Genomic DNA, 57,671 nt, shown 5'->3' with positions numbered 1-57,671 from the left:
AAGCTGCTAAAGCAGAAGATGCCAAAGTAATTATATTGAGTTCCAGCGCGGACAGCAAATTCTTGGCACCCATCCTAACAGCAAAATTATCTGCCGGTTATGTGCCCAATGTAGTGGCCGCACCCGAGAGCACTTCGCCATTTGTGGTAAAGCGAACCGCTTTCAGTAACAAAGGGTTTGCCATGACGGAGGTTTCTTCCGATATCAAGGTAATCGGGGTTTCCAGCAACGCTTTTGGAGTGGTGGAAAATAATGTTTCCGCCTCCGTTGAAGATTTTGCACCAACCTTGGGCGACAACGCCTTTGCTGTTAAATCCGTAGAAGTGGATAGGATAGTTGGAAAAGCAACCATTGCCGATGCCGATATTGTGGTCTCAGGGGGTCGTGGGCTCAAAGGACCTGAAAATTGGGGCATGATCGAAGAATTGGCCGATGTTTTGGGAGCTGCCACAGCATGCTCCAAACCGGTTTCCGATATGGGGTGGCGTCCGCACAGCGAGCACGTGGGACAAACAGGAAAACCGGTAGCAAGTAATCTTTACATTGCCATCGGTATCTCTGGAGCTATCCAGCATTTGGCAGGAGTAAGTGCTTCAAAAGTAAAAGTAGTCATCAACAACGACCCCGAGGCACCCTTCTTCAAGGCCGCGGATTATGGAATAGTTGGGGATGCCTTCGAGGTAGTGCCCGAACTCGTCGAAAAATTAAAGGAATTTAAAGCCCAAAACGCTTAATTTTTGTTAATTTGCCCATTGCAAGGGGCTGTTCAGATAACTGGTAAAGCCACTTATTTGAGCGGCCCTTTTGCTTTAGGAGGAGATATATGAGTTTAGTACGATTAAAGATCAAGGGAATATCATACAGCCAAACACAGAATGGCGCGTACGCCCTTATTTTAAATGAAGAAGAGGGAGACCGAAAACTCCCCATTGTTATAGGCGCATTTGAAGCACAGTCCATTGCCATTGCATTGGAGAAAGAGATAAAGCCGCCCAGACCCTTGACCCACGATTTGTTCAAGAACTTTGCGGACAGGTTTCAAATTGTGATCAAGCAGGTAATCATCCACAAATTGGTGGACGGGGTATTTTATTCCAGTATTATTTGCGAGCGCGACGACAATGAGGAGATTATCGATGCACGAACCAGTGATGCCATTGCGCTTGCACTCAGGTTCAACGCTCCTATTTTTACTTACAAGACCATTTTGGACAAGGCAGGAATCTTCCTAAAATTCTCTTCCAAAGAAAAAGAGGAGGGTGAGGACGATAGCATTATGGTCGATGAAATCCTTCAAGAAGGGGAAGCCGTAGAGATCGAATCTGGTTCCGATACCCATGGATACAGAGAAATGTCCCTTCAAGAACTCCATAAAGAATTAGATAAGGCAGTAGCCAGCGAAGACTACGAAAAGGCTGCCAAATTGAGGGATGAAATTTCCAAGCGCAAATAAACCACCAACGTACATGGCGAAAAAGACCCAAAGTTTACTGATACTTTTATTCCTTTGTTCGGTCGCTTTCGGCCAAAATTCGTTGCCCGCAGATTCACTTAACATTGCCATTGGCTCCACTATTACAGATAGCGTAGCCCAACAGGAAGCCTCAGAAATCATACCCAACCAAGGGTTTACCATTACCACTTTGTTGCGTGGTGCTTTGGGTATGGCAGCGCTCATCTTTATTTCATTTTTGTTCAGTTCCAACCGAAAAGCCATTAATTGGAAAACGGTGGGCATAGGCCTATCCCTTCAAATATTGATAGCCATTGGGGTATTAAAGGTTCGCTTTATACAATACCTATTTGATCAAGTCGGTAACATTTTTGTAAACATTTTGGACTTTACCCGCGCAGGAAGCCAGTTCCTGTTCGAAGGGCTCGTCGTGGACATGGACACCTTCGGTTATATTTTTGCCTTTCAAGTATTGCCCACCATCATATTCTTCTCAGCCCTAACATCTGTCCTTTATTACTTGGGAGTGATTCAGGTAGTGGTAAAATGGATGGCATGGCTGCTTTCAAAAAGTTTGGGCATTTCTGGAGCGGAAAGCCTTTCCGTGGCAGGTAACATTTTTTTGGGTCAGACCGAGGCCCCGTTGCTCATCAAGGCCTACTTGGAAAAAATGAACAAGTCCGAAATCCTTTTGGTGATGATTGGCGGCATGGCCACCGTGGCCGGAGCCGTTTTGGCCGCTTATATTGGGTTTTTAGGGGGCGACGACCCCGAACTTCGCCTGGTATTCGCCAAGCACCTTTTGGCCGCATCGGTAATGGCTGCACCCGGCGCCATTGTCATTTCAAAAATATTATATCCCCAAACGGAAAAAGTAAATACCGATGTTGAGGTTTCCTCCGAAAAGATTGGCGCAAACATCTTGGATGCCATTGCCAACGGAACTACCGAAGGCTTAAAGCTGGCTTTGAACGTTGGAGCCATGCTCTTGGTTTTTGTGGCCTTTATCGCCATGATCAACGGTATTTTGGGTTGGGTCGGTGACATAACCACCTTTAATAATTGGATTGCCGCCAATTCCCCCTATACAGAATTTTCATTGGAGGCCATTCTAGGAACCGTCTTTGCACCGCTTATGTGGTTGATTGGGGTCGCCAACGAAGATATTATGCTCATGGGACAGTTGCTTGGAATAAAATTGGCCGCAAGCGAATTTGTCGGATACATTCAACTGGCCGATCTTAAAAATGTGGCGAGCGGTGTACACTTCACTTACAACAAATCCGTGATCATGGCCACGTATATGCTCTGTGGGTTTGCGAACTTCGCATCCATCGGCATTCAAATTGGTGGTATTGGTTCTTTGGCCCCAGGTCAGCGCAAGGTACTGTCCTCTTTTGGGATGAAAGCTGTTTTGGGCGGCTCCCTAGCTTCCTTGCTTTCCGCTACCATTGCCGGGATGATTTTGGGATAATTTGATTGAAGAATAGAGCGTCAGTTCGAGTTTTTTCAAAGAAAAAGCACCTATCTACCGGAAGGCAGGTCGAGAACAAGCGTTAGATAAATGGAAAACCGGCTCTCGATACAATTTTTCTACGTTTGCACTCGAAAAATCACTCGAGTTGACATATTTCGCACCAACTGCTTTACACACATCCTTCATATTTTATCATCAACCACCCCATCTCAATGACCTCAAACCAGTTAATAAACTTTTCATAAGTCTTTTGGGTTTTAGTTTCAAAAACCTACCCATTAGCGTAATTTCGATGGATTGATTTTTTGTCACATCGGGCTGTCACCCTGAGCGCAGTCGAAGGGGTAGTTGAGATATCTTGGATTTCTCCTCATTTCATTCGTTCGAAATGACATAAGAAAACAGTCAAAAAATATAAAAAGACGTCAGTTTGAGTGAAATTCTGAAAATGGATTTTGTGCCGAAAACTGATTTCTCGATACAATTTTCCGCTAGCGGAAAACCACTCGAAATGACATTAGTAACGGAACAGACAGCATGAAACAATACCACGACCTTCTTAAACACGTATTGGAGCACGGGAACCAAAAAGGCGACCGTACTGGAACAGGAACCTTGAGCGTTTTTGGCTACCAGATGCGGTTTGACCTCTCCGAGGGCTTTCCCATGGTGACCACCAAAAAATTGCACCTCAAATCCATTATTCACGAACTTTTGTGGTTTTTAAAGGGGGATACCAATGTCGCCTATCTGCAAGAGAACGGCGTGCGTATTTGGAACGAGTGGGCCGATGAAAACGGTGATTTGGGCCCTGTCTACGGGCACCAATGGCGCAATTGGAACAGCGAGGAAATTGACCAGATCAAGGAAGTGGTCGAGACTTTGAAGAACAATCCCAATAGCCGCAGAATGTTGGTTTCCGCCTGGAACCCAAGCGTTATGCCCGATACTTCGGTCTCGTTTGCGGAAAATGTGGCCAACGGTAAAGCTGCCCTCCCTCCTTGCCATGCTTTTTTCCAGTTTTATGTGGCCGATGGCAAACTTTCTTGCCAATTGTACCAGCGTAGTGCGGACATTTTTTTGGGCGTGCCCTTTAATATTGCCTCCTACGCCCTGTTTACTTTAATGATGGCCCAAGTTTGTGGTTACCAGCCCGGGGAGTTTATCCACACCTTTGGTGATGCGCATATTTACAACAACCACATGGAACAGGTGGAATTGCAGTTGAGCCGAGACCCACGCCCCTTGCCCACTATGCAACTGAACCCTGAAGTAAAGGACATTTTCTCCTTTACCTTTGATGATTTTGAACTGCAGAACTACGACCCGCATCCACATATTAAGGGGGTTGTGGCGGTATAGAATTTATATGTTTTCAGAAGTCAACTTTGAACTACTCAGTGATATACAGCCCATAATGGCAAAGAAGAAACCTGTAAAACCAAAAGTTACCACTCGACCAAAAACCACTTCTAGTTTAGTGGCATTAAAAGAACAAAAAGGAATAGACAAAAAGAAAAACAAGAATAAAGGCTAACAATACTCTAAAAGACCAAATATATCCATTAGACATTCTTAAGACTAAAACCTTGTTAAGCTCTATTGATTTCTGATAACTTTCAATTTGAACTGCAAGCAATTCTTTTTCTAATTCCTCATCTTGGAAATAGTCAAAATAAGACACCAATATATCAGAAGGACTAGAACCCTTAATTTCAATTATTGTTGGCGATATGTTCTTCAACAAGAATAATGCTGAGATTACACATCCACCTAAAAGGATTAAATACACATAATTTTGAATCCACAACTTCTAAGTATGAAAACGAAGCTATGGACATGTAAAAACCAAAAAGGAAAATGAACGATTGGAATTTGACCTTACTGCATCAATTACATCAGCAAGATGTTTATCTGCTTCACTAAAAATAAAGCTCAATGACTCTTTGGTGTAATGCCCTGTGTTTATGTGCTCCATATTTGTAAATTTTGAGAATTGTATCTAACAATAACATTACGCAAAAACATAAACTTTTATGAAACCCACCATCATCACTTTATTTACCGCACTATTATTTGCCAGCTGTGGCGAAGAGCCCAAAAAACAAAACCCCGCTAGCGCGAGCCTCTTGGCTCGTACCGGGCACAAGTAATCAATATGTTAAGTAAATGGAACGACGTGACGCCTGCCTGCCGACAAAGGCAGGCCCGCAACAACAATAGGGAACCGATTAAAATTGTATCTTTGAGATAAACCATAATGTTATGGATTTAAAAGCTTCTAAGTTAGAATTGATTCAGGCTATATTGAAAATTGATAATGAAAGTATTATCGAAAAAATGACCAATATGCTCCGAAAAGAACAAGGGGATTTTTGGAATGAACTGTCCACAGAACAACAACAAGAGATAAAAAAAGGGTTAGCGGAACTCGATGAAGGAAAAAGAGTTTCATACAATTCCTTTGTAAAGAAAATCTCTTGATGGAAGTATTTTTATCCGAGCTTGCTGAATCAAAACTTTTAAAACTAAATGATTATCTTATTGAAAAGTGGGGAGTCAAAGCAAGAGATAGATTCTTTCAAAAACTCGATCAAAAGATTTCCCAAATCTCGTCACAACCTGAAAGCTGCCCACAATCAACCGAATTGAAGGGACTTTACAAATGTGTGGTCACAAAATAATCTACATTTTTCTATCGCATCCTATCGAAAACAAATGAAATTGAAATTGTTACCGTTTTTGACACCAAACAAAACCCTGACTCTTTAAAAGCAGACATTAAACAATAACCCCTAGCTAGCGCGAGCCTCATGGCTCGTGCCAATCACTACTTTTCAAAACCCCACTTACCTCCTGCAACGCCGCTGCCACATCTTGAATTTCCCTTCGGGAAAAGGTGTCCTCCTCCAAATAAAACAGCATGACCATACCTAAGTCCAAAACTTCAGCCAGCTCAATAGGAGAAGCATAGGCATCTTTAAACAATTCCAAAAAATTTCTGCCATTTTGGGTCATGACTCAAAAGTAAACATCCAGAACAGGTGAAGCGTCATAATAAATTATGACCGTGGCATCTTTAATATTTCAGTATAAAGCACAGGTTCTAAAATATCAATATCATAAATTTGTAACATGTAATCCAGTTAACAGACACCTCACTATAGCAAGCTATAAATTAATTTCTAAAATCATTCACATGAAAACCACCGCTATCACCCTATTTGCCGCATTGTTATTTGCCAGTTGCGGCGAGCAACCCAAAAAAGAAACCACCGAAAAACAGGAAGAAGAAACTGTGAAAGAAACCGAAAAAGCAGCAGCACCGCAATTACGCCACGTAGTATTGTTCAAATTTAAAGAGACTTCGTCCGAGGAGGATGTTAGACAAGTGGAAGAGGCATTCAATGCCCTACCTTCAAAAATTTCGGAAATAAAAGGATACGAATGGGGCACCAACAACAGCCCAGAGAATTTAAACAAAGGACTTACGCACTGTTTCTTTTTAACTTTTGATAGCGAAGCGGACCGAGACACCTATCTCACCCACCCCGACCATGTAGCGTTTGGCGATATTGCAGGCCCACATATTGCTGATGTAACCGTTGTGGATTATTGGGCGAAGTAATTTAAAAGATACTGGATTTGAGTCAGCACAGCCATGGCGATGACATTTCGTCCTTTAATTGATGTAGCAACAATGAAATATTTCTTCGCCTACCTTTTTTGTGTTCTTCTCGGTCCAACCCAACTCTTATTTGGTCAAGACGAAAACACTATTGAACTTGGCAACACTTTATCGATACATTCACAGATCCTCAATGAAGATCGCAAACTCTTAGTAAGTTTACCCGATTCTTATCAAGACCCATCCAAAGCCAATTCAACTTATCCGATAATTATTTTATTGGATGGGTTTGTTCACTTTAAAACCACTTCCGCTATTGTAGGTTTTATGGGTTCACGTACCAATCGAAACTATTTGATGCCAGAAACTATTGTGGTTGCTATAGAAAATGTAGACCGCGAAAGGGATTTTACAGTTACCAAACTAAAGACCAAACGGCCAAACACGATGGGCGGAGGCAAAAATTTCCTCAATTTTATTGAAAAAGAATTGATTCCGTTCTTGGATGACAAATACCGAACAACTTCACACCGAACCTTAATCGGCCATTCCCTTGGAGGTTTGTTGACCATTAACGCCTATTTGGACGAAAACAAGCTGTTTGACACCTATTTAGCCATAGACCCCAGCATTTGGTGGGACCAAACTGTTATGCTTGAAAAAGTAAGGACAACAACACAGACCTCTATCGGCAAAAAATTGTATTTAGCGACCGCAAACCAAGGAAAAGCCAATTATGAGCGAAACAAAAAGCGACATGATAGCTTCATAGCGTTTTTGCAGGAGCGTTGGGGTGAAAAACTAAAGATAAAGCAGGACTATTTTGAAAAAGAGGACCATCGTTCTGTTCCACTTCCAGCAATTTACGAAGGGTTAAAATATTTAAACAAAATAGTTGGGCAATAAGAGAAGTCCTATACATGCAATTATAAGCAACCCATGTACCACGTGACAGTCTTATAAAAAAACGGTTATGCTATGAAAAAGCTATTTTCCATATTGTCCGTGCTGGTTATTGGATGTTCTTCAGAAGATAGAGATGCCGAGGTATACATTCGACTATCCAATGTCAGTGCCTACCATTATCAAAATATAACCGTGAACACTTCGACTGGGCCTTTGGACTATGACAACCTAGATTCTGGAGAGATTTCGAAATACAAAGTGGTCACAAAAGCCTATGGTCATGCCTTTGTTGAACTGGAAATAGCTGAAGAAACATACGCGATTCAACCTATAGCCTATGTTATGTTGGTGAATCAACCTTAAGCAGCGGTTATTATACCTATCAAATCGATGCCAATGATACTACAGAATAATATGGCCGACTCAGTATTTCTTTGGTAGAGGATTGATTACAGAGTAACATCGAATTCCAAAAACGGTCAATTCGAAATTCCGTAGGAGTTTTATCTTTCTGCCGGCAAAGGCAGGTATCGAGAATCGGTTTTGTTGGGTTAGATATTCCAGTTCCCTATACTATTTTCTTTGGTTTCGACTTCGTTCAAGCACTGAAGTTTCTCTAACCAACGAATGCAACCCACAAAGTTTGACGGGTAAGTTGAGGGAAAATCACCATCAGTTTTGGGGCTAACCGATGGTGCACCCAATGTTTTATACTTCCAAAACAGCATTTTCGGTTCCAGCGTAGTCGTTCCACTGAAAACGATCGGCCTCGGAGTCGTTGGCGTAATTGCCATCGATCAAATATCTGAATTCGTAGCTATTCTCCACAGGTAGCTCAAACGTACCTTTAAAGGTTCCGTTCTTTAATTTCTTTAAGCTGCTTTTTTGGGGGTTCCACTTGTTGAAATCCCCAACTACCGCAACTGTTTTTGCCTCTTCCGCAGGAACTGAAAAAGTTACCTTGCAAACAGGCTTGCTCTTTAGGTATTGTTTCTTGATCGCCATGGTATCACTAATTTAAATTAAGGACAAAGCAACAGATAAAACCGCTTACTTACAATAAGTTACGTACGATTTATCAAATTGATAAAATGCCCCTAACAATAGGGTTACTTTTACAAAAATAAGCACTGATATTTCCTGAAAAATGATTCAGATCATTGAGGACCGCAATATTTTTGCAATGGCCTCGATTTCTTCTTCAGTATTGTAAAAATGAAAGCTTAAACGGATACCTCCTCCCCTCGCCGATGCCACTATGTTTTCTTCCTTTAATCTATTGAAGCGTTTTTCATCCCCCTTAATGTTGAAAATGGTACTGTGCTGCTTTCTTTTGGTGATGGCCGGTTCCAAAAGATCAAGATCGGAAAAGACGGACATGGCCTTTTTGGACAGTTTTTGCAATTGTACCTGCACATCTTCCTGACCAATTTCGTCCAAAAATTTAACGGCGAATTCCAAACTTCCAAAATTGAGTGAATCCAAATGGCCTGGCTCCAAAAATTTACAGAAGGTTATGCTGTTGCGTTTGGATGCATCGTTATCCACGGAACCGTTTCCTATTCCACGAAGCTCAAACTGATCCATCACTTCGTCTTTCACTAGGAAAAAGCCATTGCCATAACCGGCCAACATCCATTTATAGGCACTGGTTCCCAAGATATCGACCCCGGAATCTTTAAAATCAAAAGGTTCTGTTCCACAATATTGGGTGCCGTCGGCCAAAATCATCAGGTTGGGAAACTCTTTTTTTAGATCTTTCAGAAAATCAAAATCAATACGAACGCCATCCACCCATTGCACCAAACTGAGCGCCAGAATATCCACATCGCCCTTTTGGACCTTGGCATATATGTTTTCCTCCATGTACTCGTCCGCATCCACATAATCCCGCTTAAAATTTCGGGTCTCGAAGGGCCAATTAACGCTTGGGTAGTCTTTATTTACGAGCAATGCTTTTTTATCCTTGGGCAACCCTTCCAATAACATATTGAACCCCAAACTAAAATTGGGGACCAAGGCCACATTTTCGGGCTTGCACTTAAAAAACTTTCCGACTGTATTCTTGATTTCGGGCATGTGGGCAAAGCCCTGCATTTTCATTTCGCTGCCACCGATCAGGTAATCGAGGTCGTGCCCTTGGCGCCATTCCATCAAATCTTCGCTCAACAGGCCTGCGGAGGCGGTATTGGCATAAACACATTGGTTAAGAACAGGGAATTTTTTTCTTAAGTTTTGCATGACGGGATTTTTGGATACAATTCAGTTATCTTTGTTGATAAAGATAGCCATTCCATGTTGTCATTTGGTAAAAAGAAGAAGCCTGAAATAGATTTGGAGCAACACGAGCTTTTGGAGTATGCCCATAAACGCATCAAACAAAAGAAAAGGTTGTTCATCCACTGTGTTATTTTTTTGATCGGCAGTATTTTTATGATTCTAGCCAATAAGATCCTCAAATACGGTGGGCCTTACGATTGGTCCATTTGGATTGTTTGCGCATGGTCTTTTCTACTCACCTTGCACACCTTCAATGTTTTTGTAACCTACAAGTTTATGGGCCAAAATTGGGAACGCCAACAACGGGAACGATTGGTCAATCTTCAAAAAAAGCGCATTGGCGAAATCCAGAAAGAAATAGAAACGGACTTTCCGCTATCCAAAATCAATAAAAAAAAAGATCAATGAAGCGATTGATCATTATTGCGGCGGCGGCCGAAAACAATGCCCTGGGCAAGGACAACGACCTGGTTTGGCACTTACCGGACGATTTTAAGCGTTTTAAAAGTATGACCTCCGGGCACAAAATAATCATGGGCAGAAAGACCTTGGAGAGCTTTCCCAAACCTTTGCCCAACCGAACGCACATTGCCATTACCCGGGATGAAGATTATACACCCAAGTTCCCCTGCACCATTGTGCATTCCATTGGTGAGGCCATTGGTTTGGTGGGTGACAATGAAACGGCTTTTATTATTGGTGGTGGTAAAATTTACAAACAATCCATGGCCATTGCCACGGACATAGAGCTCACACGGGTGCACGGCACTTTTGAGGCCGATGCTTTTTTTCCCGAAATTGATGGGGACCAATGGGAATTGGTAAACGAGGAATATCATCCACAGGATGATAGGCACAAATATGATTTCACCTATCTCACTTACACCAGAAAATAGGTTTTAAAAATCCAGATAGGAAACTTGGGCAGTCGGCCGATCAATCAAATCTTTTAGAATGTCAACATCGGCATTGGTGTAAAAGACATGTTCTGGTTCAGCAACACCGGAAAGCAGCTTATTGCGCTCCAAAACAGCTTTGGTTTGACGAGCCACTGCCTCGCCCGAATCTATAATATTGATGTGTTCCGGCAATATATCCTTAAGTACGGGCATCAAATACGGGTAATGGGTGCAACCAAGCACCAAACAATCTATGTTTTGATCGAGCATGGGCTGCAAAAAGCCCTGCAGGAGGGTTCTTATCTCTTCGGATTGAATTTTACCTGCTTCAATGAGCTCCACAAGTCCTTTGCCCTCTTGTTCCAGCACGGTAATTCCTTCGGCGAAGAGTTTGGAGGTATTGTGGAACAAACTACTGGAGAGCGTTCCCTTGGTGGCCAAAACCCCCACTTTTTTGGTTTTGGTATGAAGGGCCGCAGGTTTTATAGCGGGCTCTATTCCAATAAAGGGAACATTGTAGTGGGAACGAAGATAATCTATGGCGTTTGTTGTGGCGGTATTACAGGCCACCAGAACAATTTTACAGCCTTGGCCCAGTAAATACTCGGTGTTCTTGATGCTGAGCCTTAGAATCTCTTCTTTTGACTTTTCACCATAGGGAGCATTGGCGCTATCGGCCAAGTAAATGGTTTTTTCGTTGGGAAGCATCTTCTCCACCTCTTTCCAAATGGATGTACCTCCCACTCCTGAGTCAAAAATTCCTATTGGTTTTGCCATACCTAAAAATAGTCCCTAAAATTATTATCGCATAAAAAAACCGCTTTTAATAAAAGCGGTTTTTTAAATATTGTAAAATCACGGTTTAGAAACCCAATTCTTGTTTTACTTCCTGCAAAAGGTCTGGACCTTTGGCTACGATCAAGCTCAAACCTGGGCTGGCATCGATTACGTAATCATACCCTTTGGCCGCTGCTACTTTTTCGATAGCCGCTTTTGCCTTTTCAGAAATTGGAGCAAACAATTCTTGTTGCTTTTTCTGCATTTCTTGCATGGCCGCTTGCTCAGCTTCTTGAATGTTTTTTTCGAACCCTTGAAGCTCTACCGCCCTTTGCTCGTTTTCTTCCCTTGTTTTGGAAGTGGCTTCGTTCTGGTACTGGGTATACTTGTTTTGAAGCTCTGTCATGGAGCTTTGAATGTCCGCTCTGTAGGTTTCTTGTAATTTCTTCAATTCAGCTTGTGCAGCCTTCATCTCCGGCATTTCAGACAATAGTTGCTGTACATTGATGTGTGCAACCTTGCTCTGTGCATTTACAAAACCTGTAGCCGCAACAAACAATACTAGGGCTACAGCAATCCTTTTTACATTTCTCATGATTCTCAACGTTACTTTTTTGACTTTAAATTTAGTGTTTCAATATAAATTATCCTATTGAATCCTTTTGTTGTTCTTGCGCTTTTTTTCGCTCTTCCAATTTGGCTTTCCGCTGGGCTTCACGCTCTTCCAATAATTTTTTTCTTCGTGCTTCGTATGCTTTCTTTCGCTCTTCGCGTTCCTTCAATTTTTCGGCCCTTCTTTCCTCTGCTGCCTTCTCTCTTTCGTTTTGGGCCTCGGCGGCTTGCTCCTGTCTTTCCTTTAGGGCATCACTGATCTGGTCTTCCTCTTCCTGGAACTGCTCCAAGCGGCTTTGCTGCTCTTGTTTTTTGTTGGATGCACTGATTTTTCTGGTGCGCCCTATCTCCCTTAAAACCAAGTCACTGATATCGTGTCTTTTTTCGGAGTACAACATTACAACATCTGCGGATTTATCAAAAATAAAATCGTATCTTTTATTGGCGCCGATTTTTTGAACTTCGTTGAAAACCTGATCTTGAATCGGCTGTATTAAAAGTTGTTTTTGCAATACCAAATCCCCTTGCGGTCCAAAACGGTCTTGTTGGTAGTCCAACATTTCCTTTTCCAGAATTTGGATTTCCTCTTCCCGCTCTAGGATCAGTTCATCGGTCAAAAGCACTTTTTCCGCCATCAAATCTTTTTTCATTTGATCAATAACGCTTTGCTTCAGCTCAATTTCCTGTTTCCATTTTTGGGCTTTGGCGTTTAGCTGTTCGGTAGCATCCCTATACTCTTCCACATTTTCGAGGATATATTCCATATCCACGTACCCTATTCGAACTCCCCTCTGGGAGAACCCATAAAGGGAAGACATCAAAACAACTAATGACAAAAGAACTTTGGTATTCATCTTTGATTCCGCATATTACATAGAAAATATCGTGCCAAAATTACTAATTAATTTATAATGAATCATTTACAAATTAGCAATACACGATTTTCCATTGATTAAAACTGCTGCCCGATGATGAAGTGCGTTTGCCAACCACTTGGCCCAACTGATCCTGGACGAGCATCGGTATCGAAGCCGTAACCAAAATCAATCCCCAAGAGTCCGAATGCCGGCATAAATATACGTAGCCCCACTCCGGCAGATCTTTTTAACTCAAACGGATTATACTCATTAAAATTGTTGAAGGCGTTACCAGCCTCTAAAAATGAAAGGGCATAAATAGATGCTGAAGGTTTTAAGGTCAATGGGTAACGCAATTCCAATGAGAATTTATTGTAAATGGTTCCCCCATCCTGTTCTAAATTACCAGTGATGGCATTATTAATATAAGGTGTAAGCGATTGGTTTTCGTAACCACGTAACTGCACCACGTCCCTACCATCCAAAGTAAAGTTTCCCAAACCATCTCCTCCCACATAAAAGCGTTCAAAGGGAACATTTCCGATATCGTGGTTATAGGCTCCCAAAAACCCAAATTCGGCATTGGTTCGTAAAGTAAGCTTACCGACTATGGCTTGATACCAATCCCCTTTGAATTTTATCTTATAGTACTCTAACAATTTGAATCTTTCCTCTTCCATTCGCTCCAAATCCCCACTAAGCTGATTGAACTCCAACTGTTCTTCAGTTGACCCAGGTTCCCCTATTTCATAAAGTCTTCGGGTCGTATCATCAATGTCTTCTTTCAACTGTTTATAATCCTTTCCGCTGAACAGGGAGTATGGGGGAGTGAACTTGGCCGTCAACTCAAAGTTGGAACCCGAAGTGGGGAAAATTCTACTGGGCCCTTGGGAACTTCTGGAAATACCAAAGGTGTAACTTAAGGAGTTGGAGCTGCCATTACCAAAATTAAAGAGTCCACTATTGTAATCGTTAAAATCGTACAATTGATAGCTCAACGAGTGTGAAATGGTAAAGAAATCGTCCGGCCACTGTACTCTTTTGGCCAAACCGGCAGAAACACCAGTAATAGCGAAACCTCTAGATTTATCTACATCGAACCTTCCATTTTGGTTGTATTGTGTTCTAAACTGTTGTGTTCTGGAAACAGACAAATTAAACCTCACGGGTTTTTTGCCCCCCAACCACGGTTCGGAGAAATTTAAACTGTACACCCTAAAAGTCCTACTGGCCTGCAAACGCAAAGCAAATGTTTGCCCATCTCCCATGGGAACGGGTTTATAGGCTTCCTTGTTAAAAATATTCTTTAAAGAGAAGTTACTAAAGGAAAGCCCTAAGGTACCAATGAAACCACCACCACCAAAACCACCTTGAAGCTCAATTTGGCTGGAACCTGATTCCACCAGGCTATAATTTACATCAACAGTACCTGCATTGGGATCTGGATTTATAATATCCGGAACAATTTGTTCGGCATCAAAAAATCCGAGCTGGCCCAATTCCCTAATGGTCCTTACAATATTGGATTTACTATATTTTTGCCCTGGCCTTGTACGAATCTCCCTGTAGATTACGTGGTCGTTGGTCTTATCGTTACCTGAAACGGTAACGTGGTCCAAAAAGGTCTCTTTTCCCTCTATGATCCGTATTTCAAAATCAATGGTATCGTTTACAGCGGAAACCTCGACCGGGTTAATGCTTGAGAACAAATACCCATTGTTTTGGTAGAGGTTGGTCAAATCCTGTGCATCTGGGTCGGAATCGTCCGCAACGCGCTCCTTGAGCAGTACTCCATTATAGGTGTCCCCTTTTTTGATACCCAATACTTGGCTCAACATTCTATCGGTGTACACCGAGTTCCCCACGAAGTCAATATCACCAAAATAGTACTTATCGCCTTCTTCCACTTTAATGGTCAACTCAATGTTTTTCTCATCCAGTTTCACAAAAGTATCAGAGAGTACCCTTGCATCCCTATACCCTCTTTCGGCGTATGTGTCGATCAAGTTGTCAAGATCCTCCTCATAGTCCGCTTCAATGTATTTGGACTTTTTCCAAAACCGATAAAACTTTTTCTTCTTGGTGTTTTTAAGCGATTTCCTCAGCTTTTTGTTGGACAGCTTTTCGTTACCAACAAAGTTGATGTCCTTTATCTTTACCTTATCGCCCTTGTTCACATTGATGACCATGTTCTGCACATTGGTCCCTGTGGTATCGGCAGTTGTGGCAATGCTTACCTTGGCGTTTAAAAAACCTTGCTTTTTATACTTGTTCTGAAGGTAATTCTTGGTATTGGCAATTAAGCTTTCGGTGATTTTTTTCCCTTTCTTAAGGTCGGTATCGTCGATGATATCTTCCACCTTTCTTTTTTTAACACCATAGACCGTAACGTTGTTCAAAGTAGGCCGTTCGGTAATGCTAAGTTCCAAAAATATCTTGTCGTCTTCGATTTTGGTGTAGAACATTTCCACATTGCTGAACAAATCCAGGCTCCACAACTTTTTGATCACTGCGCTTATTTCATCGCCAGGTACCTTAATGGGTTGCCCAACACGTAAACCGGTATAACTCTTAACCGTTTGTTCGTTGTAGCTTTGTAAACCCGTTACGGTTAAACCTCCCAAAATGTATTGTTTGCCCTCTTCGAAGTCGGTCTCCTGGGCAATACCGTGGGCTGAAAATAAAAATAATGGGATAATAAGGGTTGAAAGGATGAAATTTGTGATACCCTTAGTTAAGTTGTTCGCTCGTTTTTCCAAATCGTCGTTCTCTATTTTGGTAACTTAATATGGCCTCTACCAAATGGTTTTCTCTAAAGTCGGGCCAAAATACATCAATAAAATATAATTCGGCGTATGCTATCTGCCAAAGTAAAAAATTACTTATCCTGCATTCGCCACTTGTGCGGATAAGCAGGTCTACATCAGGCAAAAAGTGCGCGTAAAGATGTGTATTTATAACTGTTTCATCAATATTTTCGGGGGAAATTATGTTATTTTTAACTTTGACCGCAATCTGCTGAACCGCAGTTTTTATCTCTTCACGAGAGCCATAGCTCAATGCCAGCGTTAGGGTCATTCCCGAATTATTTTCGGTTTTGGACATTACCTCGGCCAGTTCTTTATGGACTTTTGGGGGCAATGTTTCAATTTTTCCAATGGCCCTTAACCTAATATTATGCTTTTTCAAGGTCTTTAGCTCCCTTTTTAGGGCATTGACCAAAAGCTTCATCAAGGTATCTATTTCGGTTTTGGGGCGGTTCCAATTTTCGGTGGAAAAGGCATAAAGCGTTAAAAATGGTATCTGGAGCTTTGCACAGCTCTCAACGGTTTGGTTTACCGATTCCACTCCGTTTTCATGTCCGAACATACGTATTTTACCACGCTGCTTGGCCCATCTGCCATTGCCATCCATGATAATGGCCACGTGCTGCGGTAGTTTTTCTTTATCTACGTCCTCTAGTGTGTGCATTTTATTGAAAACAATCCTGGCAGGGTTTACGTCCAAAGGTATAGGTTAACGTTATACCTGAAAAAACGTACCAGTCGTCGCTCAATATGTTCCCGAATCGGAATTGCTCAAAATTGGAACCTTCTGGGTTACTTGCGTCCAAATTGTCCGTAAAAGTATATCTGGCCCCAATCTCGGCACCAAGAATCAAGAATTGATTTAAACGATACTTAGCCCCAACCGTCATTGGAATTGCAAAACTACCTTCTTTTTGGTTAATATCCTGCATCTGAAGGGCATCAATATAATTAAAATCGTATCTAAAGTAGGTTACACCCGTGTATAAGTAAGGCGTGAAGGCGGGTCCGAGCTTATGAAGATTATATTCCACAAAGTTAATTTCCAGTCCTGCTGAGAGCTCCAAAATGGAATTATCCACCACATACCCCCTTTGTTGCCTGGACTGCATATGCGATTTGGTATCGTCAGCGGTAACCTCCCCATAAAGTACGCTGGCCCTCCACGCATAGCGTTTTCCCTTGTTCCATTTAAATATCCCGCCGAAGGCAGGGCCCGAGGGCAATATGTAATTGGTTCTTCCCACATCACCTATCATATTGGCGCCACCGGCAAACACCCCTATCTCGTAAGTTTGTGCACTCACCTTGATCACACAGCATAGAAAAACTGCCAAAACTATCCGCATACTATCCAAAAAGTTTCAAGAATTAAGAGTAAAGGAAGGTCAATAGATTTATATTTAAGGTTGCATTCCCTTGTTAAACAGTTTTTCACCCCTTTTATTGCTTTTGATTTTATCAATTCCGCCTATCTTCTCCCCAAAGTAATTTATTGCGCAATGTTTTCAAAAAGCTTTCGGATTTATACTCGATCATTTTGATGGTAAAGTCCGCTTTTTTGATTCGGATTTCCTTTCCATTGGGAATATCGGCAATGCGCGAATCCAAGGATACCAAATGGGTCTGTTCCCGACCTGAAACCTTCAATCTAATCTGTGTTTTATCGGAAATCACCAGGGGTCTCGCATTAAGGTTGTGCGGTGCAATGGGCGTCAGCACCAAGGATTCCGCCGAGGGTGCAATAACCGGACCGCCACAGCTCAACGAATAACCCGTTGAACCCGTTGGGGTGGAAACAATCAGTCCATCGGACCAATAAGAGGTCAAATACTCATCATCAAGCCAGGTTTCCACGGTGATCATGGAGGTGGTATCCTTTCGGCTTACCGTAATTTCGTTAAGGGCAAAATTGATCCCATGGAACTCGCCCAAATCAGAGTTGAGTTCCACTTCCACCAAGGTTCGTTCCTCAATGGTATAGTGGCCGGCTTCAAATTCGGTGACGAGCTTGCGTACATTTTCTTTTTTAAAGGTGGACAAAAAACCCAATCGACCCGTGTTGACCCCAACAATGGGAATTCCGTAATCCTTTATATAGGTAACGGCCCGCAACATGGTGCCGTCGCCGCCAAAGCTCACGAACATATCAAAGGAGGAGTCCAATCCTACGGATTGGGTAAATGTTCCCTTTACTTGTTCTTTGGTAATAGTGGCCACCAGTTTATTAAAGTTCTCTTCAACATAGATAGAGGCATCCAACTTCTTCAATTCGTCCAAAAGCTCCATTACGCAAAGCTGGTCCTCTTTTTGAAAAGACTGACCGTATATGGCTACCTTCATACTTAAACGTTAAGATATTTTTCTAGATAATCGGAACGCTGCTTCAAATCTTCCAAGAACTGGTCGTCGCTGTTCCCGTAGACAATGGTGTAGTTATATCTTCTAAAAGTCTGCGCCACTTCGTTTAAACTTTGTGTGCCAACTTTTAAGGTAATCTCTATAATATCGTTCTCGGACGCTGTAATAAAGGCACCCAACAATCGGGCATTGTTGCCCTCCACGATTTGGGCTATCTCACTGAAAGAATAATCCTTGATTCCAATGGACACCACCAAAATGGCACCTGGTTCCCTAAAAAAAGGCGTGTCGATAAACATATCCACCGCATCTTCAAGATCGTAATACCCAATAATCAAACGGTCTGCATCCAAAACGGGCAATACATTGGCCTCGTTTCTCGAGAACATTTCCAGCACATCCAACCAAGCAGTTTCCTTGGTCACAAAAAAGCTCTCCATTTCCAACCGAAAGTCATCAATCTTCCTTTTAGGTTCAAAACAAGCAAGGTCGTTCTCCGAGAGCAATCCCAAATATGTACCATTTTCGGTAACCCCAACATGGGAAAATGTAGTCTCTTCGAAAAACTTGATTACATCCTTCAATGTTTCCGACACTTCAAAAACGGGAACTGTATTGATTATTTTATCTTGAATGTTCATAACACTTCTATTAGGTGCAAAATACTAATTTAAAATGGCAAAAGGCATGCCGAATTCTTATTTTTGACAATCTAAAAAAGAAGCACATGACAAAGTTGAGTGTCAACATAAATAAACTGGCTACATTACGAAATTCCAGAGGAGGCAACGTGCCCAATCTGATTACTTCCACCAAGGACATCGAATCTTTCGGCGCCCAGGGCATCACCATACATCCGCGACCCGATGAACGCCACATTCGCTACCAAGATGCCCGGGATTTAAAAAAGGTGGTGACCACGGAATTTAATATCGAGGGCAACCCTATTCCAAAGTTTATTGATTTAGTCCTCGAAGTAAAGCCCACACAGGTTACCTTGGTACCCGATGCCGAAGATGCGATCACCTCCAACGCTGGCTGGGACACCATAAAGCACAAAGATTTCTTGGTAGACGTGATCAAGACTTTTAAAGAGAACGGTATCCGGACCTCCATTTTTGTGGATCCCGATGCAGCCATGGTAAAAGCGGCTGCGGAAACCGGTACCGACCGAGTGGAACTCTACACAGAAAGTTTTGCCCACGAATTTACCAAAGGTAATAAGGAAAAAAGCGTCGCTCACTTTGTAAAAGCTGCCGAAATGGCCCAACAGGTTGGCCTTGGTCTCAACGCAGGGCACGATCTTAGTTTGGACAATATCAAATTTTTCAAGGAACACATCCCACACCTTTTGGAGGTTTCCATTGGGCACGCTTTAATCTGCGAGTCCATATATTTGGGGCTCGAAAATGTAGTGAACATGTACTTACACCGATTAAAATAATGGAGATACTGCATTCGAAAATATTGGGCAAAGGACAACCTTTCATCATTTTACATGGATTTTTGGGCATGTCCGACAATTGGAAGACACTTGGTTCCCAATATTCCGAAAATGGCCTCGAAGTCCATTTGATAGATCAACGGAACCACGGAAAAAGTTTTCATTCCGAAGCGTTCAATTACGATCTATTGAGTGATGATGTCATCAACTACATGGATCATCACAATTTGGAATCCGCATACCTGATGGGCCATTCCATGGGTGGCAAAACCGCCATGCAACTGGCCACTTCGCATCCAGAAAGGGTGACTAAATTAATTGTTGCCGATATTGCCCCAAAATATTATCCTCCACATCACGATTTTATTTTCAACGGGCTCTCCCATTTGGATTTTGATACAATATCCGATCGTAGGGAAGCGGATGATGAGCTATCAAAATATATTAAGGAAAAAGGCATTCGACTGTTTTTGCTCAAAAACCTGCATTGGGTCGAAAAGGAAAAACTAGGGTTCCGTTTCAATTTTGATGTGCTTAAAGAACGTATGGAGGAAATTGGCGAAAACATAACCCCCAATGCCATTTATGACGGTCCAACCCTGTTTTTGCGCGGCGACCGTTCGGAGTACATCCAACCCAACGACTTTGCCGAAATCAAAAGACACTTCCCCAATGCCCAAATTGAAACCATTGATAAGGCTGGACATTGGCTGCATGCAGAAAACCCAAAACAGTTTTACGAAAAGAGTTTCAAGTTTCTGAATTCTTAAAATCCATCCCTTTTTATTATGCATGCATAATTTTTTCACCCATTTAATTGTCTGTATGACAAATTTGATATAGATTTGGTTAGTTCTGGTCTTACCATTACAATTAACATAAACTAACTATTACAGATTATTTGATATGAAAAAGTTTTATGCCCTACTCCCATTTCTAGGCTTATTCTTGATTGCATGCGAAGATGACACCCCTATAAACGAAACACCGGGTCCAGAACCCGTGGAATATACTTCAGGAACAGCAGATTTCTCCAATTACGTAGCCGTGGGAAACTCATTGACCGCCGGTTTCTCGGACAATGCTTTGTTTGAGGATGGACAAAAAGCGTCTTTCCCCAATATGCTGGCAGCCAACTTTGCCTTAGCGGGAGGCGGGAGTTTTGAAATCCCTTTTATGGCGGATAATTTAGGTGGAATGACACTTGGGGGCACACCAATAGCAGGCAATAGATTGATTCTATCCTTTTTGGGCGAAAGTCCGAGCCCCGTTCCCGTTGAAGGACAAGGCTCTACTGATGTAGCCGTTAAATTGCCTGGCACATACAACAACATGGGGGTTCCCGGCGCCAAAAGTTACGAACTGTTGGCCCCAGGATACGGCAGCGTAACAGGCGTGGCCAATGGAACAGCAAATCCATACTTTGCGCGGTTCTCATCTTCAGAATCGGCAACGGTAATCGGGGATGCCGCAGCACAGGGCGCAACATTTTTCACACTTTGGACAGGCTCCAACGATATTTTATTGTATGCCACAGGAGGGGGTACAGGAATTGACCAAACTGGCAACCTTGACCCAAGTACCTATTCCAGAAACGATATTACAGACCCTAATGTTTTTGCAGGCGCACTTGATGCTATGTTGCAAGCAATGACAGCAAATGGTGCTGATGGTGCCATTGCCAATTTGCCCAATGTAACAGACATACCTTACTTTACCACCGTACCTCACAACCCTATTCCCTTGGATGAGGCCACAGCTGCCTTTTTGAACAGTGCAGAAGCCTATGGCGCCTATAATGCCGGCTTGGCCCAATTGCAACAATTAAATATTATAACTGAGGATGAGTTGGCAGAAAGAACCATCTCTTTTGCTCCTGGTGAAGGAAATGCAGTAGTAATCATTGATGAAGACTTAACGGATTTAACAGCATACAATCCTGCACTGACCAATATGAGGCAAGCCACTGAAGAAGACCTTTTGGTGCTTACCGCAAGAACACATATCGGCACACTTGCAGACCCGAACAACCCAACATCAATCAATGGAGTTGCCGTTCCTTTGGCAGATAAATGGGTGTTGACGACCGATGAGCAAGATCTTGTGGAAACAGCACTTGAATCATACAACCAAACCATTGCAGGTTTGGCCGCAGCCTACGACCTTGCCCTTGTGGATGCCAATGCATTGTTGAACGAGTTAAAAGAAAATGGATTCCAACAGGCCGATGGAAGCATTGTGGATGCAACATTTGCAACAGGGGGTGGGTTTTCCTTGGATGGTGTTCATCCGGCACCAAGAGGTTACGCCATTGTGGCCAATGCCTTTATAGAGGCCATCAACGCAAAATACAATTCTAATCTCCCCGGTGTTAATCCTTTGGATTACACTGGTTTGTATATTGACTAAACAAACATTATTTTCTTTATCTTAAAGGCACCGAAACTCGGTGCCTTTTTTTATTTACAAAATCAATTGAACCCATGAAACTAATCCTAAGACTTTTACTGAACGCCCTAGCAGTTGTAATACTAAGCTACGTATTGCCCGGAGTGGGCGTAGATTCCATGGTGACCGCAATTATCGTAGCCGTTGTGCTCAGTCTGCTCAATTTTTTGGTGAAACCCATATTGATTATTCTTACCCTGCCCATCACCATACTCACTTTAGGGCTCTTCCTCTTGGTGATCAATGCCATAATCATACTCTTGGCAGCCAATTTAATTGACGGCTTCCATGTGGCCAGTTTTTGGTGGGCCATTCTATTTAGTCTGCTGCTCGCATTTTTACAAGCCATTTTGCAATCCATTTTAAAGGAAGACCAATAGAAATCATTTTGTTTGAAAGTCAACGGTTTAAAAAGTTGTCAGCATCACAAAAAAGCATTAGTTTTGCATCCCATTTTTAGAAAGCAAATTAGGTAGGAAATGAATATAACCAAAGAGCAGATTGACGATCTTAATGCAGTTGTAAAGGTTGCCATAAGCAAAGAAGACTATCAAGACAAAGTAGAAAAAATCCTAAAGGATTATAGAAAACAAGCCAATATCCCAGGCTTTAGAAAAGGCCAGGTTCCGATGGGGCTTATCAAAAAGCAGTACGGCAAGGCTGTTTTGGTGGATGAAGTGAACAAACTGCTTCAAGACAATCTGAACAAATACCTTACCGAAGAAAAGTTGGATGTTTTGGGCAATCCTCTTCCAAAACAACAGGACAATTTTGATTGGGACAGGGACAATCTCGATTTTGAATTTGAATTGGGATTGGCACCGAGCTTTGATGTCAATTTAAAGACAAAAAAAGCGGTGACCCAATATAAAATCGTGGCCGACAAAAAAATGATCGAGGAGCAAGTGGAACGTATTCAAAAGCAATACGGAAAATTGATTTCCAAGACCGAAGTGGGCAAAACCGATGAAGTAACCGGTTTCTTTGCCAACGAAGAAGAGGAAATCGATCACAAGGCCACCATCGAAATGGATAAGATCAAGAGCAAAAAAGCTGTTGATGCACTCGTTGGAAAAAAAGTTGGTGACACCGTTACCCTTTCCACAAAAGGGCTTTTCAAGGAAGACTACCTCCTATCCGGCGCCTTGGGCATTGCCCGTGACAAGGCGGACGGCCTAAAAGTCGACGTTACCTTCACCATTGAAGAAATAAACGAGAGAGAACCAGCTGCTTTGGACCAAGAGCTTTTTGATAAATTGTTCGGAGAAGGAAAAGTAACCTCCGAAAAAGAGTTGAAGGATAAAATCAAAGAAGATTCAGAAAAACAATTCGAACAACAATCCGACCAAAAATTGTTGAACGACATTACCGAAAAATTGATCGACGAAACCAAATTTGAACTTCCTTCCGAGTTCTTGAAAAAATGGATCCAGATCAGTGGGGAAAATCCATTGACCGAAGATGAGGCCAAAGAGGAGTTCGAAAAATCGGAAAAAGGACTTCGCTACCAATTGATCGAGGGTAAGATCATACAAGAAAACGAACTTCAGGTCCAGTTTGATGAATTGAAGGAATTCGCCAAAGGATTCATTAAATCGCAAATGGCCCAATACGGCCACATGGATCCCAAAGAAGAGGAATTGGAGAGTGTGGCAGCCAGAGTGATGAGCAATCAAGACGAGGTGAAAAGACTATCCGAACAATTGATGAGCCAAAAACTTTTGGACCTTTATAAGGAAAAGGCCAACCTTAAGGTGAAGGAAGTATCTTATGACGACTTCATCAAGGAAGCATACAGCTAAGGCTTCGCTAAAAGAAAATTAAGTATCTTTACGGTGCCGGAAAGCTAATTTTTCGGCACCTTTTTTTTAAGATAAATCGAGTCAAATCCTATGGATTACGGAAAAGAATTTAAAAAATACGCCACCCAGCATCATGGCATAAACAGCATGTACTATGACAAGCTCATGAGTACCATGTACCCCATGAACATGACGCCAAACATCATCGAAGAAAGGCAAATGAACGCAGTTGCCATGGATGTTTTCTCCAGATTGATGATGGACAGGATCATTTTTATGGGCACGGGCATCAACGATCAGGTGGCCAATATTGTACAGGCACAGTTGCTTTTCTTGGAAAGCGCTGACGCCTCTAAGGATATTCAAATCTATATCAACTCCCCGGGCGGAAGTGTGTATGCAGGTTTGGGCATTTATGACACCATGCAGTTTATAAAGCCGGATGTAGCCACCATTTGTACCGGTATTGCGGCATCCATGGCAGCCGTGCTGCTTTGTGCGGGACACGAAGGCAAACGCAGTGGATTGCCCCATTCCAGGGTAATGATCCACCAACCGCTTTCCGGAGCGCAGGGTCAGGCCAGTGATATCGAAATTGCAGCCCAAGAAGTGCTTAAGATCAAAAATGAGCTTTACGAGATCATTTCCAAGCATTCGGGCCAATCCTTCGATAAGGTATATGAAGACAGCGACCGCGATTTCTGGATGAAGGCTCCAGAGGCCAAAGCGTATGGAATGATCGACGAAATATTAGTGAGAGAAAAGTAGGAATCCCTACAATTGATTAAAAAACAAACTGATTGTCCGCAATCAATCATTTAAACAAAAGTTGTCAGGTCAATCGCAGTAGAGAACTCATTTTCAGTGCGTTGAGTCAAATAACTTCTCGACTGCGTTCGAAGTGACAGGGCAACATGATTGATTATGGATGTTCAATAAAAACAGCCACTTAACGTAGAACAAATCCATTTTTTTTTCGTTATTGTTGGTTGAAGATTAAAATTATATGGCAAAGGAAAATTTGGAATGTTCTTTCTGTGGTAGAAAAAAGCCGGAGACCAATTTATTGATCGCCGGACTCGATGCGCATATTTGCGATAGATGTATTGAGCAAGCCCATAGTATTGTAGCCGAAGAATCCAAGCAATCAAAAAACCAAGATCTATCCTCCGAACTGGTCTTAAAAAAACCTATGGAGATCCATGATTTCTTGGATACATTCGTAATAGGACAAGAAAGAACCAAGAAGGTAATGTCCGTAGCAGTTTATAACCACTACAAAAGATTGTTGCAGCCCAAGGGCAAGGATGATGATATCGAAATCCAAAAAAGCAATATTATTATGGTGGGGCAAACCGGAACCGGTAAAACCCTTATAGCCAAGACCATTGCCAAAATGCTCAATGTACCCCTTGCCATTGTAGATGCCACAGTTTTAACGGAGGCCGGTTACGTTGGTGAAGATGTGGAAAGTATTTTGACCCGCTTGCTACAAGCTGCAGACTACAATTTGGAAAAAGCGGAACGCGGTATTGTTTTTATTGATGAAATAGACAAGATTGCCAGGAAAAGCGATAACCCGTCCATTACCCGCGATGTGTCCGGGGAAGGGGTTCAACAAGGGCTTTTAAAACTTTTGGAAGGCACCACTGTCAACGTTCCACCTAAAGGTGGCCGTAAACACCCCGACCAAAAATTCATAGAGGTAAACACCGAAAACATCCTTTTTGTTGCAGGTGGCGCCTTTGATGGAATAGAACGTATCATTACCAAACGTTTGAACATGCAAGCTGTTGGGTATAGTGCTTCCAAAGCAGATGAAAACTTGGACCAAGAAAATATCCTTCAGTATATAATACCTAAAGACTTGAAGGAGTTTGGTCTTATTCCTGAAATTATCGGAAGGCTCCCTGTGCTCACCCACATGAACCCATTGGACTCCAAAACGCTTCGTGCCATTTTAACAGAGCCGAAAAATGCCATCATAAAGCAGTACGAAAAACTGTTTGCCATGGATGACATCAAGTTTACCATTACCGATCACGCCTTGGACTATATTGTTGAAAAAGCCGTGGAGTACAAGCTTGGTGCCCGGGGCTTGCGCTCTCTTTGCGAAGCCGTGTTCACCGATGCCATGTTCTCCCTACCCAGTAGTGAGGAAACGGAGTTTAAGGTAACAAAAGGATATGCCGAGAAAAAGCTCTCTTACGAAACAGTGAAAAAATTAAAAGCAGTCTCTTAATTTAGACTGCTTTTTTAGTAACATTCTCCAATAGTTCCAAACTAATTTCCGAGATAATTTTCTCATCGGAATAAAGGGTGTGCCCAAAATTGGGAACAATCCTTAGATTGGTACCAACACTTTTGGCCCACTTTAACCCGGGCTTGGATTTATCGCACTCTCCGTAAATCAATTGCACATCGGTGGGTGCTGTTTGTTCTTCTGCTTCAATGCCAACAGCGGAAATAGCGGTAATCGTTTTTGTTGGCAAGCCCATTAACGAAGCTTTGTAAATAACCGTTGCTCCCATACCAAAAGCTAAATAATGCGCTGGTTGGGTTTCCTTTTTGATCAGGTTGTATACCGCCCTTTGAATTCCATTTTCCTTGAAGGCCCTGTCTATATTTTCCTCTGAGGAAATAGAAACATCAATATTGCCCAATTGTTGACAATCGTAAAAGACAATATCGTAGTACTGTTGAAGATAACCAAAATAAGAGGCTATCCAAAGTCCCTTTTTGGATCCCCATTTGTCTGAAATTATAACAAGCTTTTCTTCTGCCATGATTTTTAATGGTTTTGTGTTTACAAAATGATTTGATAGGGGGAATTTCATCAATAAACGTTGCAAATCCTCTTTTATTTGTTCAAAAGAAAAAATTCCACGGTGAACGGTCCAAATTTACGAAAACGTTTTCGTAAGCCTTGGATGAACGTCATTTTTTTACGGTAAACTGCTCTTATTGCACATTCATTTGGAGAAGCTCCTCGATACAGTTCCTCTCATTGGACAATCTTGGAATTTTGTGTTGGCCACCCAGCTTGTTCTGGGACTTGAGCCACTGATGGAACAAATTCTTACGCGCTACATGTACTTTCGGCATCTTTAAGGTGATGTTGTTATAGCGCTTGGCCTCATAGTCCGAGTTCAGGGATTTAAGGGCATTGTCCAGCATTTCGGTAAAATAGGCAATACTCTTCGGTGGTTTTCTAAACTCTATCATCCACTCATGTGCGCCTTTTTCCTTGCCCGTCATAAAAATGGGGGCGGCGGTATAATCCACTATCTCTGCCGCTGTCTTTAAACAAACCTGCTTTAAGGCTTCCTCTGCATTTTCTATGATCAACTCTTCGCCAAATACATTGATATGGTGTTTGGTACGGCCTGTGATCTTGATGCGGTACGGGTTTTTGGAAGTAAATCGTATGGTGTCGCCGATTTTATAGCGCCATAAGCCTGCATTGGTGGTGATGACCATGGCATAATTAACCCCCTGTTGAACGTCCCAAAGCGGAATGGCCTCTTCTCCTTCCCCATTGGAATCCATCGGTATAAACTCATAGAAAATCCCATAATCCAACATCAGCAAAAGCTCATCGGAGTTGTTTTGATCTTGGATACCGAAGAACCCTTCGGATGCATTATAGGTTTCGTAATAATTGAACCTTTTTCTGGGCAAGAGTTTTTTATACTGGTTCTTATAGGGCGTAAAACTTACCCCTCCGTGAAAATACACCTCCAAATTTTCCCAAATCTCGAACAAGTGGTTTTTTCCTGTTTTCTCCAAAACCTGATTGAGCAATACCAACATCCAAGACGGCACGCCGACCAAACTGGTCACATTCTCACGGATGCTTTCCTCGATAATGGCCTCCAGTTTGGATTCCCATTCGGTCATAAGGGAAACCTTGTTGCTCGGCGTACTACTGTATTCCGCCCAAAGGGGCATATTATCGATTAATATGGCAGAGAGATCGCCAAAAAAAGTCCCGTTATCCTCGTAAAGTTCCTTGCTGCCGCCCAATCTTAAACTTTTCCCTGTAAATAATTGAGAGTTTTCATTGTTGTTGAGGTACAGGCACAACAAGTCCTTGCTCGATTTGTAATGGCAATCCTCCAAGGCCTCGGTACTTACGGGAATAAACTTGCTCTTTGCATTGGTGGTCCCGCTGCTTTTGGCAAACCATTTAATGGAAGTGGGCCAAAACAGGTTCTGCTCGCCCCTACGTGTACGCTCAATAAGCGGGGCAACATCTTCGTAGGTTACAATAGGTACCCTATTCCGGAATTCATCATACTTGGGAAGGTCTTGAAACCCATATTGTTTGCCGATCACCGTATCTTTGGAAAAGTCCAAAAGCTGGTGCAGCACCTCATTCTGAACATCCAAAGGGTACTTTAAAAAAAGCTCTATTTGATGGTAGCGCTTTCTCAATAACCAAGAAGCAATGGAATTGAATAATGGTATTGGCATTTTAGGTATCTTTAACCAAAGAAACTAAGGTTGGTCCAACCGCTAAAATAGCTTTTCTAACACTCATTTTCAAATAAGATAAATACATTCATTTTAATATGGTATACGAAGGAGTACTGAGAAAGATGCGAACGGAAATTGGAAATCCCATTCAATATTTTTTGGTTTTTGAGAACGACTTTATCAATATGAATCAAGGTTTGAACAAGGAACTTCAGATAGATTTTATCAAATTTCAATGTTTAAACTGTGGTGAGGACAAACCTATTTATCGACAGGGGTTTTGTAAGTCCTGTTTTTTTGAAACGCCCCGTGCCGGCGATTGGATTATGAAACCTGAACTGAGTACGGCCCATTTGGACAAAGAGGACCGAGACCTTGAGTTTGAAAAAAAGATGCAGCTACAGCCACACATTGTGTATTTGGCCAATTCCAGTAACATTAAGGTTGGGGTTACCCGTAAATCGCAGGTGCCAACCCGATGGATAGACCAAGGGGCTCACGAGGCCATCGAAATTGTAGAGGTTCCCAACCGTTATTTGGCAGGGATTACCGAGGTTGCCCTCAAAGACCATGTGAGCGACAAGACCAGCTGGCAAAAAATGCTCAAAAATGATATTGAGGATGTGGATTTGGTAGCGTGGCGCAACAAGTTAAAGGCAAGCATCCCAGATGAGGCCATTGCTTATTTTTTGGATGATAAAGAAGAGACCCATTTGGAGTTTCCCGTGCTGCAATATCCTGAAAAGGTAAAAAGCCTTAATTTGGACAAAACCCCAAGCTATAAAGGCGTGCTTAAGGGCATTAAGGGGCAATACCTCATTTTTGAGGACAATACAGTATTCAATGTTAGGGGTAGCGAGGGTTATTATGTAGGGATCGCCTTCAAATAATCCCAGACTTTCCAATTTGAATCCTTAATGTTCGGGGGATATACTTTCCCATTAAAAATAAATCCCTGATTATGGGTGTTTTACGATAAAAACACCTATTTTAAAGAAATATTTCGCTCCCACGTTGTTGATCATGGTTAGGTTTTTAGGGCGTCAACAATATGCCTTTACCATTCTAACCAACACCACCAACATGAAAAACTTTCCCAACGCCTTTGTTATCCTCCTAGGTGTAATTCTCCTGGTTTGGATACTCACTTACACCATACCGCAAGGGACTTACGAAAGAATAGTTGATTCGGAAACCGGTATTACTCGTGTGGTCAATGACTCGTACCAACAAATAGACACAGATAGCCCATCCTTTTTTGACCTTATAGTTTCCATACCTAAGGGAATAGCGGACCGTGCCGAACTAATTGTTCTCATTCTCTTGATCGGAGGCTGTTTTTATATTATTGAAAAAACAGAAACCTTTAATCAAGGATTGGCAAAACTGGTTTCATCCCTAAAGGGAAAAGAAAATTTGGCCCTTGTAATGCTTGCCGGGCTATTTACAGCAGGCGGAGCAACCATTGGTTTACAAGAAGAAGTAGTGGCCCTAGTCCCAATTTTGCTTTTGTTCGGTAAAAGTTTGGGCCACAACGCTTTTACCATGATTTTTGCCAGCTATGGTTCCACTGTAGTTGGTAGTTCCTTTGGCCCCTCTAACCCCTTTGGGATTATCATTGCACAAAAAGAAGCTGCCTTACCTCTTTTGTCGGGGAGTTCTTTACGGCTCGTAGCACTCTTTATCGCCTTTGCCGTCTGGTCGGCTTACCTTCTCTATTACGCCAAAAGAAATAGGGTTGAAAAAGTAAAAATGGCCACGGAAAACACCTCGATGAATCTTCGCAACAAAATAATTCTATCGTTGTTGACCCTTACGTTTACCCTTGTTGTTTTTGGGATAATCCGATTTGATTGGGGCTTTAGCGAAATGTCGGGCTGCTTTTTTGCACTAGGTATACTCTCTGGGCTTATTGCGAAAATGGGGTGGAACAAAACTGGCGAAACCTATGTCGCAGGGATGAAAGAAATGGTTTTTGCTTGTATCATTATAGGATTGGCCAACAGCATTTCTATCCTGTTGAAAGATGGAATGATCATGGATACCATTGTTTATGGTTTATTTGGACCTTTACAATACCTTCCTCCAGCGGCTTCTGGAGTTCTTATGATGGTTTCACACTCCCTTTTACATTTTCCCGTTCCCAGCTATTCCGGGCAAGCGGTTTTAACCATGCCCATATTGGTACCGCTTTCGGATTTAATAGGGTTATCTAGACAAGTTTGCGTGTTGGCCTTTCAATATGGGGCCATTATGTCCGATATGATCGTACCCACCAATGGCGCATTAATGGCCATAATCGCGATTGCCAAAATCCCATACGACAAATGGTTGAAATTTGCACTTAAACCCACTTTGCTCATGCTTTTGATTGGGGCATTGACCATAATATTTGCTGTAGCCACAGGCTATAATTAGCCCCATTAAATTTACACCGAAGCTGAACATCCTACTCAACTGCCATCAGAGAACAATATGCTCATGTTCATCCTAACAGGTATAAAAACGGAGACAACCCATTACAATCCTTTAATGCAAAGTATAGATGGGATTCTGAAAACCATAGATACCAAAATAAAGGAATAAAAAAGAGGCCGTTCTTGGCTTTGTCGGGTTGACCCCTTCGACTACGCTCAGGATAAACTAAAGTCGAAACCCAATGATTATCAATACATTTTAAATTTCCGACTGCACTTAAACTGACAAATAACTGTCTTATTGGTTTACCGTATCCTTTTTCTTTTTGCCGAGCAGTCCGCCCAAAATGGATTTCGCGGCATCTTTTACTTCGTCCTCCTTTTTGGCCTTTGTGCTATCCGTTGCAGATGTGTCCTTTTTGTCTCCCAATATATTCCCAATGGCTTCCTTAACCCCACCGGACTTGGTCGAAGTCGTATCGGTTTCATCTTTTTTAAAGGCATCGGATAAAAGGTCTTTTGCCTTGTCCTTGCCTTTGTTGATCAATTTTTGTTTTTGCATTTCCACCAACTTGGCAGTCAATGTTTTTACGCTCGACGTTAAATCGGTACTTACAGATGGATTGGTGAAATTACCTCCAATATTTGCGGTTACGGGGACCGTTACCTCTCCCACACTGTCATCGTTCAATTGGGCGATGAGCTTGTTCACTTCGGATCCCAAGTATTTGGCAGGTACATTCAAAGTGGCCGAGTAATTCATTTGCTTGTCGAACGAGTGGCTTCCATTTACATCAATGGCAATATCCTTGTAATTTAAGGTAAAGGGTTTCACTTTAACCGAACCATTGTCAAAAGTCAACGCAGTTTTAAGCCCGTCCAAATTAATTTCCTTGGTATTTAAAAAACTAAGCTTACTGTCCAAAGCCGATACCAAGGGTGCTTTTTGGGTGTCTACCGTTGGATTTAGGAGCTCTGCCAAAAGGTTACCGGAGATGGTGGCCAAGTTCGGCGTAAAATCATCTTGTAAGTTACCCGATATTTTTATGTCCGAATTGAGCTTCCCGTTCAATGCACTGGCCAAAGGCGTCAATACTTTAAAAAGTTCCAATCCTGCAAAAGATTCTCCAATATTGAAATTGTTCATTCCAAGACTCATATCAAATGTTGAGGCCTCTTGCTTGGTTGATACAGACCCCGATAAGCCCAATGTGCCCCCGAATAAGTCCGAAGTAAGGTTTTTTACCGTGGCCGTTTCATCTTTGATGACCAAGGTACCTTTAACGTTTTTCAGGTTAAGGTTATCGTACACCACCGTATTGGCAACAGCCTCGATGGTACAATCCAAAAACGAGGGTATTTTGATGCGTTCCTCCCCCGTTGGGGCCGATTTTTCTTCTTCTGAACCTTCCGTTTCCACCGCTTCGGTTTCCTCTACCATAAAATCGTTCAGGGCAAACTGATTGGAAGCCAATGTAAAGTTTCCTTCAATATTTTCATTGTTGAACATAAAGCCCAACAGATTGGTCAATGTTCCTTTGGCATCAAAATCCGTACTTCCTGTTCTTCCTTTAAAAGAATTAAGGGTTACCGTATTCGGGTTGAAGGTGACCGCGGCAGTGTTGATAGTCACCGGATTTTTAAGTTCTTCCGAAGCATATTCAAAACCAGATACCGATGCTTTTCCGCTGGTCTTGGTATTCTGGTACTGCTTTTTTTCCAAAGAAGCCATGTCAAAGGCCGTGGTGACGTCGGCACTCAATATTCCTTTAAGATTATAATCATCCGGCACGGGATAGGCTTTGGAAATATTCGCCAAGTTGATTTTACCATCCATGTGGGCATTTACCTTGGTATTGCCCATTAATTCGCGGATTTTTGCGTTCAAGTTGAATTTATCCTCATCAATAAGAAAGGACAACCTGTTAATGTTCACATAAGTGTCTTCGGTGATTCCCGTTTCGTTGTTGATTTCGGTATCGATATACACATTGCGCACTGATTTGGGCAAATCTGGATATTTGAACGATGCATTGTCCGAGTTGATCGCAATTTTGAAGGTTGGAATATGTTCATCATCCACCACACCCTTAAATTCACCCCTCACCTCAAAATTTCCAGTGGTCTGTACGTTTTCAATATTTGAAGCATAGGCTTCAGGAATTACGGCCAAAAAGTTTTTGAAGTCCGATGATGGTGTCTCAAAAGTTATATCCACTTCTTGATTGTCTTCGTTGACCTTCACAAAACCATCAAACACCAAGGGCAATTGGTTGATCATGGCCTTGTTTTCCAAAAAAGTGTATTTGTTCTCGCTCAAATCAATCCCGATCAGTGCATCCAAATTGATTTTGTTCTTGTTCAGGTAACGCGTACTGTCCATTTCAAAGGACACCAAAGCATCGGTAAGGGTCTTCAGTTCCGATTTTTCCAAGGAAAGATCGCCCGTTCCCGAATGGTTCATCTCGGAAATGTCCAAGATCATTCCACTGGCCAAATCCTCATAAATAATTTGGGAATTGGTTATGGCGTAGGAATCCATGTTCAGCGTAAAATTATTGCTGGATGCCTCGGAAGTTGTTGAGGCTGTTTCTTCACTTTCTTTGGCAATATCGTAGTTTGCGTTGCCTTCGGCATCCGCTTTGATGTGCAGCTTGGCACCATCAATATTCAGCGTTTTAATCACAATAGGTTCATCGGCAGATTTGAACAGTTCTTTGATGGACATGGCCAACGCAATCTCCGAAGAGGAGAACAAGGTATCGCCCTCAAAAGGAGCCTTGTTGACCAAAGAGAGTTTGGTCAGTGCAACATTCGCATTCGGGAAACTTCTGAGAAGACTAAGGTCTGCCTTTTCGAAATCCAAGGTCGCATTTATGCTGTTGTTTACTTTTGTTTTGATGATTTCTTCAATTTTACCTTGAAGAAATAACGGGACGGCAATGATTATTGCTAGTAGGACAAGTAGGGTTATTGCGGTAATTTTTAGGACTTTTTTCTTCATACTTGTATGTTTTACAACAAATTAAAGGAGAAGTTGTCAATCCAAAGAAATTTCTTCCCCTATTTTTAAGTTAAATCTTTTTCGCATAAGATATACGAAAAAATAGAGCAAAGGGGTGTCGAGCAGGGCAATCATCATCTTAAAAATAACACCGCTGATCAACAATCCGTAGAATTTATCCCAAGGAAGCACACCAAAAATGCACAATAGCCCTACAACCGTAAAAGTATCTATAAACTGGGATGAAAAGGTTGAAAAATTGTTCCTGAGCCATAACATCCTACCATTTGTGATCCGTTTCCAAAAGTGATAAATGGTAATATCGATGTATTGAGCCCCTAAATAAGCCAACATCGAAGCCAATACACCAAGGGGCGACAAACCAAATACAGCAGTAAAAGTCGCATCATCCACAGGTGATGTTGGTATAGCGCTGGAATAATTGGCCAACAAAATGATGCCCATGGAGAAAATCGAGGCAAAAATACCTGCCGTTACCACCTGATTGGCTTTTTTTTGCCCGTAAATCTCGGAGACCAAATCGGTGATCAAAAAAGTGATTGGATAGGGTAAAATTCCCACCGAAAGTTCAAAAAGCGGTGCCCCGAAAACGGTAACATCCCCAAAGGGGTTCCAAGAGAAAAACTTTTGGAAGATAAGGTTGGACACCACCAAAGAGGTGATGAACAATGCTCCTAGGTACAGATATATGGAAAATGCTAACTTCTTGTCCTTTTGCGTCATAAATAGTTTAAAAGTTCAATAAAGAACTATTGTAATCGACTTATTTAATTTTTAGACTGAACGGCATCTTGGCCTGGACACCTTCTTGTTTGGTAAATTGCTTGAACTCCTTCAAAACTTCGTAGGCTTCCGTACCTATTTCCTCTTGTATGATGGACTCTCCCAATTTGGCCTTAACCGACCCAAAATCTTCCATAAACCGCTCAAAATCCGATTTGTACTTGGGGTATTTACGGACGCCATAATCTTTTAAGCCGACCATATCGGCAGCGGCGGCAATAGCATCGTCCAAACTACCGAGTTCGTCCACCAAGCCCAGTGCTTGGGCATCTACCCCGCTCCAAATCCTGCCTTGGGCGATTTCGTTTACGCGTTCCACAGGCATATTTCGGCCTTTGGATACGCGGTCCAAAAAGGTATCGTAGGTTTCCTCAATACTTTCTTGCATAACATTGCGAAAGGAATCGGTCATGGGTTCAAAAAAGGAATAATCCACAGAGTTTTTATTGGTACCCACTTGCTCCGCATTTATCCCCATATTTTTTGCTAGCCCGTGAACGTTGGGAATGGTACCAAAAACACCTATAGATCCTGTAATCGTAGTAGGTTCGGCAAAAATCTTATCGCCCCCCACGCCGATATAATACCCACCGGAAGCCGCTACATTTCCAAAGGAAACCACCAAAGGCTTTTCTTTTTTGGCCAATTGTATTTCCCTCCAAATAATATCGGAGACCAAGGCACTGCCTCCCGGCGAATTTACACGCAGTACAATGGCCTTAACACGCTCATTGTCCACTGCTTTATGCAAAGCATCCACAATAAGGTCTTGCCCTATGTAATCTTTTCCACCTTCGCCACCCAGAATCTCTCCTTGGGCATAGATAACGGCTATCTTGTCCGCCCCTGTTCTGATGCTCTTTTTGTTGGCTTTCTGCACATAATCCCTAAGCCCCACGTAGTTTAGTTCATCATCTTCCGACACCTCCATTTTTTCCTTGAGCAGCCCCTCGTACTCATCGTAATGCAAGGCTCCGTCCAAAAGTCCCGAAGCTACCGCATACTCCGGTGTTCTTCCTCCAAGGGTATCGGCGATGATGTTCAAGTTTTGGTGGGTAATGTTCCTTGATGCTGAGATATCGTCCACGATAACGTTCCAAATAGAAGTGATCAGTTCCTTGATCTGGGTACGGTTTTCTTCGCTCATGGTATCGGAAAGAAAGGGCTCCACGGCACTTTTGTACTTTCCGTGTCGGATGACTTCCATTTTAATCCCGGATTTTTCCTGAAGTTCTTTATAAAAAAGCACTTCGGTGGCCAGTCCCTTAAAGTCCAAAACACCAACAGGATTAATGTACACCTCATCGGCTGCACTTGCCAGATAATAATCCCGCTGCGCATACACATCGGAATGTGCCATTACAAATTTTCCGCTCGATTTAAAATCCAACAGCGCTTTCCTAATTTCTTGGGTTTGGGCGACCCCTGCCATCAAATATCCTGTGGTGATGCTAATACCCTCTATGTTATCATCGTTTTTGGCGACTTTGATGGCGTGCAAAATTTCATCCAAACCGAGTTCTTCACCACTAAAGGCAGCAAAGGGGTCGGTCTCATCTTTTCCTGTGTAATCCAAAATAGGCCCCACAAAACTGAGTTCCAGAACAGAGTTCTCCTTTACCACAACACCATCGTCCACACTTCCCATTAGGGCCAAAAAGATGAAGAACATCCCCGTCAATATTCCAAATGCCACCAAGCTCCCCAAAATTGAGGCCAGTAGGTTTCTTAAAAACTTCATTCGATAAAATTTAATACGCCTCAAATATAACCAATGTAGTATTGTTTTGTTTACTTTGTTTATTCGATTATGGGCAGAAAGCAAAAGGTATATCTTTCATTGGGCAGTAATTTGGGAAATCGCCTTGCGAACCTCCAAAAAGCCATTTTTCGCATTGAAAAGGGAGTGGGAAAAATCTTGGATATATCCTCGGTTTATGAAAATCCTGCAATGGGCTTCGAGGGCGATCAATTCCTAAACATTGTAATATCGCTATTAACACCGTTCAACCCCAAGGAGTTGTTAAATGTTTTGTTGCAGATTGAAAAAGAGTTCGGCAGAATCCGTTCCGCAGAAGGAGGATATAGTTCGCGAACTTTGGATATCGATATTATTTATTTTGGATCAGAGGTCATAAATAATGATGATTTGGTGGTTCCACATCCGCAAATGCAGCACAGAAACTTTGTTTTGAAGCCTTTGGGAGATATAGCACCACAATTTTACCATCCTGTGCTGTACAAGGACACCCGAAATCTTTTACAGGAATGTAAGGACAATAGTAGGCTCTCCAAAACCAAGCACAAGCTTTTTAAAAATCGGTCAGGACTTTTTTCCCAATTGCAGCTTATTGCCATTGAAGGAAACATTGGCGCAGGAAAAACCACCTTGTCCAAAATGATCGGCAATGATTTTAATGCCAAATTGGTATTGGAACGTTTTGCGGACAACCCATTTCTCCCCAAGTTTTATGAAGACCAAGCACGCTATGCATTTCCTTTGGAAATGTCCTTTTTGGCGGACAGGTACCAGCAATTTATGGATGATACCTCACAGTTTGACCTCTTCAAAAATTTTATGGTGAGCGATTATGACATTTTTAAATCGTTGATCTTTGCCAAGATTACCTTGCAAAAAGAGGAGTACAATCTATACCGAAAGGTCTTTAGCTTTATGTACAAAGAAGTAAGAAAGCCAGAAATATATCTCTACCTCTACCAAAATACCGAACGGTTGTTGGCCAACATAAAAAAAAGGGGGCGTGATTATGAACAGAACATAGACCCTGTTTACCTAGAAAAAATCAACCGAGGGTACCTTGATTTCATTAAGGGAAACCCCAATCAAAACAGTGTGATTGTGGACATGGGCGAGTTGGATTTTGTGCATAACCCAGTCGATTACGAATTCATTTTAAAAAAGCTGGAGGACAATATACTTTCGTTAAACATTTAAGAGAATTTTTGGAAAATGTTTGGATATAACGAATGGTTTTATTTTATTAGCACCCTCAATTCGGGAAACTAACTAACTCAGACTTTATATATGGCCCTGTTTTTTCAGGGCCTCTTTATTTTTGGGCATTTAGTTTGGACCAAATGTCCCATACCACTACCCCCGTGCTTACCGAGATGTTCAAAGAATGTTTAGTGCCGAACTGGGGGATTTCCAAAACTGTATCACTGGCATTCACTACTTCCTGTGACACCCCTTTCACTTCATTTCCAAAAATCAAAGCTATTGTTTCATCTGGTTTAACTTGGTAATCGTTGAGCATCACGGCATTTTGGGCCTGTTCCACCGAAACTATCTTTACACCCCTCTGCCTCAAGGCCCCAACAAGCTCCAATGTATCTTCTTTATATTCCCATTCCACACTTTCGGTAGCGCCCAAAGCTGTTTTACGAATATCTTTATGGGGCGGTGTGGCCGTAATTCCACAGAGATAGATTTTCTGTACCAAAAAAGCATCTGCAGTACGGAAGACGGAACCGATATTGTTCAAGCTACGGACATTGTCCAAAATGATGATGATATGCGATTTTTTCGCTTCCTTGAAACTGGCCACATCCAATCGGTCCAGCTCGCTATTTTCCAGTTTTCGACTCATTTTTTAAACATTGGGGCAAAAATATCAACAAAAATTTTTGATGGGTTATGAAAACAATATATTCGTTTCAACAACATATAGAGTTAAGGTGTTTGACAAAACACTTGGCAATAGTTTTTGTCACCTTGAGCGCAGTCGAAAGATTCACAAAAAACATCGCGACTGCCCGTACAGGGCAAAAATAAGAGAATAATTCGCCTAAGGCTTGTCTTTCCTGTGAAAACAGGAATCCATCAAACTAAGATTCTATAGATTCCGCATCGTGCTTTGACTACCTGCGCGCCCGACAGGCGGGCGCTCAGCAACCGTGCGGAATAACAAAATGTCAATTAAGAGTTTGTACAGTCCTAAAATGGATTTAAAATGTTTTATCAATAGATAACTGATCGCTTTGGCACCCAAGAAAAAAATAAAGAAAGTAACCCCGTTGATGCAACAGTACAACGCCATTAAGGTAAAACACCCTGATGCCCTGCTACTGTTCCGTGTTGGGGATTTTTACGAAACCTTTGGAGAAGATGCGGTAAAGGCCGCCAAAATACTGGGCATTATACTTACACACAGGAACAATGGCGGCGACAAGACAGAATTGGCAGGCTTTCCGCACCATTCACTGAACACCTATTTACCAAAATTGGTGAAGGCTGGACAGCGCGTTGCCATTTGCGACCAATTGGAAGACCCAAAACAGACCAAAAGCATTGTAAAACGAGGGGTTACCGAGCTGGTTACGCCCGGGGTTGCGTTAAATGACGATATTTTGACCGCGAAGAGCAACAACTTTTTGAGCGCCGTTCACTTTGGAAGAAACAAATTGGGGGTCTCCTTTTTGGATATTTCCACAGGGGAATATCTAACGTCCGAAGGGTCGGTGGAACAGGTGGACAAACTGCTTCAGAATTTTTCGCCGAACGAAGTATTGGTCTCCAAAAACCATAGAAAGGATTTTGTGGAATGCTTTGGCAACCAATTCCACAGCTTCTTTTTGGAAGATTGGATTTTTCAGGAAGATTACGCCAAGGAGAGCCTAAACCATCATTTTGGTACAAAAACCCTAAAGGGTTTCGGTATTGACCACCTTAACCATGGCATTGTTGCATCAGGAGCGGTACTGCACTATCTCTCCGAAACCCAGCATAGCCGATTACAGCACATCAATAAAATACAGCGTATTGCCGAGGAGGAATATGTTTGGATGGACCGGTTTACCATCAGAAACCTGGAACTCTACCATTCCTCGCATCAAAATGCAGTGACCTTGTTGGACATTATCGATAGGACCATTTCCCCAATGGGCGGGCGACTGCTGAAAAGATGGTTGGCTCTCCCCTTAAAGAATGTTGAAAAAATCCAGCAGCGGCATCAGGTTGTCTCTTATTTGAAGAATGAAGATGAACAACTGAACAAAATTCAAGGCTACATTAAACAAATGGGGGATTTGGAGCGATTGATCTCCAAATTGGCCACAGGGAAAATCAACCCAAAAGAGGTGGTTCAGCTTAAAAACTCACTGGAAGCAGTCGTTCCTATCAAGCAATTGGCCCAAAACAGCACCAACGATTCCCTCAAAAATATCGGTGGGCGTCTGAACGACTGTGATGTCCTCCGCTCCAAAATCAAAGAAGTGCTCAACGAAGAGGCTCCTGTGAACATTGCCAAGGGCAACACCATTGCCCAAGGCTATTCCGAAGAGTTGGACGAATTACGTGGACTGGCTTTCTCCAGCAAAGATTACTTGGACAAAATGCTGGAGCGCGAAACCAAGGAAACAGGCATTACGTCCTTAAAAATTGCTTCCAACAACGTATTTGGTTACTACATCGAGGTTAGAAACACCCATAAGGACAAAGTACCTGAAAGTTGGATACGCAAACAGACCTTGGTAAACGCGGAACGCTACATTACCGAAGAGCTAAAGGAGTACGAATCCAAGATTTTGGGTGCCGAGGAACGCATCTACCAACTGGAGCAACAACTTTTTGAGCAATTGCTCGTCTGGATGCAGGAATATATTGCTCCTGTGCAGCTGAACGCTCAACTTATCGCCCAACTGGATTGCCTTTGCGGATTTGCCCAATTGGCCAAGGAAAACAACTATGTGGCACCGGTCGTCAACGACTCCACCGACATCGATATCAAAGAAGGAAGGCATCCTGTTATCGAAAAGCAACTACCGATAGGCGATGCCTACGTGACCAATGATGTACTCCTGAACCGTGAAGAGCAACAGATTATTATGATCACGGGGCCGAACATGAGTGGTAAATCGGCTCTGCTTCGACAAACCGCACTTATTGTCCTTTTGGCACAAATGGGAAGTTTTGTCCCTGCCACCGAGGCCAATTTGGGGGTGGTGGACAAAATATTTACGCGTGTGGGAGCTAGCGACAACATTTCGATGGGTGAATCGACCTTTATGGTGGAAATGAACGAGACAGCTTCGATTTTGAACAACCTTTCGGAGCGTAGTTTGGTGCTTTTGGACGAGATAGGTCGGGGAACGAGCACTTATGATGGTATTTCGATTGCTTGGGCCATTTCCGAATACTTGCACGAGCACCCCGCCAAGGCAAAGACCCTGTTCGCCACGCATTATCACGAACTTAACGAGATGACCACTACGTTTTCCCGGATCAAAAACTACAATGTATCGGTAAAGGAATTAGAGGACAATGTACTTTTCCTTCGAAAATTGGTACCGGGCGGAAGCGAGCACAGCTTTGGAATCCATGTGGCAAAAATGGCGGGAATGCCCCAGCAAGTAATCCAAAAAGCGAACAAAATCCTTAAAAAACTGGAAAAATCGCACTCCAGCGAAGAGATGACGGATAAACTGCAAGCATCCCAGAGCGAGATGCAGCTCAGCTTTTTCAATTTGGACGACCCACTGTTGGAAGAGATTAAAGAAGAAATATTGCACTTGGACATTGATACACTGACACCTGTGGAGGCTTTGATGAAATTAAACGAGATCAAACGACTCTTGGGCAAAAATAAAAAGGCTTCTTCCTGAAAAAATTCTTTCATTTTAAAAGAAATATTATAAATTTGCATCCGCGCTTGGGAAAAGTGCATCGTTCATTAAAATGCGAAAATAGCTCAGCTGGTAGAGCATCACCTTGCCAAGGTGGAGGTCGCGGGTTCGAATCCCGTTTTTCGCTCGACTTCGACTCCGCTCAGTCACCACGGGTGGAGTTTTTTTTTACATAAAAGTCCTGCTCGAGTGGTGGAATTGGTAGACACGCCGGACTTAAAATCCTGTGGGCATTATTGCCCGTGCGGGTTCAAGTCCCGCCTCGAGTACATCTAAACCCTGTAGACCTAGTGTTTATAGGGTTTTTTGTTTTTGCTTCCTTGCACTTTCCTTGCATTTCTAAAAAAACTCCTTAGACCTATCAAATTGACCAAGACTTTTGATGTGTCCCTGTTTCAATTCAAAATGAATTATTTCTCCTTTTTTAGTACTGTTAAAATCGCAGAGTTGTTACAATTCATAATATGTATGAAACATATTTTTATACCGACATTCCTAAATGATATAAGTATGTAACACATTCTGCACTAACGTGTTGCTACTTGCCAGATGCTTGTTCGAGCATAAGTTTACCTCAGATTTTAAAAAATGTTCGACATGAATTTCAACAAAACTTCAAATCAAAAAAAGGTCTTTGTAACTAAAAAAGAGGCTGCAGAACTATTAAGATGTGATCAAACTTCTATTGATCGCTGGGCCCGGGCCGGAAAATTTCCCAAATATGGAATCGGAGGGAAAATTTTATTTCGGCTGTCCGATATAATGGATTCACTGGTTAAAATAGATTAGGCTATGAACACTTATAACGGAAAAACATTCGTCCAAATCACTTATCACAGAATCGCCTTGTCTGGCGGCACCGCAATTTATAGATACGATGATGGTTTAACAATATTTGAGCCCTATTTAAAAACCACACGAGATACAGGGAAATCAAAAGCCAAATGGGTGAGGCATTGGTTATCCGAATCCAAGGATCCTTATGATTATGACCAACCAACCACGGGAATGTTCAATAGTGGGGAGCCCCGATTTATGTATGGTGATTTGAACCAAAAAAAGGATTTGGTCATTTTTGAACTGTGGGAGATGGGGAACGTTTTAAAAATCTATTTCTTTCCAAAGTTCTACCCCAAAAACGCTAGGGGTTTCACCAAGAAATTTGCTATCAATCAATACAAAAGAAAAGGGGTCTAAGTTTATTAGCCCCCTTATCTATTTTGTTCAAAAATGTTATCAGCATAGACAACGGAATAAAGATAATGATTGATTACGTTAAAATGATAATTACCAACATGGAGTCCATAAAAAAAATTTGGACCAACCCGTTGCTTCATTTTAACAGCGAACTCTTAAAAGTCGAATTGAATACTGGTGAAATACTAAAAACCGAAACAAAGAATTATGAAGGTATTGAATTCATTTTAGTGCCTCATTCACCGCAAAAATCAGAAGAGGGAACTGAACGCTTAGAAATACGTTTTAAGCCTCACTATTGGTTCAATAATGACCAACACAACGCAAACGATTTCACACCTTACCAAGCAATTGATACAATTCAAAGGTTCATAAGCCTTTTTCACATACATCATCTTGAGCATTTTAAAGTGGTTAATCTTGAATATGGCCTAAACTTTATCCTAGACGGTTATGGCAAAGAATTGATTTCCTTTCCAATCTATCATATCAAAAATGAGTTTAATCGCGACAAAGAAAATTATTATAGTAAAAAGGCTTACTCAGTAAATAAAAAGGGTAAAGCAAACGACAAGTATCTACTTTTAAAATTCTATTCAAAGGGTTTTCAGTATCCAGAATATTGCCATGAGGACACTCTTCGTTTTGAAGTCAAAACTAAACGCTCAAAAAGAATAAACCCATTGGGCATATTTCATTTGGGGGATTTATTGAACATCGAACCATACTATAAAATGAAGGCTGATATAATTGCGAATGCGAGAATGGTGTTGATCATTGACACAGAGCCCAGTCTAAACAATTTAAACAACAGAGAGGCAAACAAGTTAAAGGAGTACTCAAACTCTTCCTTCTGGTTCAACACCCTTAATCAAAAACGACCCAGCGCATTCTACGAAAAAAAGAAAACCTATTTAAGTTACTTGGACAAATCAGGCAACAACCTCAACAAAAAACTCATAGAATCGATTGAAGATAAATTAAACACACTCTTTGACGAAAACCGTATGATTTCCGCACCCCTAACCAAAAATGAAAACCGTATAGTTTCCCCTATGTTAAAGGGAGAAATCATACCGGTTTCACATTCTAGAATTTGCCCTATAACTGGCCTATCTTTAGAACACGAGAAAGAAGGTGCAAAATATGCTCTTACCACCACCTTTAAACAACTCCGCAAAAACAATCCTGAAAAGTTCGCAGAGGTTTGTTCTATACTACTTTCTAGGACAAATGGAACTAGGCCCAAACACAACCCAAATATTATTTCTCATTTGGCTAAGCAAGTCAGGAACGGAATCACCAATTCAAATCAATCTCGACAAATAGGCTATAACAAAAAGAAACCGCCTAACAACCAATTAGGGATTTTCCCATCAGAAGAATCTTCCGATTAAAATAAATGGTTGTGAGTATTAGATGCAAACTATAGTTGTTCATCAAAGAGACTGATAGGAACGGATTCAAAAACCCAAAAAAAACCAACACCTAAAACCTAATCAATACCCGTGGGGTCGAGAAATCCGATTTTCTTAATACGGAAATTCCCGTGTTATATGTATTACCTCCCAAGGGTACTATCGTGTGCAATCCACATATTTGTTATTAAGTAGATACAACTGAGTGCCTGAAAAAATGTATGTGTTTTGAATAAATTCATAAAAATGCTAATTGCTAGATGCCTCATTTTAGAAAGGCATACTTTTAATTATTGTCTATACTAATATTATTATTGATATTGTTGTCGCCCATATCTTCCATCGTGATAGGAATAAACGATTCAGTAACATTGCCTGATCCGTCAATCAATTTGATTGGCACCCTATTATACCCTCCATCTAAATACACACTTTTTTTAAAATAGATTTCTTCACCAATTTTGAAGTCTACTTTTTTATTGTCAATATAAATGGATTTAATATCACCATACGCCCTACCTACAAATGGAACCTTAAATGGGCTCCAACCAAAAAATTTCTCAGTATAAAGACATACAATGCCCTCATAATCCGGGTTATTTGGCTCTGAACAATATTTAGAATTGGAAAATCTAGGAGGAGCAGTATCAGATATAAATGATGCAATCTGTTGAAATGTATACTCCCCAAATTGGTTGATATTTATCAAGTAAATCCCTATTAAACCCACATAATCACTTGATGAATTGTAATTAATAAAATATCCGCCACCATCCTTATTTCCGGCCCAATCAGATTTAATAGAGTCGAGCCTTGTTTCAACATAATCTGAAATTATCTTCTCAATGTCTACACCAATGTAGTGACTATTATTAATTGCCGGATATCGTCCAATTATGGTATGCTTAAAAATTGTATCAGTCGTCAAATTGAGATTGATTTCAAATTGCTTCCTTACTGGTTTTAGGCTCTTAACTCTATTAAGGAGATGGAGACCTTTTTGATTCAATCTTAATACTTCGCTTAGGAAGGCTATTCTATGAATAGTTCTATCCTCATATTTAGGGAATTTTTTTCGCACCTCAATTATTTGCTTTTGAAGTGGCGAAATTAAATCGGCAGTTCCTTCACCGAAGGATATCGATAATGGTTGTGAGATCGGAGGAAGACGAAAAGCCATGGGAATTGAACTATCGATAACGATTTTTTTCCTTTCGTTTGACAAAACAAAATCCAATTTAATATTGCCTTGCTTAACTAAATCAGCAGAAAAATCAATGGTTTTTTCTTTAAGTTTTCCAAAATCAATTTTGACTTTTTTAAAAATTGGTTTAGAGTTAGAGGTAACCGAATCTTTTGCAAGGAACTCTCCGTTGTACCTTATTTCAATGTCATAATTAAGTTTTTGACTGCCCTGAACACCAACCTCGATTTCTACGGTGTCCAATACACCATGTAGATTTGATTTATCTACAATAATTTTATGATCTGAATAGTCATTGCACGAACTTAGTAGAATAACCAATATTACAGTTTGAACAATAAGGTTTTTCATTTTTAAACAAATTTCTAACGGCACTTTAAACAAAAAGCCCCCATTTAGGCGGGGGAATGGTAATGTACAAAAAATAATGTTTTTCCAACTTTTGAATCAAATTGGGTTCAGGTCTTTGATATGCATTATAGGATATATCTATTATATTTCTAATAAATCGGGAAAGGCCATTACAATAGACCTCAAACTACTTATTAACAGTCAATTAACCGTTGTTGATCAAACCTAATCAGTATCGTTTGTTTGATGTGGAGAACAATACATATATATATCAAACCTATTGCACGAAGTTACATTTTCGCAATTGTTGAGTTTATACTCATCCGACTGGCTGCGCATGTGTGTCAACGATTACCAATTTGCAGCCCATTTCTTCAAGCAATTTCAAGAGTGAATTAAGGGTAATGTTATCGGCTTCGCCCCTCTCAATTTTACTGTACCATGTTCTTTGCACCTTTGCAAACCTTGAGAAGTCCTCTTGACTAATGTTATGGTCCTTTCTCCATGCTTTTAAATAGGTGGCCACATCCTGAAAGTTTGATACAGTTATCTCGGTATTTCTCATTATTAACTTATAAATTAATCTTTAATCTAATAATTTCTTTTCAAGAATAGATTTATATGTGTAGCCAAGAAAATTATTTAAATTAGGATAATAATTTACGTCTACTGAGCCATTAGAACTTATGGTTAAATCCTTTGCACTCCAATATTGGTTGATTGCTAAGGTATAATTAATATGTACATTCAAATCCTTTAATGAAAAACCTCTCGAATGTTGTTCCCCTCTTAAATTCTTTCCTTCTTCAACAATGCGGTTTAAATCTATTAACGGAATAAGCATTTTAAGCATGTCAGATTGTTTTTGATCTGGAAATTCATCATTCTCAATAAACCTAATGTATTCCATAAAATCCATAACCCTTTGCCTACCTTCGAAAATATTCTCCAATAAATAATAGACTTGTAATGGTGGAAACTGGTTTGTGTGCCATGTACTAAAATCCCTAAGCGTCAATTGTTTGTCTAACGGTTTAATGGAGTTGATATCAAACTGCAGCAATCTTCTAAGACTTAAATGTTTTGAATTAATCCCTATACGTATCAACTGATGCATTAGTTGTTTAAATTTTGGCCATAAATACCGCCTATCAAATTGCTCAATAAATGCTTGAGTTATTTGATTTATATTTTCTCGATTATCATAATTGTATATTCTATTTGAGTAAAACTTATTGATGTAACCATTAAAATCGGTCTGTTCTCCATATTTATGTCTGTAAATACTTTCAAGGTTTTCTACATCACACACTAAAACCACTCTATCAAATCCAAATTTATTTTCTTGTGGACTTTCAATATCAAAATGAGCAGAAAAAATATTTAGTATACGGAAAATATCATTTGGATCTAGTCTATCTAAATCATCAATTACTAAAACCGTTTCTTTATTCGATTTGTCTTCTTCTCTTTCTTGGGTCTCATTTTTACTAATTACCTGTACTAATTCTTGAATCAATTGTGTAGTTGCATTTCTTTCATAAAGCCCCCCAATTACATCAGTATGGCCAGCGAAATTTTCTTTAATCAAAGTTAAATCCGGATTCTCCTTAAGTTTACTTTTATATTCTGTACCGGGTTTGAGTTTATTAACCACCTTTAGTAGGTTGGTTATCCCTTTAACTAAAAAGTTTTCATCCTCCAATCCTTCATGTGCTGCAGTCACATCACTAAGACCTTCAATGAGTGTAGGAAATATAATCCCTAGCCTATCCAAAATTAAATATTCAGCGAGTAATTTGTTGTCCAGTTCGATTTCATCAAAAGTTATCTCGTTCCTATTAAGTATTTCAAATAGGATATCAACCTTTATTAACTCAAATATGTCCTTGTTAGAACCGATTGCATAATTCACTGGCTTGATGTGTATCGATGCATATTTATCATTCTTGACCTCAAAGAATTTGTCCAAAAACCAAGTTTTCCCTGTCCCATAAATACCTGAGAACAAAATCCTATGATTTCCTTCTATATTAATGTGTTTCTCAAAATCATCAAAGGGGACTTTTAAAGGATCAATTTTCATCTCTTACGAATTATAGAATCTCTTTAAAATTAAAAAAGTTACTACTACTTTCTTCTCATAATTAAATTAATGACAAATGGGGAATTCGACTATCTGTAAAATCAAGTTTATAGACCAAACTTAAATTCAACTTAACGATATAAATCTTTCGGAAAAAACCCTAACATAAACTTTTGCAAGTCTTTAAGTCTTTACCTACTTTTAAAAAACTCTCCCGCCTTTTTTATAAACCTCAACTTCAACCAATCATTTATATGGATTTATTCAATAAGAAAAAAGTAAAATTGCTTTCAGATGAATTACAGAAATGCATCAATGAAAAAGATTCGATTTTATCTCAAAAGGAAGAATTACTCTCAAAGTATTCTAAAATCATTGATCTTGAAAAGGAGGTTGAGACCATCATTTCTCATATAAATGATTTAAAAAATAAAAGGAACGAATTATCAATCAAATATGATCAAGGCAAAAGATTATATGATGAGTTAATTGAGGAAACTAAAATTTATGAAAGTAAACTGGACTTAATCTCTTATGGACATTATGACCCAATTTTTGATTTTCAAGATTCAGAAACGTACAAAAAACATATTGAGGAAATTAAAAGAGCCCAAAAACATTACATTCAGAATGGATTGGCAATAGAATGCTTTACAACTTGGCATGTGGATGGTAATCTAAAAAAGGGCCAAGCAATGATTAATAAACAAATGAAACTGATGTTGCGAGCTTTCAACAATGAATGTGACGTACTAATAAGCAAGGTAAAATGGAACAATATTGAAACAATTGAAAAAAGAATTCAAAAGTCATATAATGCGATTAATCGCCTAGGCAAATCTAATAATATCGAAATAGTGGACACCTTCCTAACTATGAAAATTGAAGAGTTAAAGTTAACTCATGAATACAACCTTAAAAAACATGAAGAAAAAGAAGCACAAAGAGAAGAGAGGGCAAGAATAAGGGAAGAAGAAAAAGCCCAAAGAGATTTTGAGATAGCAAAAAGAAAGGCCGAAAGAGAAGAGGCGTTGTATCAAAAAGCACTAGAAAAGGCGAAGCAGGATTTAGGCCTTGTCAGTGGAGAAGAATTAATAAAACTTCATAACAAGATTTTAGATTTAGAGAATAACCTTAAGGCTGCTCATGACCAGAAAGAGAGGGCTTTATCCATGGCACAACAAACTAAATCAGGTTATGTCTATGTAATTTCAAACATTGGTTCTTTTGGGGAAAATGTTTATAAAATTGGATTAACTAGAAGGTTGGAGCCATTGGATAGAGTTAGAGAACTAGGAGATTCATCAGTCCCATTTACTTTTGATGTTCATGCGCTTATATTTTCAACTGATGCTCCGGCATTAGAGAATCAACTTCATCAAGTTTTCAAAGAAAAAAGTGTTAACCTCATAAATTTTAGAAAAGAGTTTTTTAGGGTCACTTTAGAAGAAATTGAAAATGAAGTGAATAAAATCGTAGACAAGAAAGTTGAATTTATTAAACTAAGTGAAGCGCAAGAGTTTAAAGAATCAATTAGCATTAGAGAATCTTGGGTAGAACAAAATCAAATTGAAGAGGTAGAACATAAATTTCCTAAGCATCTATTTGATGAGGAATGAAACCTTAAAAACCTTATAATGTCCGACACATAGCATCAACAACATGAAAGTTTCCTTCGGAATCTTTCAGCACGTTTCTAGGGTGTAAATCAGAAACAAGATATTGGCCATTGTAATAGGATTCCGGTGTCCGTTGTTCAAAACCAAGAGATTCCATATAGGTTTTTATTTCGGATGGCTCCGCCTTGGTTGCTTCAGCAACATACTTTTGTTTAAATACTGGCTCAACGTATGGTGTTCTAGTCGGGCCGTTGTCTAATCCAGTAAACCCCACAAACTCATAATTGTTGGCTGGAAAAAGTAGATTGTGAATAGCAATCCCCTTAAATAGATTTGAAATTAAATATTCGGAGTTTGCAAGATTGTTTGATTTAAAAATTATTCCTGTTTCTTCATTTAGCACAAGCGTATTTTCATATCCGCCACGCATCGGGATTTTGCCCAAATAATAAAAATCATCAATCCATAGTTTATTTTGCCTTGCAAAATCAAGGGCCGCCCATTTTTCTAAATCCTTTTCTTCCAAATTATTCAATCGTTCCGCGCGTTTATGTTTTGCCTCTCTTTTTCCTTCTTCCAATCTATCTCGGAAGGGTTTAAAGATGCTAGATACTTCCCCTTGGCTTCCTCGCTCTTCCTGTGGGCTTCGTTTAGGTATTGTGAATTAATCCCATGATTTTTCCTGTAATTATTCAAGTATGCCTGTATTTTGGCTCTCTGTGTTTCAGTCAATTTGGACATTCGACTTTTTTTACTCATTATCTTTCTATGGCTTACTGTAATACTTTCTTCTTATTGTTTCCAAAGTGTGATTATCTCCAATCTGAAAATTTTCATGTATCAACTTAATGAATTTACCCACTGGATAATCCTTAAAATAATCCTTTCTCAATTTTTTTAAATCACGTAAAAACTCGTACTCGTCATCTCTTGCAATTTGCACTTTCCTCGGTTCATCAGAATACTTTTCTACCTCGTTTACAAATTTCTTAAAACCGCTCTCCCCACCAACTAAGTGCCCAAAATCATTTGAAAGAACTTGTAAAACCTTATGGCAATTCCTGAATGAAAGATTATTTTTTCTAACAAAGTTCTGGTATGGCTTTAATCTCCATTCGTAGCCCGAGTTATCATAACATTCATTTTTGAAAATATTGATTATTGAAATGATTAAATCCATATCAGATTCAGATAGTTGAATATCGCCCTCTTTTCTTAAAATTTTGAAACACTCTTTATTGCTGTTGACCATTGCTGTGATTGATTAATTGGGGGTTCTAAGTCTGCCTTGCTCGATTATCCATTTTCTATCTGCTTCAACTTCTTCCGGTGTCATATTGGCCCAGCGCTTTTTGAAGTATGTACTGATAATATCATGCTTTTTCATTCTTTGTTCTTCCTGTCTAATCCGTGTTGCTAGACTGGCCGCGGCTCTATTATGAAATTGTTCATGGTTGATTTTCCACCTAAAAAGCACGTAAAGGCGATATTCGTAGTTTTCTAACGCTTTATCTATGATTTGGTGATAAAGAGTGTCGAGTTCCTTTTTGGTCAATGTGGTCCAATCAAACGATTTATAGTCACAATTCGGATTTTTCTGATTGTGTATTTTGAAACTCTGGCCTATTTGCTCGTCTATTTTTCTCCAAGAAAAAGGCTGCTCTTGCCATTTGGCAATCTGTTTCATTGCCGCTTCGGAGTTTTTCCTGTGGGCCTCAGTCAAATACTTAGGCTCAGTTACTTTTTTACTCGCGAATGATTTAGTTTGGAAAGAATCTTTTGCAATATTAGATTTATCATTTAGCCCCTTGTATGTTCGGATTACCCATAAAATTGACTTTATGCAATAACGGGCTAGATTAATCAGAAACCTTTTGATTGATTTAATCATAACCACTATCGCGCTTTGCCATTTTAATTTCAATCTTGGTTAGTTCGATTTGAAGTTTAAGGGACAGGTTTTCTTCTTTAAGTTCTCTTAACCACTTTACTTGTTTTTCAATTAATGTTCTCCTCATTCTTAAGATTATTTGAGATTATTCATTCACTGCTAATGGGGCTTGACGTTCTTTATATTTTTGCTCCAATATTTCACCAACAATCTTGGCATCCTTCAAATGTTCGTTTATCTGATAATTTTCCAGCATACGATCTGACTTGTGTCCAGTAATTGTTCTGATCATTTGGTTGTTGATGATATTCTTGGAATTAGTTATGAAAGAGTACCTCCCACAATGAAAGGTTATTAGTTGCCACTTGGGATAAGTCCCCTCTACATTCAAACCGTTTTTAACTAGTCTCTTTTCCCCTTTAGTTGGCTCGTCAATTTCAGCAATCTCACATACTTTCTTGACATATTCGTTCAATTTTTGGTGTGAGATTGGCCGAGGAAAACCATCGGATAATAATTCCTTCACCTTGCCCACTATTGGAATAGTAACCATAATATTATCCCTATCCTGTCTCTGTTTAGTTGGCATGAACTGTAAAAACCGCATACCCTCGTATTCAACAATATTATCCTCATTGATTTTGTCCGTATCCGATATTCTAATTCCAATCTCACACGATAATAAAAGCCACTTACGGGCATTTAGTAAATAATCTGAAACAATGTGTGCCTTCTCAATTTTTAGTAACTCCTTGGGCTCTAAATGAATCTTATGAGTTTTAACGGCCCTCTTGGTTTCAATACCATTTAATGTCTTGGACGCTTCAATACCATATTTATCCCGGGCATTCTTACAGACGGTAACAACATTCCTAAGTATTTTATTTGCCGTGCTTTTTCCAAGGTTCAACTCATTTAGGAATCTATCAGCAAAAAAACCATCGATATCCTTTACCCTATATTTATCTTGACCTTGAAATATCTGAAACTTTTTTCTTGCATACTGATACTTTTTAATCGTATTTACTGCCTTCCCATCTTGTTTAAGTTTTTCAATATATCTATCGAAGGCACCTAATACACTATCATCTTTACCCGTTTCAGATGCAAGTCCAAAATAAACATCGATTGAATGCCCTAACCAATTCGAAGTAATTAATTCACCATTTAAAATACTTTGGTTCGCCTTGTTTTGAACATAAACCTTTAACCCTTCCAACTTGCTTTTGATTCCCTTTATTTCTGCATCTGCTTTCTGTAAAGGCAATTTAGTTTTGCTCGACCAATTATTTCTACTAATGGTCAACCCAGTTTTTTTTTCAAACTGTGTTTTTCGGTCAATAGTTAACCGGCAATAAATAGATGCATTATTTGATTTGGAGCGAAGAAAGTAACTCAATGTGGCCATTTAAATAACATTTTTGAACGATGCCAATATACTACTTTCCTTGCACTTTCCTTGCGTTTCTGCATAGAAATACATAGATATGCATATTTCTACCTCTTTGAAATCAAATACTTTTATTCTGTTTTTCAGCTGTTTATGCAACTTATTCTTAAGAATCAACTGATTAAAAATTATAGGGTTATACTCCCGCCTCGAGTACTTTTAACCCTGTTAATCAATTGATTTTCAGGGTTTTTTAACGCATTCTTGCCAACCATTGCCAACAATTCTAAATTTAACACCGATTCCAGAAATCCTTGATAATTACTACACCTTTAAAATAGGATGAAAATAAGATAGGGGGCTTGAAATCAAAATATGCACCAAAACTCATAGATAATAAGCCAGCCTTATAGAAGATTAGACAGGAAGTCACTTGTATTGAATACCATATAAAAAAGAAAAATGGTGAACTTACCTCCCCTGACCTGACGCCTAAAAACGTTCTCGGTTGTTAACAGAGCGACCAGATGCCGAAAAGAACACCATCTTTTCAAATATATTAAAATTCTAAGAACAAGTAGAAAGCTGGAAAGTCCCCAAAATAAATTTTACTGCTTTTTGCCTAGAGAACACTTTATGAAAATAAAAATGGCCTTCTAAGCTTTGACCTTGGGTAATCTAGGGTGGGTGTTATTCACATATCTTTTCAATAGTGGTGTATATATAAGACCTGTAGTTGGGACCTCTACAAAATAATAATTGAAAAGATAGGTGTCACGCTTTTCCTTTGGGCGACTTATCCAATAATCATAATCAATGTACTTTGGGAAGACCTCGAGAATGAACTTCGACGAGTACCGCTTCCGTTTTGCAAACTCATCATCATACTTTTTTAAATTAGCATCTTTAACGTAAGGTCGAAAACCCTTAATCAAAATCAATGCTATATCCTGCTGCGTTGGCATACTCAAATTATTACTTATTAACAATAAATACGAAAACTATCAAAACTCAAACACCTGTCCACATAAGACCTTTCCCGATTTTAAATTAGACACAACTAGTTGCCAAACAGCATCTTATGTCAACAACTGAATCCAGCCATAAATGGTCATATTCAAAAATAGACATATATTCGTTGTGATGTTATGTACAGCTGATAATAATTCTTAGGCTTTCTACATCCTATTATTTGAACGGGAAAATCAAATAAACTTTAAGGTAAGCAAGAGGTTATTGCTCCGCAGATAGACTGCGGGAGCCAATTAACCTTAATCTTATTAAAATGGAAGTTAGATTTGAGTTCCCAAAAAGTGAGCTAAAATAGTTCATCAATGAAAGCATAACGGAAGCCGTCCGAAATGCTCTTTCCAAACAACAAACTGAAAAGTCCAGCACCTCCGTAATGACACCAAAGGAAGTCTGCGCCTTTTTCAACATCTCACTGTCAACGTTACACGAATGGCGCAAGCAAGGTAAAATACAAGCCTATTATAAAGGCCGAAGGGTTTACTTTAAGCGTGCTGAAGTTGAGGCCAGCCTTGTTCAAGCAAAACAATAATAGTTATGAACAAGGCCAACATTCCGTCCACTTATAGATTTATATTGGCCAAATCAAATAAAACCATCAAGGAATATCATTTTGAGCAAATCGAACATGGTAAACTTCTGGTTCCCTTAAAGCTTAGGATAAAAAAACCCCATAAAAATTCAAAGGAAATTACGGTTCAATTTTTTGATAGTCCAAATTGGAGAAATTGCAGTAGGCATAAACTATCCAAAAAGCCCTTTACTAACTCTTACTCAGGCAAACGTGAATTTAAAAAGTAGAGCATCCCTATAGCAATTAGAATGGATGACAATGGCGGGTCTTTGGAACTTAGGATATTGGATAGGACGGCTAAGTCAAAAGTATATAATCATGTTTGACAATATGCCTTTTGAGACCAGAGATCAGCAAAACTTAAAACGCATATATAAAAGTCCATCATTACTGTTTTTGGAACAGTTTGCACGAGTAAATTCCATAGGCAAAGCGTACATCATCGAAAAATTTAGACATAAGAGTTTAATATTTCAGTTTGTGCGAAACTCTGAAGGTGAATTGATCAAGCCTAAAGTTAGTGGTAGCATTCACAAGTACTGGAATAATGGTTTTCCCGGGAAGGGCAATCCTAAGCTTACCGATGAACAAAGGGAGGTAGCCGATATTTGTCGGTTTCCTTGTACAACAAAAAGCCCTTTTTTTACGGGCTTTTTTCTTTCTATCCACCAATTTAATTCCGTTTTCCTTCCACAACAATGCCTTTCCAACCCATCAATGCATCGTAAGTGCCTGATTCATTTTTAATGAACTCAAAAGATTCGGCAGCTTTTGGATCCTCAAAAAACACGGTCGGGGTTTCTGCTTGTAGCTCCCCTATTTCTTCTCCTTCTTGAAATATGACAAGATGATTGTCTTTGGCCTTCACCTCCAACACCAATCCATCAAAATCGGCAAAAGTATAGTAACCCTCATACTGTTGAAGCACTTCTGCATCCAAGCCTATAGCTTTTCTGTTAATTTCCTTCGGATATTCCACAGGTTTGGCCTTTAAAAGCCGTACCATATCATCAATCGTATCAAAAAAGGGCATCTCATCATAATTGGCCAAGAGCACAAAATCAAAGTCACTCCCCAAATCACTGTAAACTTGGGCGCGTATGCCTTTAGACCCTCCGTCTTTGGCTATAATTCCATTCTCGTTTTTCAAAAACGAAGCATAGGGTTCCTGTTTTATACCGTCGAGAAACTTTTTTAAATCATCAACGGTTGAAAACAGCCGCGCCGTCCGAAACTCATCTTGCTGAATATTGTCCACATTCACCAGCGCACTATCTTTGAGTGTATGGTTTTGGGCCATATTTTTAATCCTATTTTCTTGGGTAAAAAAATGAGCACCGCTTGCATCCATCCCTAGCGGTATGAAAATTTCGTCCATTATACATTGCGCAAAGGGTTTATCATAGGCTTTGGAAACAATGTTGTACAAAATCTCATAGCCTACGTTGGAATACTGGGCACCTGTATCTGGTGCAAACAAAAGATTCTCCTTTTTGGCCAGTTCAACAATTTCATCTGAAGTTAATTGGTATTCCTGCCCCTCTAAACCCGACAATTCCCTGGGCAGTCCGGAACGATGTTCCAGCAACATTTGCAGTGTAATCTCTTTCCCTTTGGGAAAGTCTTTAAAAAAAATGTCCAAGGTCTGGTCTATGGAAAGCTTCCTTTCCTCTTCCAATTTGGCCAACAAATAATAGGTCATCAATTTGGAAACGGAATGGATATCAAACTGTGTGCTATCGGTAATGTAAGTTGAACTTTGGGGGTCATCATTCAAATTATAGGCTTTTTTTAGGAGCAAGGTATCCTTTTGATAGACCAATACCACGCCATTAAATTTTTGCAACTCCGTAAGTTTGGTAAAATAGGTGTCCACAGCTTCCTTTACCGCTTCCATTTTTGATGAAAGCTGTACATCCCTTTTCCTGTCCTCAAGGCAACTTATGCATAGAAGCACCATCAAAACGATCAAATAATTCCTCATAATCAATTGGTTTGTGCAAAGAAGGCACAACCCTCGTGAAAATAATTGTAAAAATGGAAACCTACGGGTGCCGCAACAAAAACTCAGGTAAATTTTTAAAGAACTGTAAGGGTGCAACCCCACAAACTTTTTTAAAGTCGTTGATAAAATGGGCTTGATCAAAATACCCGTAATCGTAGCTGAGCTGCGTAAGTGATATATCAGGGTTTTTGGCCTTAAACTTGACCAAATCCAATATGCGAACGGTGATGATGAATTTTTTTAAGGTATACATCACTTCCTTTTTAAAAACCTTGCCCAAATATTGCCTCGATTTGTCAAAATATTCACTCAGTTGGTTCACCGTTACTTTTCCCCGTTTTTCATAAATATAATTGCAGAGTTCGCGCACTAGTTCAATCGAGGATGTAAATTCAAATACCTTATCGCACATGAATTGCTCTGCCAACGAAAACTTATCCGATACCCCTTCGGTTTCAAAAACGGTTTGATGAAGAGACAGCAACTGCACATCTGCAATATCAACAACACCCGATTCTTGTAACGATGCAAAAAAATGAGCGTTTACCCAAGGTTGCAACTTTATCGTAAAAAAAGTAAGTGAACCCGCTGCTTCAATTCGATAAGGTGGCGTTACATCGTGAATGGTAAAGACCTTGCTGCGAATTACAACTTTTTGTGGGTCCTCACCATAATAAAAAGCACCCGAAGCCTCCTTGAAAAATACAAAGTCATAACAGCAATCATCGATTACAGGAATCTGCCCCGTGCCATGATCACCCGCAAGATGGATATAGTAACATTCCCTAAAAATTTGATAGCGGGATCCTTTGGGGTGATGGGCAGTTATCGTCATTGTCAATTAAACTATGTACAAAGTCTTTATATTCCAATATATGAACTTTTTCAATTTTCCTATATCCATCCAAACCCCACATCCGTCAATTCAAACAAGACATACATCGATTACCTCTCTTTTAAGCAAATAGCAAAACTACCTTTGTCTTAAACAATTTATATTCTATGAAACCTATCAAGCTTTTTAGCATTTCCATTCTTGCACTTGGCATAAGCATGGTCTCTTGTTCTAGTGAAGATGGTACGGATGGCAAAGATGGACTAGATGGAGAAAATGGAGTAGGCTTTGATGAATTAACCAGATATGGATACATTACTCTTGAAATGGAGGGAATAAGAGTGGATGATGTACTTTTCCAAGACTCCACAGCTTTTAAATTTATACCTATTGACCCTGCTGAATTACCAATCAACAATAATGCTGACTTTGGTGGCAACACTTATTTTTTCGATATAAGGCGTTTCCTTAGTGTCCCGGATAAAAACCAAGATGACACAAATTCTTTTGTAAAGATCACATTAGAGGTTACCAATCCAGGAGAGGATTCCCAAAGCATTGACCTTTTCAATATTCAAATCAACGAATATGCAGTCGTGGGGGAACGACAACAAATATTTTGTTGTGGACGATGCTTGGCCTTTTCTCACCCCCTGAAGATGATGACATAATTAAGGATATTACCTACGACACCACCGCCAAACACCTGACCTTTTCATTCGCGTTCACCATTCCCGGAGCGGACAATGTTACAGGCAACGACCTACATATATCAGGGGAAGTGGACATCACAGCTTTGAAAGCTATATAACAATACCATAAACTACATTGAAAAAGCCCCGACCTCAAGATCGGGGCTTTAATGTTTAACTATAGCTTTTCTTATGTCAACAAATTTCCATCCTCGTCCCATTCGGCGATGATGCCCCGCTTGCTCTGGTCCACACATTTGGCGAGCCATTCCTCGTCGTA

The 57,671-nt window shown here is 40.3% G+C and carries 56 protein-coding genes, 2 tRNA genes and 1 pseudogene (1 of these 59 running past the window's edge); 31 read left to right on the top strand and 28 right to left on the bottom strand.

All coding sequences use genetic code 11. The features are described 5' to 3' along the window. From VM932_RS15210 to VM932_RS15185, 6 genes are all read left to right on the top strand, one after another. Positions 1-734, top strand: the 3' portion of a protein-coding gene (locus VM932_RS15210; protein ID WP_326279886.1) for an electron transfer flavoprotein subunit alpha/FixB family protein. 235 nt of this gene lie to the left of the window's left edge; the window shows 734 of its 969 coding nt (coding positions 236-969); the start codon falls outside the window, past its left edge; its stop codon occupies positions 732-734. A gap of 89 nt (positions 735-823) precedes the next feature. Further along, positions 824-1,453 (top strand): bifunctional nuclease family protein, encoded by a 630-nt coding sequence (locus VM932_RS15205; RefSeq protein ID WP_326279884.1) that lies wholly within the window; start codon positions 824-826, stop codon positions 1,451-1,453. A gap of 13 nt (positions 1,454-1,466) precedes the next feature. Beyond that, positions 1,467-2,927: a NupC/NupG family nucleoside CNT transporter gene (locus VM932_RS15200; RefSeq protein ID WP_326279882.1), complete on the top strand. Its 1,461-nt coding sequence runs from the start codon at positions 1,467-1,469 to the stop codon at positions 2,925-2,927. Positions 2,928-3,467: 540 nt separating this feature from the next. Continuing rightward, complete coding sequence (locus VM932_RS15195; RefSeq protein ID WP_293167852.1) at positions 3,468-4,292, top strand: thymidylate synthase; 825 nt, start codon at positions 3,468-3,470, stop codon at positions 4,290-4,292. A gap of 903 nt (positions 4,293-5,195) precedes the next feature. Next, complete coding sequence (locus VM932_RS15190) at positions 5,196-5,414, top strand: hypothetical protein (protein WP_326279878.1); 219 nt, start codon at positions 5,196-5,198, stop codon at positions 5,412-5,414. After that, entirely contained in the window at positions 5,414-5,614 is a 201-nt protein-coding gene (locus VM932_RS15185; RefSeq protein WP_326279877.1) for a type II toxin-antitoxin system RelE/ParE family toxin, read from the top strand. The genes VM932_RS15190 and VM932_RS15185 overlap by 1 nt, the downstream gene beginning before the upstream one ends. A gap of 127 nt (positions 5,615-5,741) precedes the next feature. Here VM932_RS15185 and VM932_RS15180 read toward each other — a convergent pair whose 3' ends face one another. Continuing rightward, positions 5,742-5,924, bottom strand: coding sequence for a hypothetical protein (locus VM932_RS15180; RefSeq protein WP_326279875.1), 183 nt, complete (start codon positions 5,922-5,924; stop codon positions 5,742-5,744). Between the two features lie 205 nt (positions 5,925-6,129). Here VM932_RS15180 and VM932_RS15175 point away from each other — a divergent pair, with 205 nt between their 5' ends. The 3 genes from VM932_RS15175 to VM932_RS15165 all read left to right on the top strand — a co-directional run bounded on the left by VM932_RS15175 (position 6,130) and on the right by VM932_RS15165 (position 7,827). Continuing rightward, on the top strand, positions 6,130-6,558 hold the full coding sequence (locus VM932_RS15175) for a Dabb family protein (protein WP_326279873.1): 429 nt from the start codon (positions 6,130-6,132) through the stop codon (positions 6,556-6,558). A gap of 72 nt (positions 6,559-6,630) precedes the next feature. Further along, a complete protein-coding gene (locus VM932_RS15170) occupies positions 6,631-7,464 on the top strand; it encodes an alpha/beta hydrolase (RefSeq protein ID WP_326279871.1) in 834 nt (277 codons plus the stop codon). A gap of 72 nt (positions 7,465-7,536) precedes the next feature. Further along, complete coding sequence (locus tag VM932_RS15165) at positions 7,537-7,827, top strand: hypothetical protein (RefSeq protein ID WP_326279870.1); 291 nt, start codon at positions 7,537-7,539, stop codon at positions 7,825-7,827. Positions 7,828-8,172: 345 nt separating this feature from the next. Here VM932_RS15165 and VM932_RS15160 read toward each other — a convergent pair whose 3' ends face one another. Then, positions 8,173-8,469: an isoamylase early set domain-containing protein gene (locus VM932_RS15160; RefSeq protein WP_326279868.1), complete on the bottom strand. Its 297-nt coding sequence runs from the start codon at positions 8,467-8,469 to the stop codon at positions 8,173-8,175. A 147-nt stretch (positions 8,470-8,616) separates the two neighbouring features. Next, complete coding sequence (locus VM932_RS15155; RefSeq protein WP_326279866.1) at positions 8,617-9,705, bottom strand: aminotransferase class V-fold PLP-dependent enzyme; 1,089 nt, start codon at positions 9,703-9,705, stop codon at positions 8,617-8,619. A 54-nt stretch (positions 9,706-9,759) separates the two neighbouring features. Between VM932_RS15155 and VM932_RS15150 the strand changes: the two genes are divergently transcribed. Both VM932_RS15150 and VM932_RS15145 read left to right on the top strand, forming a co-directional pair. Continuing rightward, positions 9,760-10,152: a 2TM domain-containing protein gene (locus VM932_RS15150; RefSeq protein WP_326279865.1), complete on the top strand. Its 393-nt coding sequence runs from the start codon at positions 9,760-9,762 to the stop codon at positions 10,150-10,152. Beyond that, positions 10,149-10,640, top strand: a complete 492-nt coding sequence (locus VM932_RS15145; RefSeq protein ID WP_326279863.1) for a dihydrofolate reductase — start codon at positions 10,149-10,151, stop codon at positions 10,638-10,640. The genes VM932_RS15150 and VM932_RS15145 overlap by 4 nt, the downstream gene beginning before the upstream one ends. A gap of 3 nt (positions 10,641-10,643) precedes the next feature. Here VM932_RS15145 and murI read toward each other — a convergent pair whose 3' ends face one another. The 8 genes from murI to VM932_RS15105 all read right to left on the bottom strand — a co-directional run bounded on the left by murI (position 10,644) and on the right by VM932_RS15105 (position 18,698). Continuing rightward, complete coding sequence (gene murI / locus VM932_RS15140; RefSeq protein WP_326279861.1) at positions 10,644-11,420, bottom strand: glutamate racemase; 777 nt, start codon at positions 11,418-11,420, stop codon at positions 10,644-10,646. A gap of 85 nt (positions 11,421-11,505) precedes the next feature. Beyond that, positions 11,506-12,015, bottom strand: coding sequence for an OmpH/Skp family outer membrane protein (locus tag VM932_RS15135; protein ID WP_326279859.1), 510 nt, complete (start codon positions 12,013-12,015; stop codon positions 11,506-11,508). 49 nt (positions 12,016-12,064) lie between these two features. Continuing rightward, the gene (locus VM932_RS15130; protein ID WP_326279857.1) at positions 12,065-12,886 is read right to left on the bottom strand and encodes an OmpH/Skp family outer membrane protein; all 822 of its coding nucleotides are present in this window, start codon (positions 12,884-12,886) and stop codon (positions 12,065-12,067) included. A 98-nt stretch (positions 12,887-12,984) separates the two neighbouring features. Then, positions 12,985-15,648, bottom strand: a complete 2,664-nt coding sequence (gene bamA, locus VM932_RS15125) for an outer membrane protein assembly factor BamA (protein ID WP_326279854.1) — start codon at positions 15,646-15,648, stop codon at positions 12,985-12,987. Continuing rightward, entirely contained in the window at positions 15,620-16,360 is a 741-nt protein-coding gene (uppS, locus tag VM932_RS15120; protein ID WP_326279853.1) for an undecaprenyl pyrophosphate synthase, read from the bottom strand. Before uppS ends, bamA begins: the two co-directional genes overlap by 29 nt. A gap of 1 nt (position 16,361) precedes the next feature. Continuing rightward, entirely contained in the window at positions 16,362-17,045 is a 684-nt protein-coding gene (porG, locus tag VM932_RS15115) for a type IX secretion system protein PorG (RefSeq protein WP_326279851.1), read from the bottom strand. Between the two features lie 112 nt (positions 17,046-17,157). Then, positions 17,158-18,039, bottom strand: a complete 882-nt coding sequence (locus VM932_RS15110; RefSeq protein WP_326279850.1) for an NAD kinase — start codon at positions 18,037-18,039, stop codon at positions 17,158-17,160. 2 nt (positions 18,040-18,041) lie between these two features. Further along, positions 18,042-18,698, bottom strand: a complete 657-nt coding sequence (locus tag VM932_RS15105) for a CBS domain-containing protein (protein ID WP_326279848.1) — start codon at positions 18,696-18,698, stop codon at positions 18,042-18,044. 86 nt (positions 18,699-18,784) lie between these two features. Between VM932_RS15105 and VM932_RS15100 the strand changes: the two genes are divergently transcribed. The 7 genes from VM932_RS15100 to clpX all read left to right on the top strand — a co-directional run bounded on the left by VM932_RS15100 (position 18,785) and on the right by clpX (position 25,993). After that, the gene (locus tag VM932_RS15100; RefSeq protein ID WP_326279846.1) at positions 18,785-19,501 is read left to right on the top strand and encodes a pyridoxine 5'-phosphate synthase; all 717 of its coding nucleotides are present in this window, start codon (positions 18,785-18,787) and stop codon (positions 19,499-19,501) included. Next, a complete protein-coding gene (locus tag VM932_RS15095; protein ID WP_326279845.1) occupies positions 19,501-20,271 on the top strand; it encodes an alpha/beta fold hydrolase in 771 nt (256 codons plus the stop codon). Before VM932_RS15100 ends, VM932_RS15095 begins: the two co-directional genes overlap by 1 nt. Before the next feature lie 136 nt (positions 20,272-20,407). Then, complete coding sequence (locus VM932_RS15090) at positions 20,408-21,910, top strand: SGNH/GDSL hydrolase family protein (RefSeq protein WP_326279843.1); 1,503 nt, start codon at positions 20,408-20,410, stop codon at positions 21,908-21,910. Between the two features lie 74 nt (positions 21,911-21,984). After that, positions 21,985-22,329, top strand: coding sequence for a phage holin family protein (locus VM932_RS15085; protein ID WP_326279841.1), 345 nt, complete (start codon positions 21,985-21,987; stop codon positions 22,327-22,329). A 99-nt stretch (positions 22,330-22,428) separates the two neighbouring features. Further along, on the top strand, positions 22,429-23,751 hold the full coding sequence (tig, locus tag VM932_RS15080) for a trigger factor (protein ID WP_326279839.1): 1,323 nt from the start codon (positions 22,429-22,431) through the stop codon (positions 23,749-23,751). A 90-nt stretch (positions 23,752-23,841) separates the two neighbouring features. Beyond that, complete coding sequence (gene clpP, locus VM932_RS15075) at positions 23,842-24,519, top strand: ATP-dependent Clp endopeptidase proteolytic subunit ClpP (protein WP_014033236.1); 678 nt, start codon at positions 23,842-23,844, stop codon at positions 24,517-24,519. A 238-nt stretch (positions 24,520-24,757) separates the two neighbouring features. Further along, a complete protein-coding gene (gene clpX, locus VM932_RS15070; protein WP_326279837.1) occupies positions 24,758-25,993 on the top strand; it encodes an ATP-dependent Clp protease ATP-binding subunit ClpX in 1,236 nt (411 codons plus the stop codon). Between the two features lies 1 nt (position 25,994). Here clpX and VM932_RS15065 read toward each other — a convergent pair whose 3' ends face one another. Together VM932_RS15065 and VM932_RS15060 are read right to left on the bottom strand one after the other, a co-directional pair. Then, a complete protein-coding gene (locus tag VM932_RS15065; protein ID WP_326279834.1) occupies positions 25,995-26,537 on the bottom strand; it encodes a hypothetical protein in 543 nt (180 codons plus the stop codon). A gap of 175 nt (positions 26,538-26,712) precedes the next feature. Then, a complete protein-coding gene (locus tag VM932_RS15060) occupies positions 26,713-28,227 on the bottom strand; it encodes a GH3 auxin-responsive promoter family protein (RefSeq protein WP_326279833.1) in 1,515 nt (504 codons plus the stop codon). A 98-nt stretch (positions 28,228-28,325) separates the two neighbouring features. On the opposite strand from VM932_RS15060, the gene VM932_RS15055 reads away from it, so the two are divergent. Then, positions 28,326-29,120, top strand: coding sequence for a DUF2797 domain-containing protein (locus VM932_RS15055; RefSeq protein ID WP_326279832.1), 795 nt, complete (start codon positions 28,326-28,328; stop codon positions 29,118-29,120). Positions 29,121-29,313: 193 nt separating this feature from the next. Then, positions 29,314-30,648 carry a YfcC family protein gene (locus tag VM932_RS15050; RefSeq protein WP_326279830.1) on the top strand — a complete coding sequence of 445 codons (1,335 nt, stop codon included), beginning with the start codon at positions 29,314-29,316 and terminating at the stop codon, positions 30,646-30,648. Positions 30,649-30,945: 297 nt separating this feature from the next. Here the strand turns inward: VM932_RS15050 and VM932_RS15045 are convergent, their stop codons facing one another. From VM932_RS15045 to sppA, 3 genes are read right to left on the bottom strand one after another with little or no spacing between them, the layout of a single operon-like run. Next, positions 30,946-33,651, bottom strand: a complete 2,706-nt coding sequence (locus tag VM932_RS15045; RefSeq protein ID WP_326279828.1) for an AsmA-like C-terminal region-containing protein — start codon at positions 33,649-33,651, stop codon at positions 30,946-30,948. Positions 33,652-33,687: 36 nt separating this feature from the next. Beyond that, positions 33,688-34,395 carry a queuosine precursor transporter gene (locus tag VM932_RS15040; RefSeq protein WP_326279826.1) on the bottom strand — a complete coding sequence of 236 codons (708 nt, stop codon included), beginning with the start codon at positions 34,393-34,395 and terminating at the stop codon, positions 33,688-33,690. 40 nt (positions 34,396-34,435) lie between these two features. Then, on the bottom strand, positions 34,436-36,196 hold the full coding sequence (sppA, locus tag VM932_RS15035) for a signal peptide peptidase SppA (protein WP_326279824.1): 1,761 nt from the start codon (positions 36,194-36,196) through the stop codon (positions 34,436-34,438). Positions 36,197-36,265: 69 nt separating this feature from the next. On the opposite strand from sppA, the gene folK reads away from it, so the two are divergent. Next, positions 36,266-37,411: a 2-amino-4-hydroxy-6-hydroxymethyldihydropteridine diphosphokinase gene (gene folK, locus VM932_RS15030; protein ID WP_326279821.1), complete on the top strand. Its 1,146-nt coding sequence runs from the start codon at positions 36,266-36,268 to the stop codon at positions 37,409-37,411. Positions 37,412-37,526: 115 nt separating this feature from the next. Here the strand turns inward: folK and VM932_RS15025 are convergent, their stop codons facing one another. Continuing rightward, a complete protein-coding gene (locus VM932_RS15025) occupies positions 37,527-38,066 on the bottom strand; it encodes an RNA methyltransferase (RefSeq protein ID WP_326279819.1) in 540 nt (179 codons plus the stop codon). A 430-nt stretch (positions 38,067-38,496) separates the two neighbouring features. Between VM932_RS15025 and mutS the strand changes: the two genes are divergently transcribed. From mutS to VM932_RS15000, 6 genes are all read left to right on the top strand, one after another. Beyond that, the gene (mutS, locus tag VM932_RS15020; RefSeq protein WP_326279896.1) at positions 38,497-41,079 is read left to right on the top strand and encodes a DNA mismatch repair protein MutS; all 2,583 of its coding nucleotides are present in this window, start codon (positions 38,497-38,499) and stop codon (positions 41,077-41,079) included. Positions 41,080-41,154: 75 nt separating this feature from the next. Continuing rightward, positions 41,155-41,227, top strand: a tRNA-Gly gene (locus VM932_RS15015). A gap of 56 nt (positions 41,228-41,283) precedes the next feature. Continuing rightward, a tRNA-Leu gene (locus tag VM932_RS15010) sits at positions 41,284-41,369 on the top strand. 319 nt (positions 41,370-41,688) lie between these two features. Next, positions 41,689-41,889, top strand: a complete 201-nt coding sequence (locus tag VM932_RS16800) for a helix-turn-helix domain-containing protein (protein ID WP_108244864.1) — start codon at positions 41,689-41,691, stop codon at positions 41,887-41,889. 3 nt (positions 41,890-41,892) lie between these two features. Next, positions 41,893-42,297 (top strand): hypothetical protein, encoded by a 405-nt coding sequence (locus tag VM932_RS15005; RefSeq protein ID WP_326279817.1) that lies wholly within the window; start codon positions 41,893-41,895, stop codon positions 42,295-42,297. Between the two features lie 98 nt (positions 42,298-42,395). Continuing rightward, entirely contained in the window at positions 42,396-43,694 is a 1,299-nt protein-coding gene (locus VM932_RS15000) for a hypothetical protein (protein WP_326279815.1), read from the top strand. A 307-nt stretch (positions 43,695-44,001) separates the two neighbouring features. Here the strand turns inward: VM932_RS15000 and VM932_RS14995 are convergent, their stop codons facing one another. The 3 genes from VM932_RS14995 to VM932_RS14985 all read right to left on the bottom strand — a co-directional run bounded on the left by VM932_RS14995 (position 44,002) and on the right by VM932_RS14985 (position 47,356). After that, positions 44,002-45,270 carry a hypothetical protein gene (locus tag VM932_RS14995; RefSeq protein WP_326279814.1) on the bottom strand — a complete coding sequence of 423 codons (1,269 nt, stop codon included), beginning with the start codon at positions 45,268-45,270 and terminating at the stop codon, positions 44,002-44,004. Between the two features lie 319 nt (positions 45,271-45,589). Beyond that, positions 45,590-45,835: a helix-turn-helix domain-containing protein gene (locus VM932_RS14990; protein WP_326279812.1), complete on the bottom strand. Its 246-nt coding sequence runs from the start codon at positions 45,833-45,835 to the stop codon at positions 45,590-45,592. 21 nt (positions 45,836-45,856) lie between these two features. Further along, entirely contained in the window at positions 45,857-47,356 is a 1,500-nt protein-coding gene (locus tag VM932_RS14985) for a P-loop NTPase fold protein (protein WP_326279810.1), read from the bottom strand. A 254-nt stretch (positions 47,357-47,610) separates the two neighbouring features. On the opposite strand from VM932_RS14985, the gene VM932_RS14980 reads away from it, so the two are divergent. Next, positions 47,611-48,975, top strand: a complete 1,365-nt coding sequence (locus VM932_RS14980) for an SNIPE associated domain-containing protein (RefSeq protein WP_326279808.1) — start codon at positions 47,611-47,613, stop codon at positions 48,973-48,975. A 13-nt stretch (positions 48,976-48,988) separates the two neighbouring features. On the opposite strand, the gene VM932_RS14975 is transcribed toward VM932_RS14980, so the two are convergent. The 5 genes from VM932_RS14975 to VM932_RS14955 form a co-directional block, all read right to left on the bottom strand. Further along, positions 48,989-49,555 carry a putative polyvalent protein kinase domain-containing protein gene (locus VM932_RS14975; RefSeq protein ID WP_326279806.1) on the bottom strand — a complete coding sequence of 189 codons (567 nt, stop codon included), beginning with the start codon at positions 49,553-49,555 and terminating at the stop codon, positions 48,989-48,991. A 186-nt stretch (positions 49,556-49,741) separates the two neighbouring features. Then, positions 49,742-50,227, bottom strand: coding sequence for a hypothetical protein (locus tag VM932_RS14970; RefSeq protein WP_326279804.1), 486 nt, complete (start codon positions 50,225-50,227; stop codon positions 49,742-49,744). A 12-nt stretch (positions 50,228-50,239) separates the two neighbouring features. Further along, complete coding sequence (locus VM932_RS14965; RefSeq protein WP_326279802.1) at positions 50,240-50,662, bottom strand: hypothetical protein; 423 nt, start codon at positions 50,660-50,662, stop codon at positions 50,240-50,242. A gap of 196 nt (positions 50,663-50,858) precedes the next feature. After that, positions 50,859-50,993, bottom strand: a complete 135-nt coding sequence (locus VM932_RS14960; protein WP_326279800.1) for a hypothetical protein — start codon at positions 50,991-50,993, stop codon at positions 50,859-50,861. 18 nt (positions 50,994-51,011) lie between these two features. Beyond that, the gene (locus tag VM932_RS14955; protein ID WP_326279798.1) at positions 51,012-52,274 is read right to left on the bottom strand and encodes a tyrosine-type recombinase/integrase; all 1,263 of its coding nucleotides are present in this window, start codon (positions 52,272-52,274) and stop codon (positions 51,012-51,014) included. Positions 52,275-53,661: 1,387 nt separating this feature from the next. On the opposite strand from VM932_RS14955, the gene VM932_RS16795 reads away from it, so the two are divergent. Beyond that, positions 53,662-53,817: a helix-turn-helix domain-containing protein gene (locus tag VM932_RS16795; RefSeq protein WP_428979752.1), complete on the top strand. Its 156-nt coding sequence runs from the start codon at positions 53,662-53,664 to the stop codon at positions 53,815-53,817. A 715-nt stretch (positions 53,818-54,532) separates the two neighbouring features. On the opposite strand, the gene VM932_RS14950 is transcribed toward VM932_RS16795, so the two are convergent. Together VM932_RS14950 and VM932_RS14945 are read right to left on the bottom strand one after the other, a co-directional pair. Then, positions 54,533-55,843 carry a serine hydrolase domain-containing protein gene (locus tag VM932_RS14950; RefSeq protein WP_326279796.1) on the bottom strand — a complete coding sequence of 437 codons (1,311 nt, stop codon included), beginning with the start codon at positions 55,841-55,843 and terminating at the stop codon, positions 54,533-54,535. Between the two features lie 61 nt (positions 55,844-55,904). After that, on the bottom strand, positions 55,905-56,699 hold the full coding sequence (locus VM932_RS14945; RefSeq protein ID WP_326279794.1) for a helix-turn-helix transcriptional regulator: 795 nt from the start codon (positions 56,697-56,699) through the stop codon (positions 55,905-55,907). Positions 56,700-56,866: 167 nt separating this feature from the next. Here VM932_RS14945 and VM932_RS14940 point away from each other — a divergent pair, with 167 nt between their 5' ends. Together VM932_RS14940 and VM932_RS14935 are read left to right on the top strand one after the other, a co-directional pair. Next, positions 56,867-57,370: a hypothetical protein gene (locus tag VM932_RS14940; protein WP_326279792.1), complete on the top strand. Its 504-nt coding sequence runs from the start codon at positions 56,867-56,869 to the stop codon at positions 57,368-57,370. Next, positions 57,331-57,510: a hypothetical protein gene (locus VM932_RS14935; RefSeq protein WP_326279790.1), complete on the top strand. Its 180-nt coding sequence runs from the start codon at positions 57,331-57,333 to the stop codon at positions 57,508-57,510. The genes VM932_RS14940 and VM932_RS14935 overlap by 40 nt, the downstream gene beginning before the upstream one ends. 71 nt (positions 57,511-57,581) lie before the next feature. Here the strand turns inward: VM932_RS14935 and VM932_RS14930 are convergent. Beyond that, a pseudogene (locus VM932_RS14930) lies at positions 57,582-57,671 on the bottom strand (gluconate 2-dehydrogenase subunit 3 family protein); the annotation flags it as partial.

Origin of the sequence: Flagellimonas halotolerans, assembly GCF_035818535.1 — a bacterium.
Taxonomy (GTDB): domain Bacteria; phylum Bacteroidota; class Bacteroidia; order Flavobacteriales; family Flavobacteriaceae; genus Flagellimonas; species Flagellimonas halotolerans.
This window is presented reverse-complemented; position numbering and strand designations above follow the sequence as displayed.

Excerpts from the sequence above, each read along its gene's own strand:
- VM932_RS15190 (WP_326279878.1), top strand. The coding sequence starts at position 5,196 with ATGGATTTAAAAGCTTCTAAGTTAGAATTGATTCAGGCTATATTGAAA.
- VM932_RS15005 (WP_326279817.1), top strand. The coding sequence starts at position 41,893 with ATGAACACTTATAACGGAAAAACATTCGTCCAAATCACTTATCACAGA.
- VM932_RS15175 (WP_326279873.1), top strand. The coding sequence starts at position 6,130 with ATGAAAACCACCGCTATCACCCTATTTGCCGCATTGTTATTTGCCAGT.
- folK (WP_326279821.1), top strand. The coding sequence starts at position 36,266 with ATGGGCAGAAAGCAAAAGGTATATCTTTCATTGGGCAGTAATTTGGGA.
- VM932_RS14995 (WP_326279814.1), bottom strand. The coding sequence starts at position 45,270 with ATGAAAAACCTTATTGTTCAAACTGTAATATTGGTTATTCTACTAAGT.
- porG (WP_326279851.1), bottom strand. The coding sequence starts at position 17,045 with ATGCGGATAGTTTTGGCAGTTTTTCTATGCTGTGTGATCAAGGTGAGT.
- tig (WP_326279839.1), top strand. The coding sequence starts at position 22,429 with ATGAATATAACCAAAGAGCAGATTGACGATCTTAATGCAGTTGTAAAG.
- VM932_RS15090 (WP_326279843.1), top strand. The coding sequence starts at position 20,408 with ATGAAAAAGTTTTATGCCCTACTCCCATTTCTAGGCTTATTCTTGATT.
- VM932_RS15185 (WP_326279877.1), top strand. The coding sequence starts at position 5,414 with ATGGAAGTATTTTTATCCGAGCTTGCTGAATCAAAACTTTTAAAACTA.
- VM932_RS15160 (WP_326279868.1), bottom strand. The coding sequence starts at position 8,469 with ATGGCGATCAAGAAACAATACCTAAAGAGCAAGCCTGTTTGCAAGGTA.
- clpX (WP_326279837.1), top strand. The coding sequence starts at position 24,758 with ATGGCAAAGGAAAATTTGGAATGTTCTTTCTGTGGTAGAAAAAAGCCG.
- VM932_RS15100 (WP_326279846.1), top strand. The coding sequence starts at position 18,785 with ATGACAAAGTTGAGTGTCAACATAAATAAACTGGCTACATTACGAAAT.
- VM932_RS15000 (WP_326279815.1), top strand. The coding sequence starts at position 42,396 with ATGGAGTCCATAAAAAAAATTTGGACCAACCCGTTGCTTCATTTTAAC.
- VM932_RS15065 (WP_326279834.1), bottom strand. The coding sequence starts at position 26,537 with ATGGCAGAAGAAAAGCTTGTTATAATTTCAGACAAATGGGGATCCAAA.
- VM932_RS15145 (WP_326279863.1), top strand. The coding sequence starts at position 10,149 with ATGAAGCGATTGATCATTATTGCGGCGGCGGCCGAAAACAATGCCCTG.
- VM932_RS15055 (WP_326279832.1), top strand. The coding sequence starts at position 28,326 with ATGGTATACGAAGGAGTACTGAGAAAGATGCGAACGGAAATTGGAAAT.
- VM932_RS15040 (WP_326279826.1), bottom strand. The coding sequence starts at position 34,395 with ATGACGCAAAAGGACAAGAAGTTAGCATTTTCCATATATCTGTACCTA.
- VM932_RS14960 (WP_326279800.1), bottom strand. The coding sequence starts at position 50,993 with ATGAGGAGAACATTAATTGAAAAACAAGTAAAGTGGTTAAGAGAACTT.
- VM932_RS14935 (WP_326279790.1), top strand. The coding sequence starts at position 57,331 with ATGCTTGGCCTTTTCTCACCCCCTGAAGATGATGACATAATTAAGGAT.
- VM932_RS14980 (WP_326279808.1), top strand. The coding sequence starts at position 47,611 with ATGGATTTATTCAATAAGAAAAAAGTAAAATTGCTTTCAGATGAATTA.
- VM932_RS15170 (WP_326279871.1), top strand. The coding sequence starts at position 6,631 with ATGAAATATTTCTTCGCCTACCTTTTTTGTGTTCTTCTCGGTCCAACC.
- mutS (WP_326279896.1), top strand. The coding sequence starts at position 38,497 with ATGCAACAGTACAACGCCATTAAGGTAAAACACCCTGATGCCCTGCTA.
- VM932_RS15110 (WP_326279850.1), bottom strand. The coding sequence starts at position 18,039 with ATGAAGGTAGCCATATACGGTCAGTCTTTTCAAAAAGAGGACCAGCTT.
- VM932_RS15130 (WP_326279857.1), bottom strand. The coding sequence starts at position 12,886 with ATGAATACCAAAGTTCTTTTGTCATTAGTTGTTTTGATGTCTTCCCTT.
- VM932_RS15060 (WP_326279833.1), bottom strand. The coding sequence starts at position 28,227 with ATGCCAATACCATTATTCAATTCCATTGCTTCTTGGTTATTGAGAAAG.
- VM932_RS15135 (WP_326279859.1), bottom strand. The coding sequence starts at position 12,015 with ATGAGAAATGTAAAAAGGATTGCTGTAGCCCTAGTATTGTTTGTTGCG.
- VM932_RS15200 (WP_326279882.1), top strand. The coding sequence starts at position 1,467 with ATGGCGAAAAAGACCCAAAGTTTACTGATACTTTTATTCCTTTGTTCG.
- VM932_RS14940 (WP_326279792.1), top strand. The coding sequence starts at position 56,867 with ATGAAACCTATCAAGCTTTTTAGCATTTCCATTCTTGCACTTGGCATA.
- VM932_RS15155 (WP_326279866.1), bottom strand. The coding sequence starts at position 9,705 with ATGCAAAACTTAAGAAAAAAATTCCCTGTTCTTAACCAATGTGTTTAT.
- VM932_RS15095 (WP_326279845.1), top strand. The coding sequence starts at position 19,501 with ATGGAGATACTGCATTCGAAAATATTGGGCAAAGGACAACCTTTCATC.
- VM932_RS15045 (WP_326279828.1), bottom strand. The coding sequence starts at position 33,651 with ATGAAGAAAAAAGTCCTAAAAATTACCGCAATAACCCTACTTGTCCTA.
- VM932_RS14945 (WP_326279794.1), bottom strand. The coding sequence starts at position 56,699 with ATGACGATAACTGCCCATCACCCCAAAGGATCCCGCTATCAAATTTTT.
- VM932_RS15085 (WP_326279841.1), top strand. The coding sequence starts at position 21,985 with ATGAAACTAATCCTAAGACTTTTACTGAACGCCCTAGCAGTTGTAATA.
- VM932_RS14955 (WP_326279798.1), bottom strand. The coding sequence starts at position 52,274 with ATGGCCACATTGAGTTACTTTCTTCGCTCCAAATCAAATAATGCATCT.
- VM932_RS14965 (WP_326279802.1), bottom strand. The coding sequence starts at position 50,662 with ATGAAACAGATTGCCAAATGGCAAGAGCAGCCTTTTTCTTGGAGAAAA.
- VM932_RS14950 (WP_326279796.1), bottom strand. The coding sequence starts at position 55,843 with ATGAGGAATTATTTGATCGTTTTGATGGTGCTTCTATGCATAAGTTGC.
- VM932_RS15205 (WP_326279884.1), top strand. The coding sequence starts at position 824 with ATGAGTTTAGTACGATTAAAGATCAAGGGAATATCATACAGCCAAACA.
- VM932_RS15165 (WP_326279870.1), top strand. The coding sequence starts at position 7,537 with ATGAAAAAGCTATTTTCCATATTGTCCGTGCTGGTTATTGGATGTTCT.
- VM932_RS15150 (WP_326279865.1), top strand. The coding sequence starts at position 9,760 with ATGTTGTCATTTGGTAAAAAGAAGAAGCCTGAAATAGATTTGGAGCAA.
- VM932_RS15105 (WP_326279848.1), bottom strand. The coding sequence starts at position 18,698 with ATGAACATTCAAGATAAAATAATCAATACAGTTCCCGTTTTTGAAGTG.
- sppA (WP_326279824.1), bottom strand. The coding sequence starts at position 36,196 with ATGAAGTTTTTAAGAAACCTACTGGCCTCAATTTTGGGGAGCTTGGTG.
- murI (WP_326279861.1), bottom strand. The coding sequence starts at position 11,420 with ATGGCAAAACCAATAGGAATTTTTGACTCAGGAGTGGGAGGTACATCC.
- VM932_RS16795 (WP_428979752.1), top strand. The coding sequence starts at position 53,662 with ATGACACCAAAGGAAGTCTGCGCCTTTTTCAACATCTCACTGTCAACG.
- VM932_RS14985 (WP_326279810.1), bottom strand. The coding sequence starts at position 47,356 with ATGAAAATTGATCCTTTAAAAGTCCCCTTTGATGATTTTGAGAAACAC.
- uppS (WP_326279853.1), bottom strand. The coding sequence starts at position 16,360 with ATGCACACACTAGAGGACGTAGATAAAGAAAAACTACCGCAGCACGTG.
- VM932_RS15050 (WP_326279830.1), top strand. The coding sequence starts at position 29,314 with ATGAAAAACTTTCCCAACGCCTTTGTTATCCTCCTAGGTGTAATTCTC.
- VM932_RS16800 (WP_108244864.1), top strand. The coding sequence starts at position 41,689 with ATGTTCGACATGAATTTCAACAAAACTTCAAATCAAAAAAAGGTCTTT.
- VM932_RS14970 (WP_326279804.1), bottom strand. The coding sequence starts at position 50,227 with ATGGTCAACAGCAATAAAGAGTGTTTCAAAATTTTAAGAAAAGAGGGC.
- VM932_RS14990 (WP_326279812.1), bottom strand. The coding sequence starts at position 45,835 with ATGAGAAATACCGAGATAACTGTATCAAACTTTCAGGATGTGGCCACC.
- clpP (WP_014033236.1), top strand. The coding sequence starts at position 23,842 with ATGGATTACGGAAAAGAATTTAAAAAATACGCCACCCAGCATCATGGC.
- VM932_RS15195 (WP_293167852.1), top strand. The coding sequence starts at position 3,468 with ATGAAACAATACCACGACCTTCTTAAACACGTATTGGAGCACGGGAAC.
- VM932_RS15025 (WP_326279819.1), bottom strand. The coding sequence starts at position 38,066 with ATGAGTCGAAAACTGGAAAATAGCGAGCTGGACCGATTGGATGTGGCC.